General features: G+C 42.8%; 53 protein-coding genes and 1 tRNA gene (1 of these 54 running past the window's edge). 36 read left to right on the plus strand and 18 right to left on the minus strand.

Annotated elements, in window-relative coordinates:
* Nucleotides 1–198: 198 nt before the first annotated feature.
* The 5 genes from M2132_RS05220 (at nucleotide 199) to M2132_RS05240 (ending at nucleotide 5,866) form a co-directional block, all read left to right on the plus strand.
* The gene (locus tag M2132_RS05220; protein ID WP_280672031.1) at nucleotides 199–837 is read left to right on the plus strand and encodes a hypothetical protein; all 639 of its coding nucleotides are present in this window, start codon (nucleotides 199–201) and stop codon (nucleotides 835–837) included.
* A 346-nt stretch (nucleotides 838–1,183) separates the two neighbouring features.
* Nucleotides 1,184–2,131 carry a 3-oxoacyl-ACP synthase III family protein gene (locus tag M2132_RS05225; RefSeq protein WP_280672033.1) on the plus strand — a complete coding sequence of 316 codons (948 nt, stop codon included), beginning with the start codon at nucleotides 1,184–1,186 and terminating at the stop codon, nucleotides 2,129–2,131.
* Between the two features lie 81 nt (nucleotides 2,132–2,212).
* Nucleotides 2,213–3,202: a GSCFA domain-containing protein gene (locus M2132_RS05230; RefSeq protein WP_280672035.1), complete on the plus strand. Its 990-nt coding sequence runs from the start codon at nucleotides 2,213–2,215 to the stop codon at nucleotides 3,200–3,202.
* Nucleotides 3,203–3,211: 9 nt separating this feature from the next.
* Nucleotides 3,212–5,689: a bifunctional UDP-N-acetylmuramoyl-tripeptide:D-alanyl-D-alanine ligase/alanine racemase gene (locus M2132_RS05235; RefSeq protein ID WP_280672037.1), complete on the plus strand. Its 2,478-nt coding sequence runs from the start codon at nucleotides 3,212–3,214 to the stop codon at nucleotides 5,687–5,689.
* A 103-nt stretch (nucleotides 5,690–5,792) separates the two neighbouring features.
* Nucleotides 5,793–5,866: transfer RNA gene (locus M2132_RS05240), tRNA-Arg, on the plus strand.
* Between the two features lie 131 nt (nucleotides 5,867–5,997).
* On the opposite strand, the gene M2132_RS05245 is transcribed toward M2132_RS05240, so the two are convergent.
* Nucleotides 5,998–7,038, minus strand: a complete 1,041-nt coding sequence (locus tag M2132_RS05245) for an FUSC family protein (protein ID WP_280672039.1) — start codon at nucleotides 7,036–7,038, stop codon at nucleotides 5,998–6,000.
* A 227-nt stretch (nucleotides 7,039–7,265) separates the two neighbouring features.
* On the opposite strand from M2132_RS05245, the gene M2132_RS05250 reads away from it, so the two are divergent.
* From M2132_RS05250 to M2132_RS05260, 3 genes are all read left to right on the plus strand, one after another.
* Nucleotides 7,266–7,742, plus strand: coding sequence for an AAA family ATPase (locus M2132_RS05250; RefSeq protein WP_280672041.1), 477 nt, complete (start codon nucleotides 7,266–7,268; stop codon nucleotides 7,740–7,742).
* Nucleotides 7,743–8,120: 378 nt separating this feature from the next.
* The gene (locus M2132_RS05255; protein WP_348523149.1) at nucleotides 8,121–8,804 is read left to right on the plus strand and encodes a porin family protein; all 684 of its coding nucleotides are present in this window, start codon (nucleotides 8,121–8,123) and stop codon (nucleotides 8,802–8,804) included.
* Nucleotides 8,805–8,903: 99 nt separating this feature from the next.
* Entirely contained in the window at nucleotides 8,904–11,123 is a 2,220-nt protein-coding gene (locus M2132_RS05260) for a tetratricopeptide repeat protein (RefSeq protein WP_280672045.1), read from the plus strand.
* Here the strand turns inward: M2132_RS05260 and M2132_RS05265 are convergent, their stop codons facing one another.
* Both M2132_RS05265 and M2132_RS05270 read right to left on the minus strand, forming a co-directional pair.
* A complete protein-coding gene (locus M2132_RS05265; protein ID WP_280672047.1) occupies nucleotides 11,124–12,023 on the minus strand; it encodes a DUF4835 family protein in 900 nt (299 codons plus the stop codon).
* 7 nt (nucleotides 12,024–12,030) lie between these two features.
* Entirely contained in the window at nucleotides 12,031–13,932 is a 1,902-nt protein-coding gene (locus M2132_RS05270) for an OmpA family protein (RefSeq protein WP_280672048.1), read from the minus strand.
* Between the two features lie 254 nt (nucleotides 13,933–14,186).
* Here M2132_RS05270 and M2132_RS05275 point away from each other — a divergent pair, with 254 nt between their 5' ends.
* From M2132_RS05275 to M2132_RS05310, 8 genes are all read left to right on the plus strand, one after another.
* The gene (locus tag M2132_RS05275; protein ID WP_280672050.1) at nucleotides 14,187–15,410 is read left to right on the plus strand and encodes an HD domain-containing protein; all 1,224 of its coding nucleotides are present in this window, start codon (nucleotides 14,187–14,189) and stop codon (nucleotides 15,408–15,410) included.
* A gap of 72 nt (nucleotides 15,411–15,482) precedes the next feature.
* On the plus strand, nucleotides 15,483–16,109 hold the full coding sequence (recR, locus tag M2132_RS05280) for a recombination mediator RecR (RefSeq protein WP_280672052.1): 627 nt from the start codon (nucleotides 15,483–15,485) through the stop codon (nucleotides 16,107–16,109).
* Nucleotides 16,110–16,123: 14 nt separating this feature from the next.
* Entirely contained in the window at nucleotides 16,124–16,567 is a 444-nt protein-coding gene (locus M2132_RS05285; RefSeq protein ID WP_280672053.1) for a hypothetical protein, read from the plus strand.
* Between the two features lie 27 nt (nucleotides 16,568–16,594).
* The gene (locus tag M2132_RS05290; RefSeq protein ID WP_280672054.1) at nucleotides 16,595–17,038 is read left to right on the plus strand and encodes a BT0820 family HAD-type phosphatase; all 444 of its coding nucleotides are present in this window, start codon (nucleotides 16,595–16,597) and stop codon (nucleotides 17,036–17,038) included.
* A gap of 37 nt (nucleotides 17,039–17,075) precedes the next feature.
* Nucleotides 17,076–17,606, plus strand: a complete 531-nt coding sequence (locus tag M2132_RS05295) for a GNAT family N-acetyltransferase (RefSeq protein ID WP_280672055.1) — start codon at nucleotides 17,076–17,078, stop codon at nucleotides 17,604–17,606.
* Nucleotides 17,607–17,635: 29 nt separating this feature from the next.
* Nucleotides 17,636–18,199, plus strand: a complete 564-nt coding sequence (locus tag M2132_RS05300; protein ID WP_280672146.1) for an L-threonylcarbamoyladenylate synthase — start codon at nucleotides 17,636–17,638, stop codon at nucleotides 18,197–18,199.
* A gap of 28 nt (nucleotides 18,200–18,227) precedes the next feature.
* Nucleotides 18,228–19,187 (plus strand): WG repeat-containing protein, encoded by a 960-nt coding sequence (locus M2132_RS05305; RefSeq protein WP_280672056.1) that lies wholly within the window; start codon nucleotides 18,228–18,230, stop codon nucleotides 19,185–19,187.
* Between the two features lie 87 nt (nucleotides 19,188–19,274).
* On the plus strand, nucleotides 19,275–21,068 hold the full coding sequence (locus M2132_RS05310; RefSeq protein WP_280672058.1) for a chloride channel protein: 1,794 nt from the start codon (nucleotides 19,275–19,277) through the stop codon (nucleotides 21,066–21,068).
* Between the two features lie 98 nt (nucleotides 21,069–21,166).
* Here M2132_RS05310 and ispE read toward each other — a convergent pair whose 3' ends face one another.
* From ispE to M2132_RS05335, 5 genes are all read right to left on the minus strand, one after another.
* Entirely contained in the window at nucleotides 21,167–21,973 is an 807-nt protein-coding gene (gene ispE / locus M2132_RS05315) for a 4-(cytidine 5'-diphospho)-2-C-methyl-D-erythritol kinase (RefSeq protein ID WP_280672059.1), read from the minus strand.
* Nucleotides 21,974–21,998: 25 nt separating this feature from the next.
* Entirely contained in the window at nucleotides 21,999–22,895 is an 897-nt protein-coding gene (locus M2132_RS05320) for a diaminopimelate dehydrogenase (RefSeq protein WP_280672060.1), read from the minus strand.
* A 96-nt stretch (nucleotides 22,896–22,991) separates the two neighbouring features.
* Nucleotides 22,992–23,684, minus strand: a complete 693-nt coding sequence (locus M2132_RS05325; RefSeq protein WP_280672061.1) for a DUF2461 domain-containing protein — start codon at nucleotides 23,682–23,684, stop codon at nucleotides 22,992–22,994.
* Nucleotides 23,685–23,710: 26 nt separating this feature from the next.
* Nucleotides 23,711–24,334 (minus strand): ribonuclease H family protein, encoded by a 624-nt coding sequence (locus M2132_RS05330; RefSeq protein ID WP_280672062.1) that lies wholly within the window; start codon nucleotides 24,332–24,334, stop codon nucleotides 23,711–23,713.
* 4 nt (nucleotides 24,335–24,338) lie between these two features.
* Nucleotides 24,339–25,223 carry an NAD kinase gene (locus M2132_RS05335; protein ID WP_280672063.1) on the minus strand — a complete coding sequence of 295 codons (885 nt, stop codon included), beginning with the start codon at nucleotides 25,221–25,223 and terminating at the stop codon, nucleotides 24,339–24,341.
* A gap of 224 nt (nucleotides 25,224–25,447) precedes the next feature.
* Between M2132_RS05335 and M2132_RS05340 the strand changes: the two genes are divergently transcribed.
* The 7 genes from M2132_RS05340 (at nucleotide 25,448) to M2132_RS05370 (ending at nucleotide 32,156) form a co-directional block, all read left to right on the plus strand.
* Nucleotides 25,448–26,164, plus strand: coding sequence for a pyridoxine 5'-phosphate synthase (locus M2132_RS05340; protein ID WP_280672064.1), 717 nt, complete (start codon nucleotides 25,448–25,450; stop codon nucleotides 26,162–26,164).
* 34 nt (nucleotides 26,165–26,198) lie between these two features.
* Nucleotides 26,199–27,071, plus strand: a complete 873-nt coding sequence (locus M2132_RS05345) for an energy transducer TonB (RefSeq protein ID WP_280672065.1) — start codon at nucleotides 26,199–26,201, stop codon at nucleotides 27,069–27,071.
* Nucleotides 27,072–27,081: 10 nt separating this feature from the next.
* Nucleotides 27,082–27,624 (plus strand): DJ-1 family glyoxalase III, encoded by a 543-nt coding sequence (locus tag M2132_RS05350; RefSeq protein WP_280672066.1) that lies wholly within the window; start codon nucleotides 27,082–27,084, stop codon nucleotides 27,622–27,624.
* 224 nt (nucleotides 27,625–27,848) lie between these two features.
* Nucleotides 27,849–28,268 carry a ribonuclease P protein component gene (gene rnpA, locus M2132_RS05355; protein WP_280672067.1) on the plus strand — a complete coding sequence of 140 codons (420 nt, stop codon included), beginning with the start codon at nucleotides 27,849–27,851 and terminating at the stop codon, nucleotides 28,266–28,268.
* A complete protein-coding gene (gene yidD / locus M2132_RS05360) occupies nucleotides 28,265–28,486 on the plus strand; it encodes a membrane protein insertion efficiency factor YidD (RefSeq protein WP_280672069.1) in 222 nt (73 codons plus the stop codon). The genes rnpA and yidD overlap by 4 nt, the downstream gene beginning before the upstream one ends.
* Nucleotides 28,487–28,539: 53 nt before the next feature.
* A complete protein-coding gene (locus M2132_RS05365) occupies nucleotides 28,540–30,003 on the plus strand; it encodes a sodium:solute symporter (protein WP_280672070.1) in 1,464 nt (487 codons plus the stop codon).
* 29 nt (nucleotides 30,004–30,032) lie between these two features.
* On the plus strand, nucleotides 30,033–32,156 hold the full coding sequence (locus M2132_RS05370) for a Tex family protein (RefSeq protein WP_280672071.1): 2,124 nt from the start codon (nucleotides 30,033–30,035) through the stop codon (nucleotides 32,154–32,156).
* Between the two features lie 69 nt (nucleotides 32,157–32,225).
* Here M2132_RS05370 and M2132_RS05375 read toward each other — a convergent pair whose 3' ends face one another.
* The 3 genes from M2132_RS05375 to M2132_RS05385 all read right to left on the minus strand — a co-directional run bounded on the left by M2132_RS05375 (nucleotide 32,226) and on the right by M2132_RS05385 (nucleotide 34,812).
* Entirely contained in the window at nucleotides 32,226–33,158 is a 933-nt protein-coding gene (locus M2132_RS05375) for a T9SS type A sorting domain-containing protein (protein ID WP_280672072.1), read from the minus strand.
* A gap of 70 nt (nucleotides 33,159–33,228) precedes the next feature.
* Nucleotides 33,229–34,161 carry a T9SS type A sorting domain-containing protein gene (locus M2132_RS05380; RefSeq protein ID WP_280672073.1) on the minus strand — a complete coding sequence of 311 codons (933 nt, stop codon included), beginning with the start codon at nucleotides 34,159–34,161 and terminating at the stop codon, nucleotides 33,229–33,231.
* 69 nt (nucleotides 34,162–34,230) lie between these two features.
* A complete protein-coding gene (locus tag M2132_RS05385) occupies nucleotides 34,231–34,812 on the minus strand; it encodes a pentapeptide repeat-containing protein (protein ID WP_280698221.1) in 582 nt (193 codons plus the stop codon).
* Nucleotides 34,813–34,995: 183 nt separating this feature from the next.
* Between M2132_RS05385 and M2132_RS05390 the strand changes: the two genes are divergently transcribed.
* From M2132_RS05390 to M2132_RS05415, 6 genes are all read left to right on the plus strand, one after another.
* Nucleotides 34,996–35,370: a hypothetical protein gene (locus M2132_RS05390; RefSeq protein ID WP_280672075.1), complete on the plus strand. Its 375-nt coding sequence runs from the start codon at nucleotides 34,996–34,998 to the stop codon at nucleotides 35,368–35,370.
* A complete protein-coding gene (locus M2132_RS05395) occupies nucleotides 35,367–36,290 on the plus strand; it encodes an FAD:protein FMN transferase (protein ID WP_280672076.1) in 924 nt (307 codons plus the stop codon). The genes M2132_RS05390 and M2132_RS05395 overlap by 4 nt, the downstream gene beginning before the upstream one ends.
* 5 nt (nucleotides 36,291–36,295) lie before the next feature.
* Nucleotides 36,296–37,567: an electron transport complex subunit RsxC gene (gene rsxC, locus M2132_RS05400; protein WP_280672077.1), complete on the plus strand. Its 1,272-nt coding sequence runs from the start codon at nucleotides 36,296–36,298 to the stop codon at nucleotides 37,565–37,567.
* The gene (locus M2132_RS05405; RefSeq protein ID WP_280672078.1) at nucleotides 37,567–38,661 is read left to right on the plus strand and encodes an RnfABCDGE type electron transport complex subunit D; all 1,095 of its coding nucleotides are present in this window, start codon (nucleotides 37,567–37,569) and stop codon (nucleotides 38,659–38,661) included. The genes rsxC and M2132_RS05405 overlap by 1 nt, the downstream gene beginning before the upstream one ends.
* 64 nt (nucleotides 38,662–38,725) lie before the next feature.
* Nucleotides 38,726–39,016 carry a putative quinol monooxygenase gene (locus M2132_RS05410; protein WP_280672079.1) on the plus strand — a complete coding sequence of 97 codons (291 nt, stop codon included), beginning with the start codon at nucleotides 38,726–38,728 and terminating at the stop codon, nucleotides 39,014–39,016.
* An 8-nt stretch (nucleotides 39,017–39,024) separates the two neighbouring features.
* Nucleotides 39,025–39,534, plus strand: coding sequence for a DUF4625 domain-containing protein (locus M2132_RS05415; RefSeq protein ID WP_280672081.1), 510 nt, complete (start codon nucleotides 39,025–39,027; stop codon nucleotides 39,532–39,534).
* Here M2132_RS05415 and M2132_RS05420 read toward each other — a convergent pair.
* On the minus strand, nucleotides 39,528–39,851 hold the full coding sequence (locus M2132_RS05420) for a nitrous oxide-stimulated promoter family protein (protein WP_280672083.1): 324 nt from the start codon (nucleotides 39,849–39,851) through the stop codon (nucleotides 39,528–39,530). The two genes, M2132_RS05415 and M2132_RS05420, sit on opposite strands and share 7 nt — an antisense overlap.
* Nucleotides 39,844–41,865 (minus strand): AAA family ATPase, encoded by a 2,022-nt coding sequence (locus M2132_RS05425; RefSeq protein ID WP_280672085.1) that lies wholly within the window; start codon nucleotides 41,863–41,865, stop codon nucleotides 39,844–39,846. Before M2132_RS05425 ends, M2132_RS05420 begins: the two co-directional genes overlap by 8 nt.
* Before the next feature lie 252 nt (nucleotides 41,866–42,117).
* Here M2132_RS05425 and M2132_RS05430 point away from each other — a divergent pair, with 252 nt between their 5' ends.
* A complete protein-coding gene (locus M2132_RS05430; RefSeq protein WP_407932414.1) occupies nucleotides 42,118–42,966 on the plus strand; it encodes a bifunctional methionine sulfoxide reductase B/A protein in 849 nt (282 codons plus the stop codon).
* Nucleotides 42,967–42,998: 32 nt separating this feature from the next.
* Here M2132_RS05430 and M2132_RS05435 read toward each other — a convergent pair whose 3' ends face one another.
* The 4 genes from M2132_RS05435 to M2132_RS05450 form a co-directional block, all read right to left on the minus strand.
* Nucleotides 42,999–43,640: a hypothetical protein gene (locus M2132_RS05435; RefSeq protein ID WP_280672087.1), complete on the minus strand. Its 642-nt coding sequence runs from the start codon at nucleotides 43,638–43,640 to the stop codon at nucleotides 42,999–43,001.
* Nucleotides 43,641–43,913: 273 nt separating this feature from the next.
* Nucleotides 43,914–44,279 (minus strand): heavy-metal-associated domain-containing protein, encoded by a 366-nt coding sequence (locus M2132_RS05440; protein WP_280672089.1) that lies wholly within the window; start codon nucleotides 44,277–44,279, stop codon nucleotides 43,914–43,916.
* 38 nt (nucleotides 44,280–44,317) lie between these two features.
* Nucleotides 44,318–46,552: a TonB-dependent receptor gene (locus tag M2132_RS05445; RefSeq protein ID WP_280672091.1), complete on the minus strand. Its 2,235-nt coding sequence runs from the start codon at nucleotides 46,550–46,552 to the stop codon at nucleotides 44,318–44,320.
* 145 nt (nucleotides 46,553–46,697) lie between these two features.
* Nucleotides 46,698–47,156, minus strand: a complete 459-nt coding sequence (locus M2132_RS05450) for a hypothetical protein (RefSeq protein ID WP_280672093.1) — start codon at nucleotides 47,154–47,156, stop codon at nucleotides 46,698–46,700.
* Nucleotides 47,157–47,361: 205 nt separating this feature from the next.
* Here M2132_RS05450 and M2132_RS05455 point away from each other — a divergent pair, with 205 nt between their 5' ends.
* From M2132_RS05455 to gcvP, 4 genes are read left to right on the plus strand one after another with little or no spacing between them, the layout of a single operon-like run.
* Nucleotides 47,362–48,192 (plus strand): DUF3298 domain-containing protein, encoded by an 831-nt coding sequence (locus M2132_RS05455; RefSeq protein ID WP_280672095.1) that lies wholly within the window; start codon nucleotides 47,362–47,364, stop codon nucleotides 48,190–48,192.
* Nucleotides 48,193–48,203: 11 nt separating this feature from the next.
* On the plus strand, nucleotides 48,204–48,824 hold the full coding sequence (rsmG, locus tag M2132_RS05460; protein ID WP_280672097.1) for a 16S rRNA (guanine(527)-N(7))-methyltransferase RsmG: 621 nt from the start codon (nucleotides 48,204–48,206) through the stop codon (nucleotides 48,822–48,824).
* A gap of 31 nt (nucleotides 48,825–48,855) precedes the next feature.
* On the plus strand, nucleotides 48,856–49,491 hold the full coding sequence (locus M2132_RS05465) for an MBL fold metallo-hydrolase (RefSeq protein ID WP_280672099.1): 636 nt from the start codon (nucleotides 48,856–48,858) through the stop codon (nucleotides 49,489–49,491).
* Between the two features lie 11 nt (nucleotides 49,492–49,502).
* A complete protein-coding gene (gcvP, locus tag M2132_RS05470) occupies nucleotides 49,503–52,349 on the plus strand; it encodes an aminomethyl-transferring glycine dehydrogenase (protein ID WP_280672101.1) in 2,847 nt (948 codons plus the stop codon).
* An 85-nt stretch (nucleotides 52,350–52,434) separates the two neighbouring features.
* Here gcvP and M2132_RS05475 read toward each other — a convergent pair whose 3' ends face one another.
* A complete protein-coding gene (locus tag M2132_RS05475; RefSeq protein WP_280672103.1) occupies nucleotides 52,435–52,944 on the minus strand; it encodes a hypothetical protein in 510 nt (169 codons plus the stop codon).
* A 294-nt stretch (nucleotides 52,945–53,238) separates the two neighbouring features.
* On the opposite strand from M2132_RS05475, the gene M2132_RS05480 reads away from it, so the two are divergent.
* The gene (locus M2132_RS05480) at nucleotides 53,239–54,624 is read left to right on the plus strand and encodes a DUF6056 family protein (protein WP_280672105.1); all 1,386 of its coding nucleotides are present in this window, start codon (nucleotides 53,239–53,241) and stop codon (nucleotides 54,622–54,624) included.
* A gap of 58 nt (nucleotides 54,625–54,682) precedes the next feature.
* Nucleotides 54,683–57,671 carry the 5' portion of a methionine synthase gene (metH, locus tag M2132_RS05485; RefSeq protein WP_407932413.1) on the plus strand. It continues 710 nt past the right edge of the window, so 2,989 of the gene's 3,699 nt are visible here — the first part of the coding sequence; it begins with the start codon at nucleotides 54,683–54,685; its stop codon lies beyond the right edge, outside the window.

Consider the following 57,671-nt stretch of genomic DNA (forward strand, 5'->3'; position numbering starts at 1 on the left):
CCGATGGTACTGCTTAAATGTGGGAGAGTAGGTAGCCGCCAACTTAAATCAGAGAGAGAAAGTCCTTCACCAACATATAGGTGAGGGACTTTTTTTATTTCGGGATATACATATGAGGAATATCATACACTCCTATTTTGTAGCGGAAATACATGGGAAGTGAAAATAATAAAGTATATTTGAGAAAATTTTAATCAGATGAAGAGGCTATTTTTGTTGTATTTAATTTTTCTTTTTCTTTATGGGTGTAATAAAAATAAAATATCAGAAGCCACAGATGTGGAATCCCCAAACGAAGTCTCTGTAAATGCAGAGTATGCTATATTCATGTATTCATATTTTTTAGGCGAAGCGGAGCCTACAAATAAGGCTATACTATTAATGGATAAAGATTCAATCAAATTTATTGAGAATTTATTTCTTAATAATGATTTAGAAGAAGTTTGTGCATGTGGTTATGATTATCAAGTACAATTTTTAAATAAAGATGGTAGTTCGTTAAAATGTGAAATGTATTTTGGAGGAAATACATATAAAAAAAATAACGAAAAAATTCATAGGGAAATATCTGATTTAGCATTCCAGATGTATACAAATCCTACACATTATATTTATAATATAAGTATAGACATTCAACCATCAGAAGCTATAAAGAAGTTGAAAGCAGAGAACTATTTTCCTTTTATCATCAATTCGGATTTTATGGACTGCAGCAAAAACAATACAATTCAATTGCTCTACAAAGGTGATTTAGTAGCTCTAAAAAAAGATTTAGAAAAATATTCTTTCGTAAAGCAAGTGGAAGAACTTGCTAGTAATTTAAGTGAGGAAGGTTGAATATATTGCAGTAAGGGATATAAAAGAAGAGTATAAAGATAAGTTAAATTAGCGCGTAATACACGTTTTTAAAGATATTCAGATATTTATATTCCCAAAATATTGGCTAATTTTGTGCCTCAAATTTGTCATAGGTTGATTGTCAAGAAAAAATTGTAGCAAACCTTGTTGCATCATATAAATACGCAGACTGATCTTATAGAAGATTACTTCTCTATTCTCGTTAGTTTGGTAGGTGTTTTGTTTTTTCGATAAATAATCTGGACTAAGAATTAGTATAGCAATTTTTTTTGGTAAATCGAAATGTTCGTTTTTTTATTAGAACGGCAACTAATAAGTCTTTATCATGTATTTGAATGCAACCGGATATTATATCCCCGAAAAGCGAATACCGAATGAGTATTTTACGGAGATAAATGGTCTTACTTCCGATTGGATATATCAGCGAACAGGGATACAAACCCGTTCTAAAGCCACCGACGAGGAAACAATAGATTATATGAGCATAGAAGCCGTAAAGGCGGCTTTGCCAAAATTGCCCTACAATATTGAGGAGGTAGATTTGATAATCTTTGCATCGTACACTCCTTCCGATAGTGTGCGTACTACGGCACACGTCATTCAAGATGAATTTAACATTTGCAAGGCAAAGGCTTTATATATATCGGCAGCGTGTTCTTCCGGCATAAATGCGATTGAAACAGTGGACGCTTTTTTTAAATCGGGTAAGGCTTCGAAGGCTTTACTTGTTTGCTCTGACCGGAATAGCTCCTATTCGCACGACAACGACCCACAGGCGGGGCATTTGTGGGGCGATGCGGCAACGGCTTACTTTTTCTCAAAAGAAAAAATGGATAACAAGGAAGCTCGCTTGGTTGACGTCTTGTCGTTAGGATTAGGGCATATCGGAAAAAGTGATAAATCGGTGTATCTGGACTTGGAAGGCGACGGAATCCGTATGCCACACGGAAAAGATGTTTTTATAAACGCTTGCACCTATATTGCCGACACCACAAGCACAATAATGAGGAATAATGGATATGAATTGTCCGACCTCACATATTTTGTGGGACATCAGGCAAACCAAAGAATACTGAAACATGTGGTAAAACACTTAGGTTTGCCACAAGAAATATCGCTGAGTAATATTGAAGAACTGGGAAATACCGGTTCGGCCAGTTCTTTACTCGTATTTTCGCAGAACTACGATTCTTTTAAGTCTGGCGACCTTATCTGCATCTCCGTCTTTGGTGGAGGCTATTCGGCCGGTGCATGTTTGTTCTGCATGGAGTAGTTTTAACTTAGGTAACCTACCCCGAAAGGCTATTTATTGCAAGATATTACTATTTTTGTTTTATAGTTTATTTTAATGATAATGAATTTCAGAACAGAAATAGAAATATCCAAAAGTCCTGTAACTATCTCGCATCAAACCAGTGTTCTTTTGCTCGGTTCTTGTTTTGTGGAAAGTATAGGAAACCGCTTGCTTGCCAATAAGTTTGATGTTTGTGTAAACCCTTTTGGAATTCAATACAATCCTCTATCCATATACAATACCCTTGAGTTGGCTCTGTCTGGAAAGATATTTGATGATAAGGATATTTTTCTGAGTCAGGGTTTGTATCATAGTTTTACGCATCATGGAGATTTTTCGCATAAGGATAAATCGGAGTGTCTGGATAAGATAAACGATTCATGCAAAATTCTTAACGAAAAACTAAAGACGGCCGATGTGATGTTCATAACCTTCGGAACATCGTATGCATACACCGAAAAAAAATCGGGCGGAGTTGTTGCCAATTGTCATAAATTACCGGCAAATATGTTTACCCGCAAGCGTTTGTCGGTCTATGATATTGTGGATTCGTGGACAAAGCTTATAGTTCTCTTAAGGAATATAAATCCTCAAATACAAATCATATTCACCGTAAGCCCTATACGCCATTGGCGGGATGGGATGCACGATAACCAATTGAGCAAAGCCACTCTGTTGCTTGCCGTAGATAGCCTTCGTGAGCAAATAAAAAATGTTTACTACTTCCCTTCGTACGAATTGCTTTTAGACGATTTACGCGACTATCGCTTTTATGCCGAAGATATGGTTCATCCTAACGATATGGCCGTACAGTATATTTGGGAGAAGTTTCGGGATGCTTATTTCGGCCCCGATACAAAACAGGTAGTTGATGAATGGCAAAAAATACTTAAGGCCGTTAATCATAGGCCATTTAATGAAGATACCTGCGAGCACCAACAATTTTTAAGGCAAACTTTGTTAAGGATAGACGGATTTGTCAAGAAATATCCTTACTTTCATTGTGAAGAAGAACGTTTGACCTTGCAGAAAAAACTATTGACGAAATAAAGAAACGAGATGGCCTCTTATACAGTTTACGAAATAGCAAAGATACTCGGCCTGAAGAAAAACAAGTTGAATACAGACTCAACTATAAACTATCTGCTGACCGATAGCCGGAATGTATTCCATCCGGAAGAAACCCTTTTTTTTGCCATCAAAACAGAGAATAACGATGGGCACAAGTATGTAGCGGATTTGTACGATTTGAACGTACGCAACTTTGTGGTACACGAAATACGTCCGGAATGGGCTTGTATGGAAGACGCTAATTTTTTTCTGGTCAAAAACACATTAGCTGCTTTGCAAAAAGTGGCTGCCACCCATCGTAAAAAGTTTGATATACCTGTCATTGCCATCACGGGCAGTAATGGTAAAACTGTGGTAAAAGAATGGTTGTATCATTTGCTGGAGCCGTCGTTCAACGTAACACGGTCTCCCCGAAGCTATAATTCGCAGATAGGTGTACCCCTTTCTGTATGGCAACTTAATGAGAGTACTCAAATTGGTTTGTTCGAAGCCGGGATTTCAAAACCGGGCGAAATGGAGAAGCTCGAAACGGTTGTATACCCCGCGATAGGTATTCTCACAAATGTAGGAGATGCGCATCAGGAGAATTTCGAAACCGTTAAACAGAAATGCCTCGAAAAACTGGAGCTGTTCATCAACTGCGATGTTATAATCTGCGAAGAAGACAATAAACTTGTAGAAGAGTGCATGGAAATTGCCTGCCTGTCGCAAAAGCGATTGACTTGGAGCAGAAATACAAGGGGTAACAGTCCGTTGCAGATAAAGTCGGTAAAAGAAAAAGATTCTTTCACGGAGATTACTTATTTGTTCTTGGGTTTGGAATTCTCGGTTGAGTTTCCTTTTTTTGGTAATGCATCTATCGAAAATCTTAGTGTTGCCATAGCTACCGCATTCTACTTGCATTCACCGAGCGAAACCGTTATAGAGCAAGTCCGTACGTTAGAACCGATTGAAATGCGGCTGGATGCCCGACAAGGGAAAAATAACACGACTATCATAAATGATACCTACAATTCGGACTATAACTCATTGAAGATAGCGATTGATTTCTTGCAACAGCGTTCCACTATCGCAAATTCTAAAAAAACTATCATCCTGTCCGACATACTCGAATCGGGTGTGCAATCGGGTTCACTCTATCACCGGGTATTCGATTTGCTAAAATCACAGGGCATAGATAAAATAATTGGTATCGGAAAAGATATTTCGGCAAGTAAAGATATTTTCGAATCGCTTGATGCCCGTTTTTTTGATTCGACCGACGATTTTATTACTTCGCGGTTGTGGACAACTTTTAGAGACGAGGTGATATTGCTGAAGGGAGCGCGGCGTTTTGGTTTTGAGCATATAAGCGAATTGTTGGAAATGAAGTCGCACGAAACAGTGCTGGAAGTCGATTTAGACGCTATCGTTCATAATTTTAACTTTTATCGTTCAAAACTTAATCCTGAAACTAAAATCATCTGCATGGTAAAGGCCGATGGGTATGGCTCAGGGGATGTTGAAATAGCTAAAACATTACAATACCATAAGTGCGATTATCTGGCTGTGGCTGTGGCCGACGAAGGCATACACCTCCGCAAAGAAGGTATTCGCCTCCCCATTATAGTGTTAAATCCGGAGGTTAACGCATTCGAAGACCTGTATAGCTATAATTTGGAGCCCGAAGTCTATAACTTCCGTATACTTGAGGCTTATATAAAAGAGGCATCGAATAGGGGAGCGCAAAACTATCCTATCCACATAAAGCTGGATACGGGCATGCACCGGTTAGGATTTACGGAAAAAGATATCCCTCAATTAGTGGAAAAACTGAACGGTCAGAATCATCTGAAGGTTAAATCTGCTTTCTCTCATTTGGCAGCCAGTGAGAGCTGGAATTTTGACGATTTTACCTCGCAACAAATAAAGGCATTCAAAAGTCTTACCTCTCAGTTGGAGCATGGATGTAAGTACAGTATGATGAAACATATCCTTAATTCGGCAGGAATAGAGCGTTTCCCGGAAGAACAGATGGATATGGTACGTTTAGGCATAAGCCTGTATGGTATCAGTGCAAGCGGTTTAACGGGGCTGCGTAATGTCTGCTCCCTGCGAGCGTCGATTTTGCAAATAAAAGATATTCCCAAGGGAGAAACCGTAGGGTATGGCCGCAATGGATACTTCGATTATGATGCCCGTATAGCAACGGTGCGTGTTGGATATGCCGACGGGCTGGACAGGCAGCTCGGAAATGGAGTAGGGCAATTTATGGTTAATGGCCGGCTCGCTCCTTTGGTAGGGAATGTATGTATGGATTTGTGTATGATTGATATAACGGATATTCCGGCAAAAGAAGGAGATAAGGTTACTGTTTTTGGCGATAATCCCACGCTGCTGAATCATGCTAAATCGCTGAATACTATACCTTATGAAATATTGACATCTATATCATCGCGTGTGAAGAGGATTTATTTTAAAGAATAAGCACCATATAACAACTTTAGGAACGCTCGTAAACTTTTGCCCGATTTGTTTGTAAAGAGAGCGAAATCTGCTATCTTTGTATCCGTTTTTAACGAAAAGGTGAGGTCCGGTAGCTCAGCTGGATAGAGCAACAGCCTTCTAAGCTGTGGGTCGTGGGTTCGAATCCCGCTCGGATCACAAACAGGTAAACGTCTTAAACCAAATGGTTTAGGGCGTTTTTTTGCTTGTACGTGTTTTTAAGTACAAGTAAATTGCATTTTACACAGAAAGGTAGAATATATCAAAATGGATATGTGATTTCATTTTTATCAAGAGGATTGTCCCAACTTAGATCTTATCTTATTGTTGTGGAGAATATACCCGCCAACTGCACCAATAAGGCATCCCAATACAATATCAAAGAAACGGATATAAATAGATTGTTCCTCCGGACGATTAACCTGTCCCCCTTCGGCCAGAAAAATAGTTAAAGCTGTAATGAAAATCACAGCTATAGCGTATTGCCTAACCACTAATACTTCTGCAATAAACTGGAGCAATATAATTACAATGCAAATAGCTAATCCTGAAATTTGTAAGCCAAGCAAAAACCATGCGAACCCAGCTCCGATAAATGTTCCTATAACCCGATTTATGCCCCTCTCCCAAATATGCCGGCGTGTTGCTCCCTGCATGACAGCCGCACAGGAAACAGGAACCCAGTATGGATTTTCTAATTCCAGAACGGTTGCAGCCAACAAAGCTATTCCTATGGTTATAGCAAAGATAGCAGACTCTCCAACATCTATTCGTTTTGCTTTTTCAAATAGAATTGCTTCATCAGATAGTGAATAGTTTTTAATAGTAAAAATACTATATATGAAAGCTAATGCACATGTAGAGATTGTACCTAATGTTATTATTCCAACCCTTTCTGGTAAAGACGACAGGTCGAACTTTTGACATATGGCTAAAGAAAATATCAAAATAAAGAAAAAATTCCCCGGAGGTTTAACTTTAAAATACCGTATCATAAGATTAAGGAAGAATACATATACAGAAAGCACCAATGGAGCAGTCCAAATATTAAAAGCCCCGATAGCTCCAATAAAATAAGATAGAATGAATATAAAAGAACATGTCATTAATGTTATCATTCTATTTACTATAGCTGTATAACGTATATACAAAATCAATAACCCTGATGTACTGGCCAAGATACCATTGGGTAGATTATCGAATAGATAACCTACAAAAAGGGGGATCCCCACTGAAATTCCTGCTAAAATTGGAATATGCCAGTGTCTTTCCGATTTACGGAAAGCAAATATGCTGGTAATATCTTTTTTTAAAGTTTTTCTTGTTTTCAATTACTCATTTTTCAGAATGCGAATTTACTGAAAATTTAAGTAATTCGGATACACACTATTTCTTTGTTTTTGGCGGTCGAGTGAAAGACATTAGTCCAAATTTTATTTTGCCTTGATTTTCATCTTTCTATTCTGGAGATTTGTCAATTCGAAAATCTATATACTTTTTGTAGTATGTTCTTCCCTTTTTATTTTACTTTGATATGTTTTTATGAATTGGTTATAGTATGAATGGATTTTATATTATCACAGGAGGTCCCGGAGTAGGTAAAACCACTTTGCTGGATACTTTGGCGGCAGAAGGTTATGAAGTTATTCCCGAAGTAGCAAGAAATATCATCAACGAGCAGGAGGAAAGAGGGGGCAGTGGTGTTCCTTGGAAAGATAACGATCTTTATACAAAACTAATGCTTCATCGCTCTATTGAAGATTATTTGACCGCAAAAGCCAAGCAACATACTAAACCTGTCTTTTTCGACAGAGGAATCCCGGATTCTTTATGCCATTGGGTAATGGGTGGAAATCAGATTACTGAAGAAATGGAAGATGCAGCCCAAAAGTATAAATATGAAAACATAGTGTTTATACTTCCTCCCTGGAAAGAAATCTACCGCACTGATGAAGCCCGAAAGCAGATTTGGAAGAAGCAGAATATACATATCACAAAATGGTGGATATTTATAAAAGCTATGGCTACAAATTAGTTGTTGTACCCAAAGATGCTCCGGCGAATCGCAAGCTATTTATATTGAACTATATACAAGAGGATAAGCCGTAGCGCATTTGGGAAATAAAAGCTAATAGTCTGAAAAATAGCATATATTCATTTTGTCATCTTGAGTGTAACGAAGTATCTTGAATAACTCTTTAAATACACTACGGGTTAAAATAATTCCCGGAAAGCAAAATTTTACTGATATTGCAAAAGTAGCACAGAACTAAAGCAGAAGTCCCCCTGTCTTTAAACAGAGATTTTATATCTTTGCCCTTGCGTACAATATCTGGATTGATATTACGTTTTCTTATAGTAAGAAACGACCGAAAAATTGAAATCAAGAATATTACATATACTGCTTTTGCCCTTGTTCTGCCTTCTGTTTGCGGGACAGGCATCTGCCCAATCAAGGCAAGCGATGAAGAACCGCCCTTATGCCGACCAAAGAATGCTCCATTTGGGTTTTACGGTAGGTGTTCATTGGCAGGATTTAATTCTTTCTCATTCGGGTGTGGCAGGGGCAACGGGTGAGGTTTGGCATGCGGAAATTCCTTCTTATTCGCCCGGATTCAGTGCAGGTATAATTGTGGACAGATACATAAATCATTTTATGAATCTTCGGTTCATACCTTCGTTGTACTTTGGGGGAAAAGAGTTTGTTTTCAAGGAACAGGCCACAGGTCAAGAGTTCAAAACAACGGAGAAAACAAATTACCTGTCGCTGCCGATACACATGAAATTCAGTTCGGAACGTAACAATAACATGCGCCCGTATATTTTTGCAGGAGGATTTTTATCGACCGAAATAGGCACTAAAAAAAACTCGATGGTTTCGATGAGCAAATACGACTACGGAATAGAGATAGGCATAGGCTGCGATTTTTATTTGCCGCTATGTAAGTTTTGTCCGGAGTTAAGATTTTCGTTCGGATTAGCCGATATGATTGATAAAAAAGGGGTAAAAGCAACCGAACTGGACAAAAAGAAATATACCGAAGCCTTTAGCTCGGCAAAATCGCGGATGATTACCCTTACCTTCAATTTCGAATAAATTTGTGTCAAACCACCCTGACATCCGTTTCTTGGCAAGAATTTTGTATATTGTACACCTTTCAGTAAAATCTTTTAGAAATAGAATTTTTATAACACAATGGATAGTGCCAATATATCGTCCCAAAGAAAAAATATACAGCAACTTTTAGCCCAAAAACAAATAAAAGATGCTATTGAAGCCCTGAATAAACTATCAGTACGACTGCAAGACTGGCAAGTTTCCGAGAAACTGGGCGATGTGGAGATGACCTACAAATATATGCTTCGGTATTGTTTTGAGGGGAGTGAAGATCCTCAGAGAGAGAATGTTTATAATGGCATTTTGCGTACGTTGTACGAACTGACCGACGACATTACCGATGAAATATTATTGATCGATTCGACCAACTTTTTTTACGAACGCTCGCGTATAAACGCTTTGCACAATAATATACAGATAAGTGATTACAGAAAGCAGATTGTAGCCTTGTCAGAATCGCAAGCATTGGTCGATTTGTTGGAAAACGGCTCTGAAAAACAAGACAAAACCCGCAGCTTGGCTATAAAACGTGAACGTACAGGCTCTGACATGTTTAATTCGGTGTTTGTTTCTCCTCGCATAAGTCAGACGGAAGCAGAGCAGTACGAAGCTTTTGTGGCAGGAGTAGAACTTCCGGCCAGAGAAAAATGCCTGTTCCTTTCGGCTTTGCTGATGAATCTTTTGCACCGCTTCGACAGTAAAAAAATGCAGGTAATGATGTCGGCTTGCACCTCCGATGCTATTGTGGTTAGGCAAAGGGCTATTGTGAACCTCATTATTTTGCTGCAGATATACGACAGTCGCCTTGCTTTCTACCCCGAATGTGTGCAACAATTGGAATCTCTGTCAGAAAATGATTTGTTCCGAAAATCGGTTCTGACTATCGTAAAACAATTGATACGCGCGCGCGAAACAGAAACTATCAGCAAGAAACTAACGGAAGAAATACTCCCTGAAATGATGCGTTTCAGCTCGCGAGCTAAACGTAAACTGAACATGGACGACATAATGGGCGATGGCGATTTGTCCGAAAAAAATCCGGAATGGAAAAAAGAACTTGAAGAATCGGGCTTGGCCAATAAGCTGCAAGAATATTCAAACCTGCAGATGGAAGGCGCCGATGTGTTTCACTCTACGTTTGCCAGCTTGAAAAGCTTTCCGTTTTTTACCGAAGTCAGTAATTGGTTTTTGCCTTTCGACCCCCAATATTCCGAATTACAGCCATTGATAGCCGATGGGGGAAAAGATAGCCTGCTTTATTCGGCTGTTCTTGGTTCAGGACATATGTGCAATTCGGATAAATATTCGTTCTGTTTCAGTATATTGCAGATACCTGCGAGCCAACGCGAAATGATGATGCAACAATTTGGCGCGGAATCGGAAGAAGTGAAAAAACTGCAAAAAGAAGCAATGGCAGTGAATCCGCTGCTGGACGAAACCATTGTTTCGAACCAATATATACAGGATTTGTACCGTTTCTTTAAGTTACATCCTTCTAAACGAGAATTTTACGATATATTCAGTCTGAAACTTGACTTTTACGACAAACAAACTATCATTCCCTTGATTTCCGATTTTGATAGTATGATACAAGTTGCGGCATATTATTTCGATAAGAATTTTATACCCGAAGCCTTGAATTTATACCTTAAACTGTCGGAACTGAACGAACTGTCGTCCGACGTATGGCAAAAGATAGGTTACTGCCAGCAACTGCAAGGTAACACCGAAGGGGCTTTGGATGCCTATATACGTGCCGATTTGCTTCTGCCCGATAATTCGTGGACTGTGAAGCGGATAGCCCAATCGTACCGTCAATTAAAGAATTACGAGCAAGCCATAGAATATTATACGAAGGTGATGAGGCTCCGCCCCGACGATTTATCGGCAGAACTGAATATAGGGCATTGTTATCTGGAAATGAAAGATTATGAAAAAGCCCTCAATAGCTATTTTAAAGTGGAAATGCTGGGCGGAGATAACAAAGGCGCCAAAGCATGGCGACCTATTGCTTGGGTAGCTTTCCTGATGCGTCGTTTCGATTTGGCACGGCGATATACTTCTCTGATTTTAGCCGACAAACCAACCATCCACGACTATCTGAATGCCGGACATATAGAACTCTGCCAGAACGATCTGAAGCAAGCCATGGTTTTTTATCAGAATGCTATATACAAGGAGAGTATGAAAGAGTTTATTTCCCTTTTCAAAGAAGACGAAAGCGAACTTATTACAACAGGTGTTGACAAGAACTTGTTGCCCCTTGTTATAGACCAACTAAAATACCTGTCGGACTGATTAGTCCTTCAACTTGCTTAGCACAGACGATTTTGTAGGATATATTTTCTGAAGGATATCGAACGATTCTTTCTTTTCCTCGCTGGTGGCTTCCGAGAGGATGCTTACAATCTCTTCGAGTTTTGTGTCTCCCAGAAAAACAAAAACGGCAGAATTCGATTTCGTTTTATAAATATTGTCCAACTGTGGAATACACTCCACAATGCGGGTTCGTCCGCGCGAAACATTGGCTGCCATTTCGTCAAGCCCTTTGCGATGGTAGTTATACCAAATGGTATGAAATTCGCCGGTTGTTTCTTCGGTGAAGGCTAAAGCCAGCGCATAGCGGTTTTTGTCGCTCTCGAAGGGTTTCCAACCTTTATCTTCTATAAATGACGATTGGCAGGCGTTGGCAATGGTCAAGGCTTGGTCGTAATAGTATTTGCCACCATTCAGCCCGAAAGAATCGAAGTCCAACCCGATGAGTATATACGTATAAAAAGAGATTGTTCCCATCAGGTTGTTGGTAACAGCCGCTTCGTTATATTCAAGCCTTTCGCCTTGGTTATAATCGAAAGTAACGTCTACATCCCTGAAGTTGAATATAGGAGTGGTATAGCTTGCGTTATACACAGGCCGCCTTGACGAAATCTGCAACTCGCCCGAGTATGTGATGCCATCTACCTTGTTTATGATTAAAGTAAACGAACAATCTATGCGTTCTCTTGCGGCAAAGGTGGTTCTTGTCCACCGGGTATCGTTGAGTATCTGTTGTAGGTTTTCTTGCAGGGAAGTAAATATCTCCTTGCTTACTCCTTGAATCTTGTCGCTGTTTATGGTAACTTTCGCGTTCAGTTCCTGTGCGTTTGTGGTGCTGAGGATGCAGAACAGGAATATGACGATTGATATCAGTTTTTTCATAACGGTTCTAATTCAGATTGTATGTAATACTCAGTACCTTAAATTCGGTTCTGCGGTTCACTTGGTCGGCAATTTCCTGCTGTTCGGGCGTGAGTTTCTCTATAAATTCAGGTGTGAGTATATCTCCTTCTTTCAGGAAGTCGAACTCTTTGGCTATATTTTTGCTTACAATCTTGGGTAGGGTTTTTCCGTAACCTGCCACCTGAAGCCTTTCTTTTACAATTCCGTGCGCAACCAGATAATCAACAACCGATTGGGCGCGACGTTGCGAGAGTTTGTTGTTATACTCGTCCGAACCTTTCCGGTCGGTATGTGCCGACAGTTCGATGGTTACATTGGGGTTTATTTCGAGTATATTGATAAGCTCGTCAAGCTCTTTTTGGGACTCGTCACGCAGTGCGGCCTTGTCAAAATCGTAGAAGATGTTTTCAAGAACGTTCGGTTTGTTGATAGAACGCAACACAAAGTCTACATAGTAGAGTGTATCCCGTTCAAGGTCGAGTGTGTATAAATCCATCTTGGTGTTCAGGTAGCCCGGTGCATTTGCCAACAATACATAATTGGTGCCTTGTGCCACTTGCAGGCGGTATGTTCCGTCGGGTTTGCCTTTGAACTTTTCGTTTGTCCCGTCAATACCCACTACGTGGATTGTGGCATCGGAGATAAATTCGTCGTCTTTATCAACAACAAACCCTTCGAGGGTAATGGTTACGGTCGGGTACTCGAACGAATAGATATGGTCTGCGCCTATTGTTTCGTTTCTGTTGGAGCTGAAAAAGCCCATGTCTTTGTCTCCTTCGAAGGTCATGCCAAAGTCGTCGCCTGCCGAGTTAATGGGTACACCCATATTTTCGACACTCCATTTTTTAGTTTCCGAATCGAACCGTGCTTTAAAGATATCCATGCCGCCCAATCCGGGATGGCCGTCGGACGAGAAATACATCACCGAGTCGTTTCTCATATAGGGGAAAAGTTCGTCTCCGGCAGTGTTTATATCTTCGCCCAGATTTTCGAAATATTCGGCCTTGTCTCCAATCATGTATGCGCGCCAGATGTCTTTTCCTCCATATCCTCCGGGCATATCCGATACAAAGTACAGAAACGCCCCCGAAGGGTCTATGGCTGGGTGTGCAAAAACCGAAACCGTGTCTCTTGATATCTGCAGGGGCGCGCCTTTGCCCCATGCCCCTCCCGAACGTTGCGATGCGTATATTTGTGCCGACGAGGGTTTCAGCGGATCTTGCATACAGAATGTATAATACATGGTGTTGCCGGTGGCGGTAAAGGTTGTAACGCCTTCGTCGTATTCGGTGTTGATGTCCGAAACGGCTTCGGGTTTCATCCACTTTTTGTTTTCGTCTTTCCGTGACATGAAAATGTCGTTGTTCTTCAAGCCTGTAATGGCACTTTTATTGTCGCCCATCGCATCGTCGCGGCTGGAGGTAAAGTAAAGGTTCTCGTATTCGGGCGGGAGTAGCATCGGGCTGAATTCGCTTCGGCGCGAGTTGAAGATATCCATTTTCCTTACCGTGTAGCGTGTCGGGTTTTTCTTCAACCGGGCGGCAAGTTCAATTCCAGCCAAGCCATCCATAGCAAACTTGTTGTCGGGATAATATTCAAGAAACTGCTTGTACTGTTCGGCAGCTTGTGCATAGTTGCCCGCTTTGTGCAGCGTGCGGGCGTATTGCAGGGATATAAGGCTGTCTTCGGGCAGATTTCGTATAGCCGAAGCGTAGGCGGCATTGGCACGCGCCACGTTGTTTATAAGACGGTAGCACTCGCCCATCTTGAAGGAGGCCTCACCCCGCAGGGGCTTATCGGTCGATTTTGTTTGGCGATATATTTTTTTGTACATCCCCGCCGCCTCAAAGTATTCACCGTGAGAGAATTTCAAGTCTGCGTCTTTCATTTTCACCGTTTTGCACGAATGCAAAAAGGCAAGGCAAACGGAAATCAGTAATATTTTATAGAGGGTCGCTTTCGGTCGCAAAATCAGTCTGTATAATATGTTTAACAAAACAAAGTTATAAACAATAACGGATATTTTAAGCTTTTAGTATCCTAAAAAGGTAAATATTGGCAGGCTGTGGCTAAAGGTTCTTCAAGTTCGGGATAAAAGGTTATTTTTGTATTCAGTAAAACTATTTTGAAATTTTAAGGAACGTGCCTAACAATAAAAGAAAAATAATAAACGACCCTGTTTTCGGGTTCATAACCATACCGAACGATTTTCTGTATAACCTCATTCAGCATCCTTTTTTGCAGAGGCTGAACCGTATCCGTCAGTTGGGGCTGGCTTCTTTTGTTTATCCCGGAGCGCAGCATACCCGTTTGTTGCACTCCATAGGCGCTATGCACCTGATGAACGAAGCCATTACCAACCTCAGAACAAAAGGACATGCTATAACCGACGATGAAGCTAACGGCGCGCTGGCTTGCATCCTGCTTCACGATGTGGGGCACGGGCCTTTTTCGCATGTGCTCGAAAACACTCTGGTAACAAAAATTCGTCACGAAGAAATTTCTTTGATGATGATGCAAAAGCTCAACCAAGAGCTGGATGGGGCTTTGGATCTGTGTATAGATATATTTACCGACAGGTACAAGAAAAAATTTCTGCATCAGTTGGTGAGCGGACAGTTGGATATGGACAGGCTCGATTATTTGCGCCGCGACAGCTTTTTTACGGGTGTTACCGAAGGGAATATAGGTTCTGCCCGTATCATCAAGATGCTGGATGTGAGGAACGACAGGCTTGTAGTGGAATCGAAAGGGATTTATTCGGTCGAAAACTTCCTGATGTCGCGCCGCCTGATGTATTGGCAAGTGTATTTGCATAAAACATCGGTAGCTGCCGAAAAAATGATAGTCAATACCTTGTGCAGGGCTAAACAGTTGGCCGGGCAGGGGGCCGAACTTTTTGCTTCACCTGCATTATCGTACTTTCTGAAAAATGATGTGACGGGCAAAACTTTTTGCAGCAGCCCCGATGCTTTGCTCTGTTTTTCGGAGTTGGACGACAACGACATTTGGTGTTCCTTAAAGATATGGGCAAACCATACCGACAAAGTTCTGTCCGCATTGAGCAATGGCATCATAAACCGAAATCTGTTTAAAATAGAAATGTCGCAACAACCGAAGCCGAAAGCGGAACAGGAGCTTCTTCTCGAACAGTACTCGCAGCGTTTTGGAGTACCGCCCGAAGAAGCGTCTTACTTCTTTTCGGCCGACGTAATATCGAGCAATATGTATAACGAGGCCGACGACAGCATCGACATACTTTACCATGATGGCAGCATAAAGAATATATCGGAGGCTTCGGATATGTTAAATATCGAGTTATTATCGAAAAAAGTTGAAAAACATTATTTCGCCTACTTCAGATAAGGGAATAGAAAGGTATTTTTGTATCATCAAAACTTCAATTAAAAAACACGCACGTTGTAATACACAAGGTAAATGATCCCGAAATATCCTTCTGCTCTTTTAGAAAACGCGGTAAACGAGTTTTCACGCCTTCCGGGTGTGGGGCGCAAAACGGCCTTGCGATTGGTTTTGCATCTGTTGAGGCAGGATATGTTTACGGTCGAAAACTTTGCCACGGCAATCTATAAACTGAAAAAAGAGGTAAAGTACTGCAAATCGTGTTTCAATATTTCGGACGAAGACGTTTGCCCCATTTGTGCCGACAAGAGCCGCGACGCGTCTACCGTTTGTGTTGTTGAGAACATAAAAGAGGTGATGGCAATCGAAAATACGGCACAGTTCAGAGGTTTGTATCACGTATTGGGAGGCATAATATCGCCGATAGATGGCATAGGGCCTGCCGATTTGCAAATAGACTCGCTTGTGCAGAGAATAGGTCAAGGCGATGTAAGGGAAGTTATCTTAGCACTGAGTACAACAATGGAAGGCGACACTACAAACTTTTATATTTTCAAAAAACTATCGCCATTCAAAGACCTGAAAGTATCGGTCATTGCCCGTGGCGTTTCTATTGGCGACGAAATAGAGTATGCCGACGAAGTTACCCTTGGGCGTTCAATCCTGAACCGTACACTTTTCAGCGAATCGTTTAAATTCTAAACCGTATAACATAGATGAATAAAACTTCAAACAACCCTGCGGATAAAGTTATGTTGACACAGAAAATAGTTTTTGCGGTAAACATACTCGCAATGGTTGTTTTGCTTGCGTTTGTTTGCTTCAATAGCAGTCTGCAAAGCGCGACCGGAAACGTTGTGTCAGAACAATGGCTTATCGTGCTGACCATAGCAGCCATTCCTTGTATATTGAAATGGCATAGCGTGCAGCTGAAAAAATTACAAGGCACGGGCAATATAAAAAAATATAAGTCTATCTTTTATTTCCGGCTGGTGCTTCTGGATGTTGTTTGCCTTTTGAATCTGGGTTGTCTGTACTTTACTAATATCAGAAATTTTACTTTTCTGTCTATCATTACTATATTTGCAATGTTCTTAACTTTGCCGAGCCGAAATCAATTGGATGAGGTAGTAAAACAACAAAACGACAATAATAATTAAATATAAACGACTATATAAACTTAACCTATGATAATAGCAGTAGATTTTGACGGGACAATAGTTGAACATGAGTACCCGAAGATAGGCCGCCCTATTCCGTTTGCCATAGAAACCCTTTTGCAACTGAAAAAAGACCGGCACCAACTTATCCTTTGGACAGTCCGCGACGGCGACCTTTTGCAGGAAGCTGTGGATTATTGCGAGAAAAAAGGATTGACATTCTATGCGGCCAATAAAAACTATCCCGAAGAGGATGTGACAACGGCATCCCGGAAGTTAAATGCCGATTTGTTTATTGACGACCGTAACCTTGGTGGATTGCCCGACTGGGGGGTTATATATCACGCCATTCAGTCGATGGAGCGGGGCGAAACTTCGTTCGAGAAGCTTATGATGTCGGCAGGTCCTGTGCAAACAAACCGCCGCAAACGCAACTTCTTGATCCGCTTGGGCGAGATGTTCGAAAGATAATACATCGCAGTATTTCTGTAATAACCAATTGTGTGGTATGTTGCTTGAAAAAGAACATATAAAGCTGAGAGCCGTTGAGCCGGAAGATTTGGACGTCCTTTACAAATGGGAGAACGATACCCGTTTGTGGATTCATGGAACAACCCTCTCTCCTTATTCGCGTATGGCCATAAGGCAATACATAGAAGACAGTTTGCAGAACGATGTTTTTCAGAATAAGCAACTCAGGCTGATGGTTGAACTAAGGGACGGGAATAAAACCATCGGAACGGTAGACCTCTACGAAATAGATCCGCTCAACAGCCGTGCAGGTATCGGGATTCTTATAGATGATGCGTATAGGGGCAAAAACTACGGAAGCGAGGTTTTGAGTATGATGTCGGGCTATGCTTTTCATCATCTGCACCTGCGTCAGTTGTATGCTCATATTGCCAGCGATAACGAATCGAGTATCCGCTTGTTTCGGAAAGAAGGCTATACCCAATCGGGGGTGTTGGAGCAGTGGATACATAGTCCGGATGCCGGTTTTCGCGACGTTTTGGTTTTCCAGTTAATACAGCACGCATAAAACACACCGCTTAGGTAATGAACGAAGACATAAGAGAAGATATTAAAAAAGCATGTGAGGTAATGAATGCGGGAGGGTTGATTCTCTACCCGACTGATACCATATGGGGAATAGGTTGCGATGCTACAAACCCCGATGCCGTGAAGCGGGTGTATCAGCTAAAACAAAGAACCGATGCGAAAGCCCTTATCGTGTTGGCCGATAATCCTGTAAAGCTCGATTTTTATATAGATGGCGTACCCGACATTGCGTGGGATTTGATAGAAGCCACAAATAAACCTCTGACAATTATATACGACAAAGCCCGTAATTTGGCTCATAACCTGATTGCGGACGATGGGTCGATAGGCATACGTATTACGGACGAGAGATTCTCGAAGGAGCTGTGTCAGCGTTTCCGCAAGGCGGTGGTGTCTACATCGGCTAATGTGAGCGGAGAGGCATCGCCCCGTAATTTTTCTGAAATCGCCGACGAAATCAAAAATGGAGTGGATTATGTAGTTCAGTATCGGCAGAATGATGCGGATAAATACCATTCGTCGAGCATCATTAAGCTGGGACAGGGCGGACAGGTGAAAATAATAAGAGAATAATAAAAAATATACATATACACATTAAACCATGAAATTAAGCATACTTTCTTTTGTTGCTATTTTGTTTTTTTCAACACAGATGCTTTGTGCGCAAGGCATTGAAGTTATAAGCGATAAGAATAATAAATTCGGTCTTAAAAACAACAAACGGGTGGTCTTGAAGCCTACTTACGATGAGATATCGCACCTCCAAGGACGGTTCTATACTGTAAAAAAAGACAACAAACACGGGCTTATAGACACAAATGGAAAGGCGGTTATCCCTGCCGTATACGACGATTTATTGCAATTTCACGACAATCTGTTCATGGCTAAGCAGGGCGAAAAATGGGGCCTTGTTGATTATAACAACCGCGAAATTCTCCCCACAGACTATAACGGCTTCAGCAAAATGAACGATTACCTTTACCTTACAAAAAAAGGAAATAAGCAAGGGCTTATCACCAAGTACGGAGAATTGGTGCTGCCTGCCGAATACGAAAACATCAAGGAATTTTCTGAAAGCTTGTATTCGGTCACCAAAAATGGTTTTCAGGGTTTGATAGATAACATAGGGAAGGTTGTAATTAACCCTGTTTATACGCAAATAGCGACTCTCGAACACCTACCTTTCTATAAGGTTGCGAAAAACGATAAGTTTGGGCTGATAGATAAATCGGGCAAAGTGATTCTTGAAGACAAATACGATGAGATATGCGACCCCGACCGTGGTTTTACAATCATAAAACAAGGGCAGAAGATAGGTTTCATAACTTACGACTATAAAATTATTCCCGCCGTTTACGACCGCATTATCTTTTATCAGGAGGAAATGGGAATCGTGGCTGTGAAGCAAAACAATAAATGTGGCTTTGTAGGGTCGGACGGGCGCATACTGCCTGCCGTGTACGACAATGTGAGCCGTTTTTCGCCCAATTGCACAAGTCTTGTTGAGAAACAAGGCCGCCTGATGACTATTGATTGCTACGGAAAGGAAGTTAATTTATAAACCATAGGGCAAGAAAAAAGGAGATAAATTTTTTTGGAAAGGTAAGTTTGTATAAATTTATTGCCTTTTTAAAAATTTAATAGAATAATGTTTCTGAAAAAGTGTTTTGAAAGGTTTTTGCTTTGGCGTGGAAAACACATCAAGGAAAGGCAATTCCTTATTTTTATCAGTTTTCTGATAGGAATTCTTACCGCCACGGCAGCCTTGATACTCAAAACGATAATCCATTTTATACAAGATGCTCTCACGGGGAGTTTCGATATAGCCGAGGCAAACTATTTGTACTTGGTTTATCCCGTTGTGGGGATACTCATAGCCGGTATGTATGTCCGCTACATAGTGAAGGACGATATCAGCCATGGGGTCACCAAGATTCTGTATGCCATTTCGCAACGCAAGAGCTACATCAAGGCGCACAACATGTACACCTCTATTGCGGCAAGTTCCATTACAATAGGTTTCGGGGGATCGGTTGGGGCAGAGGCTCCTATCGTACTGACCGGCGCAGCCATTGGTTCTAACCTTGGGCGTGCTTTTAAAATACAACAGCAGCATTTGATGTTGCTGATTGGTTGCGGGGCTGCGGGAGCCATTGCGGGGATATTTAAGGCTCCGATTGCCGGGCTTGTATTTGTGATTGAGGTTTTGATGCTCGACCTGACGATGGGTACGGTTCTGCCGCTTCTTATATCGTCGGTTACGGCAGCCACCTTTGCTTATGTAACCACAGGCACACAAGCTATGTTCAAGTATGCCCATGCCGAGTTGTTTGAGCTGGAGCGTATCCCTTACGTTATACTTCTGGGTGTTTTTTGCGGAGTGGTATCGCTATACTTTACAAGGGCAATGAGCTGGACAGAAGATATTTTCAGGAAACTGTCGTATTGGAAAAAATTTGGCTTGGGAGCAACCCTCTTGAGTATCCTTATATTCCTTTTGCCTCCGCTCTATGGCGAAGGCTACGATACCATAAACTCCCTGCTCAGTGGCTTGGTTAACAACGAAGCCATTATGGAAGGAAGCCTTTTTTATGGCTTCAGGGATACCCGATGGGGCATTGTTGCTTTTCTGGGGGCTATCCTGCTGCTGAAAGTATATGCCTCGTGCGCCACGAACGCAGGGGGCGGAACGGGTGGTATATTTGCTCCGTCTTTGTTTTTGGGGTGTATCGCAGGATTTGTTTTCTCGTACGTGGCAAACCAATGGGACATACCACACCTTCCGCAAGAGAATTTTGCACTTATGGGCATGGCCGGGGTTATGGCCGGGGTTATGCATGCCCCGTTAACGGGGACGTTCCTTATAGCGGAACTGACGGGCGGATACGAATTGTTTTTGCCGTTGATGATTGTTTCGATTGTTTCGTACCTCTTCATCAAGATATTTGAGCCGCACAGCATATATGCAATGCGTTTGGCTAAGAAAGGAGAACTGCTGACACACAAAAAGGATGAGGCTGTTTTGACCTTGATGTCTTTGAACACTGTAATAGAAAAAGGCTTTCAACCTGTGCGCCCCGATATGACACTTGGCGATGTAGTGAAAATTATATCGAGCTCTCCCCGGAATGTGTTCCCGACGTTAGATAAGGAAGATAGGCTGATAGGGCTTGTTTTGCTTGATAATATCCGGAATATAATGTTCCGCCCTGAACTTTACGACCGTTTCAAGGTAGAACGTTTTATGGTTGCGCCTCCTGCGATAATAGACATAAATATGCCTGTGCGGAAGATAATGTCGTTGTTTGACGAAACTAAAGCATGGAATCTGCCTGTTGTGGACGAAAAAGGTGTTTACCTCGGTTTTGTTTCTAAATCTACTATCTTGAATACTTACCGCAAAGTACTTGTAGACAACTTTTCGGGCAACGAAGGCGATTGAAAGCAAAAAAAGAGCGAAAACCTCTTATCGTATCGGTCTATACTATATCTTTTTAATAGTAAGCCCGCCCCTCAAAAAAACCGGAAAGGGGCAAAGCTTTACCCTTGCCAAATATAACAATCTTTGAAGTTGCCTTCTAAATCTGCGGGTTGGCCGAAGATACCGTAAACCGACGAACCGGAACCCGACATGGAGGCATAAACGGCGCCCAGTTCGTACAGTTTATTTTTTATTCGTTCTATTTCGGGAAACTGTGGAAAGATGCTGTCTTCAAAATCGTTGCGCATCAGTGTTTTCCATTGGTTTATGGGCTTCAATACAATTTCTTTTAAAGACACCTCCGGCTGCTTGGGTTTTATCAGAGCAAAGGCTTCTTTTGTGGAAATGTGTATATCGGGTTTTATCAGAACAAAGTGGTAGCCTTGCAAGGATAGTTCCACGTCTTCAAATAGCTCTCCTATCCCTTTTGCAAAAAGCGGACGGTTATAAATGAAAAAGGGACAATCGGCGCCCAACTTACGAGCCATAAAGGCAAGTTCACTATCCGGTATATTCAGTCTGAATGTTTTGTTGAGCAAAGAGAGCATAAAAGAGGCGTCGGCCGAACCTCCGCCAATACCCGCGCCAAATGGTATTTTTTTTAGCAAATGAACTTCGATGGGAGGAATGTCGTAACTTTCCCTCATCAGCTTTAGGGCTTTTATCACCAAATTATTATCGGGAGGCGAATCGACCTTGATTCCTGATTCCGAAAAACTGTCTTTCCCGTCTGCCAACGGGATTATCTCCAAAGCATCTTTAATGCCGATGGGATAAAAAACAGTTTCCAGATTATGATATCCGTCCTCTCTTTTGGAGACGATATTCAGCCCCAAATTTATTTTTGCATTTGGAAAACAAATCATAATATACTCTCTGTTGCAAGGGGGGTTAAACCAATTTCTTTATAAGCTGTTCCCTATCGCCGTAAATGAAATCAATAATGGGCACTTCTATCATGGTGTATGCTCCCGGCCTTTGTTTCATTGAAGCGCGGGCGGCGGCAACAAGCACTTGGGCTGTAAGCGCAGGGTTGTTTATTTGCATATTGAACTCTATAAGTTGGTTTTGAGTTTTGCCCGAAACGCCTTTGCGGTTCATATGCACTCCGTGTCCCATATCTTTCAGGTTGTCTACATCGTCCACTTGCATTACATGGGTTTCGTCGTGACTGAAATAATCGTCTGCTTTGATGGCTTTAGCCACATCTTCAAACTTATAGCCGTCTTTCACTTCTATATAAACCATTCGGCGGTGAATACCTGTCCCAACGGGAATAGTCATAGAGAGGGCGGCTTTCACGCCTTCGATGGCTTTCACTGCAACGGTGTGGCCCATGCTCATGCCGGGGCCAAAGTTTGTATAAGTGATTCCCTTTGGAGCCATAAATTCCATTATGGAGCGTACCATAGAGTCGGTTCCGGGGTCCCATCCCGCCGATATTATGGATACTTTATTGTTGGCGGTGGCTACTTCGTCCAGTTCGCGGCGCAGGTCAACGATGCCTGTGTGTATGTCGTAACTGTCTACCGTGTTTATTCCTAACGACAGGCATTCCTTTGCATGGGTTTCCACGCTACGGGTTGGTGTACAGAGAATGGCAACATCTACATCGTTTAGTTTGACAATGTTGTCAGTTATTGTGTAATTGCGGATTTCGTCGGGGATGTTTGTCGTGTCGCGGCGAACGATGCCGGCAACTTCAAAGTCGGGCGATGTTTGGATGGCTTCTAACACATGTTTGCCAATATTTCCATAGCCAACAATAGCAGCACGTAATTTTTTCATTGTATATATTGCGTTTTTAATTTTATAAAAAGATGTAAGTTCTATTTTTTTTGTACGACTGATTGTATAACAAACTTTCCTGTGTTTTCGTTTAGCCTACGGCTGACATTCTTTCATGAATTTGTATAGCCATTCCAAAGCCTGAAAATCGTCGGCAAGCCGATCGGCAAACTCTACGGAAAACACTTCGTTGCCGATGGGTATTGTTTTATATACATATATGCCCTTGCGTTGAATCCATTGCTGGTGATATTCGGGCAAATCGTTTGCCAAAGGCCTTTTGTATTCGTCCCCACCCAATAGGAAGCCCCTGTCTAAAACAGTTTCTTGAGTTACACGGCGAAACTCTTCGGCATGGAACGAAACTTCTTCGCGAAACACATCCATGACTTTCTTTTTTGGCATGAAGAGCCCCATTCCCAATATATAGTTGTCGCCGTTTATTTCCATAAAGTAGCCCGGATAGTCTTTCCAGTCGTCTCTCGATACGGGCAACTGAAATGTAATCCACATACAGGTTTTGTAAGGGTCTTTATTTTTTGAGAAACGTACATCCCGGTATATGCGCGACATGGCACGATGCGGACGCAGCTCGAAAGCCGGGTCTATGTTGTACATGGTAGGTGTGAGGTATGTAATCAGCGATTTCAGGGGAGCAACCACTTCGTTGTCGTATACGCTCTTATGGGCATCGAACCACTCTTTGTAGTTGTTTGCCGCCAAGTCTTTGAAAAACCGGATGGTTTCGGGCGAAAACCCTTTGAATGCTTCTATTTTTTTTGCTGCCATAGCACTTCTGTGTGTGTTGTTTTAAATTATTTCCTGCCAAAGTCGGCGGGTATTTCGCCCCAATGGGCGGTTTCCCATTTCAGAATTTGTGTGGTGTATGTATTCTCTCTCAGCCATTTTTCGGCACGTTCTATCAAATCGAAAATAGGTGCGTTTTTTTCTGTCTGTTCGAGTTTTGTTTTGCATTTTTTGTCTTTCACCCATTTTATGGCATTTACGCTGTCGGTATAGATGGGTATAGTCAGGTTTTGTTGTTTGAGCAGGGCAAGGCCATGCACCAAAGCCAGAAATTCACCAACATTGTTGGTTCCTTGCTCAAAAGGGCCTTGAATAAAAATTTGCTCGCCTGTGCGCACATACACTCCACGGTATTCCATCGCACCGGGGTTGCCACTGCATGCGGCGTCTACCGATAGGCTGTCTTTTATTATATTGTGAGTTGCGGTAAAGGGTGTGGGTGTTTTTTTTGCTTGTTGCCCTACATGCTTCCACGGATTGTCTTTGAATGCCTGTTCGGCAAGTTGGCGCGAGGGAAAAGATTTATATATGGCTCCGTCGTAGCCCTCAACTTGGGCTTTGCACTCGTTCCACGAATCGTAAACGCCGGGTTTCACGCCATTCCATACCGTATAAAAGTTTTTCTTAGCCATCTGTTTATCGTTCTTTCTGCCCTGTTGTTCTCGGATCGGCTCCCCACATCAGTTTGTCGCGTATTGTGCCATAAAAGGTGTGATCCAGCCCTTTTACCAGCTTTACTTCGGTTTGGGCTTTCTTTATTGTCAGTTTGGTTTCGATAGGGAGTACAGACGACCGCCCGTCGACCGAAATCAGATAATTACGGTTACGCCCTTCTATCTCCAAACGGATCACACAACTGTCTTCTATAACCAAGGGGCGGGTATTGAGGCTGTGCGGAGCGATGGCGGCAATAATGAAGTTCGCGGCCTTGGGTGTCATAATAGGGCCTCCTATACTCAGCGAATAGGCTGTCGACCCGGTGGGTGTAGATATAATCAACCCATCGGCCTGATAAGATGTCAGATACTCATCGTTGATATAAGCGTTTATGGTTATCATGGAGGCTGTATCTTGTTTCAGCAAAGCCACTTCGTTCAGAGCTACACCTGTGTCGTTGAGGGTGTTGAAGTCGGTCGATACTTGTATCTGCGAACGATGTTCGATACGGTATTTCCCTTCGAACAGATTGTTGAGCATCTCCTCAATGTTTTTTTCGTTAATATCCGCAAGAAAACCCAAAGTACCTGTGTTTATACCTAAAATGGGAATGTTTTTCTTTCCAACAATAGCTGCCGTGCGCAACAGGGTTCCGTCTCCTCCGATACTGAAGGCGAAATCGGCCGAAAAATCATCCCCACCAAAAACCTCGCAATGGGGATAATCGAGTTTAAATTCGGATTGCAGATAATCGAAAAAATCCTTCTGGATACATACCTCCGCTTGGTGTTTGGATAGGCTGCCAAACAACTTGCGGATGGGCATTTCTTGTTGATAGTCGCTTCCTAAAATAGCTATTTTCATTGTTGTAGGTTTCCTGAGAATAATTCAGACACTACTCCCCGAATATGGATATTGAAACAAGATTTCGAAAAATTATGAATTCTTTCCCCCGTCTTGGTTTCATATTCGGCTAATCGTGTTAAATTTGCAATTGCTAATATTTACAAAGTTGAGAAAAAAGTTTGTAGAATAAGCAATTTTGCGTTATTTTTATATGTTATTGATTTTATTTTGAAACGGTTTTTATGACAAAATTGAGCGTAAATATAAATAAAGTGGCAACCATACGTAATGCTCGCGGAGGTAATGTACCCAATCTTGTTCAGGTTGCGCTCGATTGCGAATCTTTTGGGGCTGACGGAATTACGGTTCATCCACGCCCAGACGAAAGGCACATACGCTTTACGGATGTGTATGATTTGAAAGCAAAAATCAGAACGGAATTCAATATAGAGGGTTATCCCGGCAAACATTTTATCGATATGGTAAAAAAAGTGAAGCCGGCTCAGGTTACGCTCGTGCCCGATGCTCCCGATGCTATTACATCGAATGCGGGGTGGGATACAAAAACGAACCAGAGTTTTTTGAGCGAGGTGGTCGAAGAGTTTTCGCAGGCAGGTATCCGTACATCTATTTTTACGGGAACGGAACCCGAAATAATAGAATATGCCGCTAAAATAGGAACAGACCGCATAGAACTCTATACCGAGCCTTATGCTGCCGATTATACCAAAAATAAGGAAGCGGCAGTAGCACCTTTCCTTGAAGCGGCAAAGCTGGCAAAAAAACTTGGGTTGGGAATAAATGCCGGACACGATTTGAGTTTACAGAATTTGAATTATTTGATAGCGACAATTCCTTGGATCGACGAAGTTTCGATAGGGCATGCCCTGATTAGCGATGCTTTGTATTTAGGGCTGGAAAAAACGATAGCCTCGTACAAGAATTGTTTGAATATATAGAGTGGCGCCTCCCGCCGTACTAACCAAACAGGATATGAGATTTGCCAAAGAAAGAAATACAGGAATATTAGGGGCATGTGTGGTACACTTGCTTCTGGTGGTTTTTCTGTTACTTACATACATAAAGCCTATTGCCGCCGATTTAAGGCCCGATAAGATAGAAGGCGTGCCCGTTATGTTTGGTAACGTAGCCGATGCTTTTGGCGATGACGAACCTTTTGGGCGGGGCGATGGCACTTCCGCGGCCAATGTCGATTTGTCGGAACCTAATCCGCCTTCGGTTATTGCCGAAGAAACAAGGAAGGCTTTACCCTCGGCAACCACAAAAACACCCAGCTCGTCGCTGACCCAGAGCATGGAAAAAACAATTGCCGTGAAAACCGAGGCCGAAAAGAAAGCCGACGAAAAAAAACGATTGGATGCCATAGAAGCCGACCGCAAGCAGAGAGAGGCTGCCGAAGCAGCTAAAAAAGCAAGGGCCGAGGCCGAGCAAAAAGATAATATCAACAAAAAGGTTGGCGGATTGTTGGGCTACGGAACCGGTAGCGGAAGCCGAGGCAATACTCATGGTACAGGAACACAAGGCGTACCGACCGGTAATGCCAGCCACGGAAAAACGTCGGGCGTTGGCGGTTGGGGTAGTTATGACCTTGGCGGGCGTAACGTTGGTTCGAGCGGATTGGTGAAACCCACTTATTCGGTAAACGATTACGGAACGGTAGTTGTTGATATAACGGTAGACCCCAAAGGGAATGTTATATCTGCCTCCATAGGCCGTGGCACTAATACACCCAATACAACTTTGCGCAATGCGGCTATACGGGCGGCACAGCGAACAAAGTTCAATACTGTATCAACTCTGGGAAATCAGAAGGGAACAATTACATATAAGTTTAACCTAAACTAACTGTATAACGATGAAAGATATATTTGTATTTCTGGTTACCGGCTTCGAAGAGATTGAAGCTTTAGGTACTGTCGATATTTTGCGTAGAGCCGGTTTAAGTGTAAAAACGGTTTCGCTCGAAGATACGAAACAAGTTGTGGCCAGTCATCAGGTGCCTGTTGTTGCCGATATGATGTTTGGGGATGTTGATTTTTCGCAGGCCGAACTTTTGGTTTTGCCGGGTGGTACACCCCGTATCAACGACCACGGAGGACTTAAAAAAGAAATTCTGGCATTTTACAATAGCGGAAAGAATGTTGCCGCCATCTGTGCCGCTCCGATGGTTTTTGGAGGCTTAGGCATACTTAACGGACGTAAGGCTACATGTTACCCCGGATTTGAAAAATACCTGACAGGCGCTATTCTCGAAACCGACAAAGCGGTTGTGGTTGACGCAAACGTGATTACAGGCCGTGGCCCGGGGCTAACCTTCGACTTTGCTTTGCAGCTTGTTGAAACAGTGTGCGGCAAAGTCAAACGCGACGAAGTTGCGGCAGGACTGCTTGTAAAATAATGAACAAAGAAATTGCTTCCGCGCAATGAAAATAAATTTGAAGAGGCTGTCTCAAAAGTAGGATTGCACTACCAAAAGTGCTACTTTCTTTTGTCATTCTGAGTGTAACGAAGAATCCCTACCCGTTGGTAGGAGATGTTTCATTATAGTTCAACATGACAAAGGATACAAGAAAATACTTCTGAGGCAGCCTCTTTGTTTATGTAAACAACCTATTAAAATAAATGAACCGACAAACTCCCTCATATACATTCTGCAAAGAAGAGCGTTTGTGCAGTAATAAGCAGATTGATTTGCTTTTTACCAGAGGGCAGTCGTTCATAGCTTACCCTTTGCGGGTGGTGTATATGCTCCGCTCGGGCGATGATATCCCAAGGGTTGCGATACTGGCAAGTGTATCGAAAAAAAAGTTTAAAAGAGCCGTTAAGCGCAACCGAGTGAAGCGTTTGATACGGGAAAACTACCGTCTCAACAAGTCGGAGTTTCAGGCTGTGGCTCATGCCTTGGGGCAATCGGTTGATATAGCATTTCTGTATCTGAAAGACGAGTTGCCCGATTTCCATGAAATAGAAAAAGCTATCTTAAAAGCTGCTGCTGTACTGAAACAAAGAACAGTAACCGAAAACAGAAAGAAAGAAGCGTGAAAAAAATACTTTCCAAAATACTTTTGGGCTTGGTATATTTCTATAAATATAGCATATCTCCTTTGTTGCCAGCAGCTTGCCGCTACACGCCAACCTGTTCGGAATATGCGGTAGAAGCGATCAAAAAACACGGGCCTTTCAAGGGCGGCTGGCTTGCCGTGAAGCGCATTGCCCGTTGCAATCCGTGGGGAGGTCATGGGTATGACCCTGTGCCGTGATATACCCAAAAAACTTATGAAAAGAATAGAAACGGAAATATAGAAAAACTCTTATGGTAGGAACATCCATCCTCATTATCATTGCGGTTTATTTTGGCTTGCTGTACACAATATCGTACTTCATCGGTAGGCGTCATACCGACAACGATGCTTTTTTTCTGGGCAACCGCAAATCGCCGTGGTGGTTGGTGGCAATAGCCATGGTGGGGTCGTCAATATCGGGGGTAACGTTCGTTTCCGTGCCCGGACAAGTGGGTGTGCTCGATATGACCTATATGCAAATGGTGTTGGGCTTTTTTGTCGGTTACCTGATTGTTGCCTATGTGCTACTGCCTCTATACTATAAACTGAATCTGACAACCATTTACGAGTATTTGCACAAACGTTTGGGATTTCAGTCTTACCGCACAGGGGCTTCGTTTTTTATCCTCTCTAAAGTGGTGGGTGCTGCCGTGCGTTTGTATCTGGCTGTGATGATTTTGCAGGCACTTGTTTTTGCCCGGTGGGGTGTTCCGTTTTGGGTAACGGTTACGGGGGTACTCCTGCTGATATGGATTTATACACACAAAAGTGGGATAAAAACCATTCTCTGGACAGACCTCCTGCAAACAAGTTGCATGATAGGGGCCTTGATCCTGATAATCTGGCAAGTGGTAACCCAGATGGATCTTAGTTTTGGTGAGGCTGTGGCTACAATAGCAGACAGCAAACATGCCCGTATTTTTGTTTTTGACGATTGGGGCAGCAAACAGAATTTTGTAAAGCAGTTCTTGAGCGGTATATTCATCACTATCGTTATGACAGGTTTAGACCAGAGCATGATGCAGAAGAATCTGACTTGCAAAAATCCGAAAGATGCCCAGAAAAATATGGTGAGTTATGGTTTTGCCTTTATTCCTATAAACTTCCTGTTTCTTTGCTTGGGTATTCTGCTTTTGGCTTTTGCCACACAAAAGGGAATAACTTTGCCCGAAAAAACCGACCAGATACTACCCATGCTGGCTACCGAATATTTGGGGCTTCCGGTGTTGATATTCTTTACGATAGGTATTATAGCAGCGGCTTTTGCCAGTTCCGATTCGGCGTTGGCCGCGCTCACAACTTCGGTTTGTGTAGATTTGCTCGATATTGGTAAGAAAAACGAGGAGGAGGCAAAACGAATACGCAAAAGAGTACATATTGGCATGAGTGTGGTTTTCATTTTTGCCATACTGATAATAAATGCTCTGAACAGCACTAATGTATTGGATGCAATCTATACCAGTGCGTCGTACACATACGGGCCTCTGTTGGGGTTGTTTGCCTTTGGCTTGTTTACACGGCGTGCCACCAAAGACAGGTTTGTTCCTTACATCTGCGTAGCTTCGCCTTTCCTTTGTTTTGGCATAACGCTTTTGCTGGAACATTTTTATGGCTATACGATGGGTTACGAACTTCTGATGATGAACGGCTTCCTGACCTTTGCGGGATTGATGGCGATGTCGTCTAAGCAACGAACAGCTAAGCTTAAATTATAATTTAGATAAAACATATATATACATACGCTATGTCTTTTACCAAACTAATAGCATCGGCCCTTGGGCTGAGAGAAATGCAGATAGAAAAAACCGTAGCCTTGCTCGAAGGTGGAGCCACAATCCCCTTTGTGAGCCGGTATCGTAAGGAAGCTACGGGAGGGTTAGACGAAGTTCAGATCGCAGCCGTAAAAGATTGGAACGATAAGTTGAACGAGCTTCAGAAGCGCAAACAGACTATACTGAAGTCGATAGAAGAACAAGAAAAACTTACACCCGAACTTAAACAGCGTATCGAAAGTTGTTGGGATTCTACCCAGCTTGAAGATATTTACTTGCCTTACAAACCGAAACGGCAGACCCGTGCCGAAATAGCCCGCAAAAAAGGGTTGGAAGGTTTGGCAAAACTGATTATGGCACAACAGAATATTGATGTTGAAGCCAAAGCCTACGCCTTTGTGAAAGGCGATGTAAAAGACGTGACGGAAGCCATTGGCGGTGCTTGCGATATTATTGCCGAGTGGGTGAGCGAAGACGAATATGCCCGTAATGCTATCCGTAACCTTTTTCAGCGTGAGGCGGTGATAACATCGCGGCTGGTGAAGGGAAAGGAAGAGGAGGGCGATAAATATCGCGACTATTTCGAATTGAGCGAACGGCTTACCCGTTGCTCTTCGCACCGTCTGTTGGCAATGCGCCGGGGTGAGGCCGAAGGATTCTTGCGGGTAAGTATATCGCCCAACGAAGACGATGCTCTGGAGCGTTTGGATAAACGTTTCCTGAAAGGCCGTAACGAAGCTGCCGATTATGTAGCCGATGCCATAAAGGATGCTTACAAGCGTTTGCTGAAACCTTCTATCGAAACGGAATTTGCAGCCTTGTCGAAAGAAAAAGCCGACGAAGAAGCTATCCGTGTGTTTACCGAAAATCTGCGTCAATTGCTTCTTGCTCCTCCTTTGGGTCAGAAACGTGTTTTGGGCATTGACCCCGGTTATCGCACAGGCTGTAAGTTGGTTTGCCTTGATGCGCAGGGTGGTTTGTTGCATAACGAGACAATTTATCCGCATCCACCGCAGAATGAAAAGGGAAAAGCCGGCAGCAAGGTTGTCAAATTGGTTTCGACCTACAACATAGATGCCATTGCTATTGGCAACGGTACGGCAAGCCGCGAAACGGAACAGTTTATAACCAATCTGCGGTACGAAAAGGAAGTACAGGTATTTGTGGTTAGCGAAAACGGGGCTTCCGTCTATTCTGCTTCGAAAGTGGCGCGCGAAGAATTTCCTGAATACGACGTTACGGTGCGTGGCGCAGTTTCGATAGGACGTAGGCTGATGGATCCGTTGGCCGAACTGGTAAAGATAGACCCCAAGTCGATAGGAGTGGGGCAATATCAGCACGATGTAGACCAAGGAAAGCTGAAAAGGTCGCTCGACCAGACCGTAGAAAGCTGTGTAAACCTCGTTGGGGTAAACGTGAATACGGCAAGTAAACACCTGCTGACTTACATATCGGGTTTGGGGCCTGTTCTTGCACAAAATATTGTGGATTATCGCCAAGAGCATGGAGCCTTTGGCAGTCGCCGCGAACTGATGAAGGTGGCACGCATGGGCGAAAAAGCCTTTGAGCAGTGTGCCGGATTCCTCCGTATTGCCGATGCTAAGAATCCGTTAGACAATTCGGCTGTGCATCCCGAAAGTTATCACATTGTGGAGGCAATGGCCAGTGATTTGAATTGTACGGTGGGAGATTTGATACAGGATAAGAGCTTGAAGTCAAAGCTCGATTTGAAAAAATATGTGTCCGATACGGTAGGCCTGCCAACCCTCAACGACATTATGCAGGAGTTGGACAAACCGGGACGCGACCCCCGTAAAAAGATTCAGGCTTTCGAGTTCGACCGCACCATAAAAACAATCGACGACCTGCGCGAAGGCATGGTTCTGCCGGGCGTTGTGACCAATGTAACCAACTTTGGCTGTTTTGTAGATGTAGGCATCAAGGAAAACGGACTGGTACATATATCCGAACTTGCCGACAGATTCGTTTCAGACCCTACCGAGGTGGTTTCCCTGCACCAGTATGTACAAGTCAAGGTACTGTCGGTCGACGTAGCCCGCAAACGTGTTCAACTATCAATGAAAGGTTTGAATTAGTTTCTCTGTTAATATAAAAAAATAGGAAAATACTAATACTCCATAGCCTTTACCACTATGTGGAATAAGTTATGGTTTTATAAATTTACCGTACTGGTGAGTACCTATATTGCTTATCCTATAAATGTAAACTCCTTTGGGTAAATTATGAGCGTTTACTGTTGTTGTGGTTTCGTTTAATTCAAAATCCATCACAAGCCTACCATTAACATCGTATAATTGAAAAAGAGCAGGAAAATTACTTCCCATATTTATTTGCAAGGCATCGTTTGTGGGAATGTATTGTATCTGGGCTATATTATTATCTCTTTTTTCTTCAGATATGGAAGAGGATATTGGTTCTGTTTCAAAGCAAGAAGTACAGCCCTCACTCAGATACTTTATTTCATCTCCTTGCTTCATACAGATAAGCCTTCCACCCTGTCCTCTACCTGAACCATCCGTTATATAACGAATGGGAAGGAAAAATAATCCGGATGTAACTCCAATTCCATCAATGAAATAAGACTCACCTATTCCAACTGTTGAATAATCGATTTCTCCGTAATCTAAAGGCGAAACATTCTCAAATGTGGGTTGTTTGGCTAAATAATCCCAGCCCATTAATGGCTTTTTAATTATAAAATTTAAATCTAAATCCTTCCAATCAGAATCATACATCAGGAATTCATCCAATTCCTCTTGGTTCTTGTTGTCAGCGGGTTTTATATAAACTTTCGTGCCTTCTTGTCTTATTCCGCCTACATAAATATCTCTGCTGTTAATAGTCAGTATGGTATCATTCAGCAGATAGAGTTTTTGATACTCCATATCATTAACGATAGTATCGCCCAAAAGTCCGTAAATATATTGCTCTCCCTTTTTCCAATCAATGTCATAAAGGTGTATTACCCATATAGCATCCGATTTTGGAAAAGCGCCGCCTTCGTTAGCTAATGCTGTTGCCGCATATCCTTGCAGCAAAAAAATACAGGCAAAGAGTTTTAATAAATGTGTTTTCATAGTGATTGTCCTTTAAGATTATTGCGCAATAATAGTAAATTTTAAGTTAATAACAAAATTATACCGCCAATTATATCATTTTTTTTATAAATTTACCGTACTGGTGAGTACCTATATTGCTTATCCTATAAATGTAAACTCCTCCGGGTAAATTATAAGCGTTTACTGTTGTTGTGGTTTCGTTTAATTCAAAATCCATCACTTGCCTACCATTTACATCATATAGTTGAAAAAGAGCAGGAATCTTGCTTTCTATATTTATTTGCACGGCATCGTTTGCAGGGGTATACAAAACATGGGCTATATTGTCTTTCTTGCTCTCGGATATGGAAGAGGATATTGGTTCTGTTTCAAAGCAAGAAGCACAACCCTCACTCAAATACTTTATTTCATCTCCTTGCTTCATACAGATAAGCCTTCCACCCTGTCCTCTACCTGAGTTATCTAATATGAATTCGAATGGCATAAAAAATAGTCCGGATGTAGCTCCTGTTCCTTCAACCAAATAATAATAATAATAATAATAAAAATCTGAATAATCAATATCCCAATATTCAATAGGAGCCACATTCTCAAATGTTGGCTGTTTGGCAAAATTATACCAGCCCATTGGTGGCTTTTTGATTATAAGTTCTGTACCATCCCAGTTAAAGTCGAACATCAGGAATTCATCCAATTCCTCTTGATTCTTGTTATCAGCGGGTTTTATATAAACTTTCGTGCCGTCTTGCCTTATTCCGCCTACATAAATATCTCTGCTGTCAATAGTCAGTATGGTATCATTCAGCAGATAAAGCTTTTGATACTCCATATCATTAACGATGGTATCGCCCAAAAGTCCGTAAACATACTGTTCGCCTTTCCATTGATCTACATCAAACAGGTGTATTACCCATATAGCATCCGATTTTGGAAAAGCGTCACCTTCGTTAGCTAATGCTGTTGGCGCATATCCTTGCAGTAAAAAAATACAAACAAAGAGTTTTAATAAATGTGTTTTCATAGTGATTATCCTTTAAAATTATAGTACAATAATAACAAATTTATCGGAAAATATCTTAAATAATAGGGGTTAATCTACTATCCGGATGCCCAGATTTGTGAGCAGCCCCCATAACCCGTCGCGCGAGAATTTAGCTTTCTTTATATAGTTTTCGCGTGGGTCTATGATATAGTTCCGTGCGGTAGAAAAATCGGCGGCTTTGAGGTTCGATTCGTCAAAGATGGCCTCCGTGAGGTCGCAACCATCAAAAATTGCCCCTTCGAGCATTGTTTTTGAGAAGTCGACCCCTTTCATGCTACATTTCAGAAATGGAGTTTTGGGTATCTTCATTTGTGCAAATGAGCTGTAATCGAGTATGCAGTTCGTGATGTGTATGCTGAAAACAAACTTATTGCAACGGTCGAACTTTATGCCCATCAGTTTTGAATCTACGAAAACGGCATCCGACAGTTGTGTTTCTTGCAGGTTGCACATCGAAAGGTCGCACCCCGAAAAGTTGCAATCAATAAATTTGCAGTTCGTTATGTCGTTACCCGCGAAGTTACATCCACTGAAGTTGCACCCGTAAAACTCTGTGCTATCTATTTGTTTTTCCGAGAAGTTTTCTTTCTCGAAGGTGGCATTTTCGTATAATTTTTCGTCAAGATACATTGTTATATTATTTTTTCTATTAGCCAATAAAGATACTCTTTTTCTGTGGAAAGGGCTTACAATTGTTTTAGAGGATTAATAAATTAGAATAGGAGTTAATTTTTTGAAGATATAAACATAATTAAGTACATTTAAATTGTTTTGCAGACAGTAAAATTAATGAGTAAACCATAGAAGAATATCATGACAACCTTCAAAAAAATAGTTCTGTTTCTTTTTGGCATTGTTTTGGTTGTTTTTGGCAATCGTGCGGCAATAAACACAATGTTTGGCGACAATAAAGAGAACAAAGATGCCGGAACGGATACAACACCCGAACCAGTTCCCCCTCACGATTCATTACCTAAGCCGGAGGTGGCCGAGAAAGTTCCGGCCGAAGCGCAGGAACAGTCACAATCGACCGAAGATTTGCACCACCCTGAGGCAACAGGAAAGGAAAAGAAAGAGGCTTCTGTGAAAAAAGAAGTAAAGCCCGAAGCCGCACCCGAAGAGGTGAAAAAGAAAGAGGAGATAAAGATAGAACCCGAAAAAACGGAAGAAGCAACAGGAACTGAATGAGCCATCGTCTGTATAAAACGCAAACCCGGTTTTTGTTTCATGCCCATATAAAACTCAAATTTTCGGCTTTTTATGGCGATGAACTTTTTGACGAGCTATTTGCCGTTCTGGAGGAGGCAGACAGGTTGTACAATTCTTATTCGCCCGGCTCATTTATCAGCAAAATTAATAGGGAAGCCGGTGCGTTTGCCGATGCGGATAACGAAACCGTTGGTATCTTAAAGCAAGTAAAGGAAATCTCCGATATTTTTAACGGAGAATATGACATTACCATTATGCCCCTTATCCGCTTGTGGGGATTTTATAAGGATGAGGGCAGAACCATACCAACTATCGAAGAAATAGAAGAAACTAAAAAACTGGTCAACTATAAACGAATAGAAATAAAGGAAAACCAGGTGAAAATAGACAAGGGACAAGAGTTGATAACGGGTTCGTTCATCAAAGCATACGCGGTAGACCGCATGGTAGACCGTATGCGGCAGATAGGTGTACAAGACGCAATAATCAACGCCGGAGGGAGTACCATTAAAACCCTGACCGACGAGGGACACCCCTTTTGGCAGGTTTTGGTGAAACACCCCGAAAAAGAGAATGAAATGTTCAGGCTGAAACTGTCTGGCCAGTGTTTTTCTACTTCTGCCCAATCTAAAACCTTTGTGGAGATAGACGGCAGACGATACGGACATATAATAAGCCCGAAGAGCGGTTACCCCTCGGAGAACAAACAGGTGGGTATCGTTTCGGACGATTGTTTTACGGGCGATGCTGTTTCTACGGCCCTGTTTAATCTGTCGGGCAAAGAGTTTTTAAATAAAATGGAATGCTTATCGCCTCAGTTTAATATAGAGGGTTTTATGATAGATGGCAGCGATACGGTTTTTTATACCGAAGGTTTCAAAAAATATATAATCGGTTAATCGTTATGATGAACATTTTTTCGGCAAAGAGCAAAACCAAGAAACAGAAAATAACGGATCTGAAAGATCCTGCCGTTTTTCGTGTGCCTTTGCTACAACATATAGGTAACGCCGCCGAGCCTGTTGTCAGTGCAGGCGATGCGGTGAAGCGTTATCAACTGATAGGCCGGGCAAACGGCCCTGTTTCGGCAAACGTACATTCGCCTGTGTCGGGTGTTGTTATAGGGATACGGGAATGCCCATTAGCCGATGGACAGATAGTGCCAGCCATTGAAATCGAAAACGATTTTAAATATACCGAACTTGAGCATCCCGACAGTGATTTAGAAAAATTATCGGGCAAAGATATTCTGGAAATCATTGAAGAAGCCGGAGTTGTGGGCGAGGGTGGTGCAGGCTTCCCTACACATGTGAAGTACGACGTTAAGGATAAAAAAATTAAGACTTTCATCTTAAACGGAACGGAGTGCGAGCCTTATCTCACGTCCGATTATTCGTTGATAGACCAATTCCCAAGTCGCCTGATTATAGGCGCTTTATTGATAAATAAGATACTGAAAGCCGAGGAAATAATTATCGCCATCGAACATCAGAATAAAGACCTGGTGGGCAAGCTGCATGAACTGATAAATAAGCCTGAAAACAAAGCGTTTAAAATAAAAATACTGCCCGACCAATACCCGCAAGGCGGTGAGTTACAACTCATAAAGTCGCTGACGGGTATAGAAGTGAAACGGGGCGGACTGCCTGCCGATAAAGGGGTAATTGTGAGCAATGTTGGTACGGTTATAGCCGTATTTAATGCTGTGGCACGTCACAAGCCTTTGGTGGAGAGGGTTATCACGGTTTCGGGCGACAACTTGCAAGGGGCGGGTAATTATATGGTGAAGATTGGAACACCGGTGTCGCATATCGTTGAGGTTTTAGGTTTAGATGTTCAGAAACAAATAGTTTTGGGTGGCCCTATGATGGGAAAACAGGTGACAAACTTTTCCGTTCCTATCCAGAAAGGAAGTTCCGCTGTGCTTTCTTTCCAGGCGAAAGTTGTTCAGTACACCAACTGCATATCGTGCGGCTATTGTGTGGATATATGCCCCATGCGATTGATGCCGTTCAAATTTGCCGAGTATTTCAGAAAAGAAATGTATGCTTCGATGAAGACGTATAACCTTAACGAATGTATTGAATGCGCGGCGTGCCAATATATATGTCCGTGCAACGTGCCTTTGATGGAAAGTATAAAAAACGGAAAGGCCGAACTAAATAAGTTTAAGTGATGAAAAACGAACAAAATATACAATTCCCTCCATTTGTTAATGCACGCGATAATGTGCGTAAGGTGATGATGGATGTCGTAATTGCTTTGCTTCCTTGTTTGGCAATGTCGTATCTGGCATTTGGTTTTATACCCTTGCTGGTGGTATTGGTTGCGGTGGGGAGTACTGTTGCTACCGAGTTTTTGTTTTCGAGTTTCTTTTTAGGGAGAAAAGATTCCGTAAGCGATGGCTCGGCTATCGTTACAGGTGTGCTGCTGGCTATGACCCTTGCTCCGTTCACTCCGTTGTATGTAGTGGCCTTTGGGGGGGCGATGGCTGTAATATTCGGCAAACTGGTTTTTGGCGGTTTAGGGCGAAACTTCTTGAATCCTGCTCTGGTGGGGCGCGAGTTTATGACTGTTTTTTTTCCTGCGGCGATGACTTCGGGAGCTATATGGTTTAATAAAGAACATCTGAATTATTCTGACTTAAACATATTCGGTGCATTTGGCAATAACGGTATTGTTGAGTATCTGAACAGCTTGTTTTTTAAGGCATCGGGTGCTATTGGCGAATACTCAATCTTTTTTATAGTATTGGGAGGAGTGTATTTACTCGTCAAACGCCGTATATCGTGGCATATACCCTTTGCCTTGCTTGTGGTGTTCTTTGTTATGCTATGGATTTTTGAAGGTAGCAATCCCCGGTTTTCGATGGGAGGTTTGCTGTTGGGAACAATTTTTATGGCAACCGATATGCCCTCAAGCGCATCCACAAAAGGTGGTAAGTTGTATTATGGAGCAATGATTGCCGTTGTGGCAATGATTTGTATACTGAATGGAGTGAGGTACGAGTATATGTCGTATTCCATTCTTTTGCTCAATGTTTTCAACCGCCCTATAACTCTTACCTTTCAGCCTCGGGTATGGGGTAAAAAACACGATTGGTTCCGTATTCTTGGGCGCTTTGTAATGATTACAGGCAGTATTGTAGGCCTCACGTATATAATCATATTTTTGCACAATCACGATTGCATTAAATATTTGCTGTTTGCTTATATTGTGGGGGCAATCCTTTATTTTGTGAAAAAAGGATATTCGCCTAAATGGTCGTAAACGATTCAGATAATTTATTCGTAATTTTACAACAGAATTTTTAACGATAAAATAAACTTGTATTATGAGTGTTTTGAAAATAGTTGCTACAATAACCGTGAAAGCGGAATATAAAGAAGATATGATAAAAGTATTGCACGAGGTTGTAGACAAAACAAGGCAAGAGGAAGGCAACATATCGTACGACCTGAATGTGAGTGTCGAAAATCCTTTGCGGTTTGTTATACTTGAAGTTTGGAAGTCGGCCGAGGCTATCGAAACGCACAACCAGAGCGCACACTTCAAAGCTTTTGTAGATGCCATAAAAGGACGTATTGAAAGCTTGGATATAGAAACCATAACCCCCATTTACTGATAAGTAAGATGCCGAATTATTTTCTCATGGGTGCGCCGTGGCGGTTTTTAGGAATTGTTATATCCGTTTGCTTCGTTTTGCTTGCCTGCGAAAGTGTGGTTAACGACAATGAACCGCCCCGAATATCGGAAGTAATTCCAACGGAAGGCCAAACGCTTTATATAGGTGGGAATAATGAGTTTAGAGCCACTTTTTCGGACAACGAAGGCTTGTCGTCGTACATGATTTATATCAATGCTGTGGATGAAACAGAAGACAGGCCGGATAGCCTTTGGCTGGATTTCAAAAAAACAGGGAACAAGGTTATAACCAGCCAACGCGAGGTTTCGGTGGTTCAACTTCTGAATATACCAGAAACACAGCAGGACACAACCCAAATGAATACATATCTTCCCGTTGTTCCGGGTAAGTACAACATGAAAGTTATGTGTATGGATATGGCCGGAAACAGAGATTCGCTAGTCTGCCCCGTCACTTTAGTGTATGCCAAAGATGCTGTATCGCTGGCTGCTCAGTGACTCCTCTTTACTTTCTTTGGTCTTAGTTCTTTCAGCAGGTGTTTAATGGCTGCAATGGGGTGAACGAGTATCATTCTTGGGCCTGAAAAACGCATCACTTCTTGCATCTGTACCTTCATAGACGGTTTGTAACAATGAACAGGGCATTGCTTGCAGGTGGGCTTATCTTCTCCATAAATACATTTTTGCAGCCGTTGGTGCGCGTAGGCCTCCAATTCGGAACACGAATGGCACAGCCTGCCTTTGGGTGAAGAGTGTTTGGCAGAGCAATAGACCGATATCATCAACGAAACAATTTTTTTCTCGCTACTATTCATTGCTGTCTTGGATTTCGCCTCTCAGTGTTTTGGCTATCAGAAGATGTTCTTCGGCCAACTCTGCATTACCGACATGGGTATATGCTTCGGCCAGATATTCGTGGCATGAGGCATGATTGGGTTTCAGGGCGGCGGCTTTGTCGAGGTCGGTCACGGCAAGGTCGTATTCTTTCAGTGCCAGTCGGTTCTTCCCCCGGTTGTACCATGCTTTAAAGAGTGCGGGACTGAGCTTTACGGCGGTGTTGAAGCATACGTCGGCTTCGTAATAATCTTTTTGGTCGTATAGGGTTACACCCTTTCGCACCCATGCGTCCACGTAAGTGGGGTCAAGGTCGAGCGCCTTGTTGAAGTTGGCAAGTGCTGCGCGATGGTCTTTGTAGGAGGTTATGCACTCATTGCCAAGTAGGTAATATTCTTCGGCATACCGTTTCATAGACAAGTTCTGTTGGTGTATGCGCTCTTTCAGCTCCTTGTTCTGCTGCTTCAGGGTATTAATAATGGTCAGTTTTTTTCGGATAAAACGCCTGTGCAGCGGTTTCTCTATCTCGTATCGGGCATGGATAGCCTTAAAAAATGTATCGACAAACTCACCAAAGTTACCAACATCGTACTGAAAAACAGCTTCCGAATAGAGAGTTTCGGCATCCGATTCTTTCAGGGCTTTGTTTATAAGCTGCTGATTATTGAACTGGCGGCTGAATTCCATAATCTCGTTCCGTACAAAAACATCTCCCCGTGCCACCGGTTTGCGCAGTACGATTCCTTCGAGCGAGGTACAGCGGCTCAATGCAACATAAGCCTGTCCTCCACTGAATGTACCGCCCGTAAAATCAACAATAACCCTACTGAAGGTTAATCCTTGACTTTTGTGTATGGTTATAGCCCATGCCGCTTTCAGCGGTAGCTGGGTGAAAGTACCGATGATTTCTTCTTCTATACGGTTTTCTTTTTCGTTGAATTTATAGCGGTAGTTACGCCATGTTTCGAGGTCTACCATCACTTCCTTGCCGTCTTCCATCCGGACATAAACATTCTCCATATCGTCTATCGAGGAGATTATACCCAGCGAACCGTTCACCCAGCGGCGAGGCCATTGCAGGTCGTTACGGATGAACATAACCTGTGCGCCTTCTTTCAGCACAAGCTCTTTGGCTGTGGGCAGGCTGCTTTCGGGGAAGTCGCCGTCAATCACCCCCTTGCTTACCAAGGGCGACAATGTCAGTTCGTTCATCTTTTGCTCGTTGATGGCATCTACATTGTCGCGACGGGTGGCAAGGGTGATATACATTTCCTCTGTGGGAGGGTTGAATGTTGGTTGGTAACGGGTATTGAGTTTACGTAGGTCGGTACTGTCGGCAGTATTGTTGCGTATGCGGTCTAAAACGGCTATAAACTCTTTGTCTGTTTGGCGATAGATCTTCGTGAATTCGATAGGAAGCAAAGCCACTTCTCTGAAAACGTTTGCCGAAAAGAAAAACGGATTTGGGTAGAACCGCTTGATGATGTCCCTCGAATCGCTGGTTACAACCGGCTCGAGCTGAAAGATATCACCTACAAACACTACTTGTTTTCCGCCGAAAGGCATGCGCATATTGCCCGAATATACACGTAGAATGCGGTCTATGCAGTCTACCATATCGGCACGCACCATCGACACCTCGTCTATGATAATCATTTCGACCTGCTGGATAAGCTTGCGATGGTCTTTCTTATATTTAAAAAAATCGAAAATGCGCCCTCCAACCAAACTGAGGTCGGGGTCGTCGGGCATCATCGGGCGGAAGGGCATCTTGAAAAACGAATGCAGGGTCGATCCGTTGGCATTGATAGCCGCAATACCGGTAGGAGCCAGCACAACGTACTTTTTACGGGTGGTTTGGCACAAATATTTCAAAAAAGTAGATTTGCCCGTTCCGGCTTTCCCTGTCAGGAATACCGACTGGCGGGTATGGTTTATCAGTTTCAGGGCATTCTGAAACTCCCGGTTTGCGGTATCGAGTGGTGTTGAGGTCAAGCGGATATTTGTTTTGCGATTTCCTACAAAAATATGCTAATTGGATGTAATATAGAAACAGATGCAAACTATGTTATGAACAATTAATATAAAACAGACGGTAAAACAAAAAATACGATAAGAATGTTCTTATATACAAATGCCCCGGACGGAACAACTATGAGATATAACGGAATAATAATATTTATGACGATGCTTTTTTCTATATTTGTTTCGTGTACCCGTTCACAAAACAATATAAAGCAAGAGAATATGCAGTATAACAAACTTACCCCCGAAGAAGAAGCCGTAATAGTACATAAGGCAACCGAAAAGCCTTTTACGGGCGAGTATTTGGATAATAAAGAAAAAGGCACGTATCATTGCAAAAGATGCGATGCACCGCTGTACGAGTCGGACGATAAGTTCGATTCGCGATGTGGTTGGCCTTCGTTCGACGATGAAATACCGGGCGCCGTGAAGCGCGTTCCCGATGCCGATGGCCGCCGTACGGAGATTGTTTGTGCAAACTGTGGTGCACATCTGGGACATGTGTTCACAGGCGAAGGATTCACACCCAAAGATACGCGGCATTGCGTGAATTCGATTTCGATGAAGTTTGTTCCCGAAACAGAAAAAAAATTGAAGAAAGCCTATTTTGCTTCCGGATGCTTTTGGGGAACCGAGTTTTATTTTACGAAGGCAAAGGGCGTGAAGCATACAGCGGTAGGATTTATGGGCGGGCATGTAGACCAACCCACTTACGAACAGGTTTCGGCAAAGAATACGGGTCATCTGGAAACAACCGAAGTAGAATACGACCCCCGGCAAATTTCGTACGAAGACTTAGTGAAACTGTTTTTTGAAACACACGATTTTACTCAAACAAACGGACAAGGCCCCGATATAGGCCCTCAATACTTATCGTGCGTTTTTTATCAGGATGACTCGGAAAAAGCCATTTGCCAGAAATATATAGCCATGCTTGAAGGCAAAGGCTATAAAGTGGCTACTATGTTGAAACCCGCTTCCGAATTTTGGAAGGCAGAAGGCTACCATCAACAATATTACGACAAAAAAGGCGGTCGCCCATACTGCCATAGCTACAAAAAAATATTCTGATTAACCGTTGTCTATAGCAAGGGTTGGTGGGGCTAATCTATATATCCCCTCACCATGAGGGCATTAATTATTATTCGATCTATCTGGTTGGAAATAAGCGAATCGAGCGTAAATTTGTCTATACTTCCGTTGAACATAGAAGGCAGGGTTTTACGCAAAGCCTCCTCATGGTTATTTTCCGAAAGGTGCATTATTCCAAAATTTCCTGCTTTCGAGAAATACAAAAAACTGGTCTGGTCGGTCTGTGGGAAACTTATTCCAAAAAAGAAATAGAATCCGTTTAGCGACTTCAACATTCCGGGGCCTATCTCGGCCAGCAAGCTATCGTAATTATAGCTTTGCAGTATTTCGGACAATGTCATAAACGTATCGTCGGCCTGATTGAATATCTCCAACAGGCTGTCGCCTACGGTAAAGGTTCCGTAATTGCACATTAAATCGGTCAGATTGTCTGGCACGTTGATATTATGCTCTTCGCTAAAATTTCTGATAAACCGTGTCAAAACTTTCCCATCCTGATGAAGAAGATAAGCTTCGTTTTCGGAAAAAGTATACGAATAATCTTTCACCGTGAAATATTGGAGCATATCGGCTTTCAAAAATCGTTCGTATCTGGTCAAAGCTTCTTGCCAAGTTTCGCCTTTTTGTGTTAGTAATGTTTTGTAGTTTTTCATATTTCAAATATAGTGATTTTATTGAATAAAAAAGGTTTTGCTTCGCTGTGGAAACAAAACCTTCCGAAAAGTATATAGTCTTGTTGTCTTTTTAAGAAAAGAAGTCTGTTTCAATTAATAACAATGTTTGATATTTATTCTGTCGAATCGTCTCATCTTTTTATAAACACTGTCAATAAGGTTTAAGTTCAATGGGATGGTGCAAAAAAAAGAGCAGGTTCTATTCAGAACCTGCTCTCTCTCTTGTAGCTAATACCTTGTATCGTCTTTTTCTTAGTGTTTGTGATGTTCGTGGTGATCGTGATGTTCAGTTCCTTCTGTTTCTTCTGTATCCAAGGAGGCTTCGTATCCTAATTTCTCCAAAGCTTTTTGTAGTTTGTCCACACTGGTTTTGCTGTTTTTGTATTCTATCCAAACAGTGTTGCTTGCCAAATCGACCTTCATGTCTGTAACGCCTTTTTCGTAAGGCATATTCCTTTCTATTTTTCTTTTACAGCTTTCGCAGTGCATAGGAACGTTGAAGAGAACTTCTTCTTTTTCTTTTTTCTTTTCCGCCTTTTTTTGCTCTTGAGCAAATCCGTTCAGGTTTATGCTTAGGCAAAATACAAGGGTAAGGAATGCAATGATTTTTGTTTTCATGGTTTCGTTATTTTTTTTGATGTTATTTAATTTGTTAATTATTTCCCGATGCTGAAAGTAGCCCCGATATAGAATTTTGTACCTTGTGTAGGCCCCCATACCATTGTGGCATCGAAGTTGCCGCTATAAGGATTGTTGGCCGATATGATAGGGTTCTTCTGTTTGAAGTTGAGTAGGTTTTCGCCACCAATATACACGCTCCAGTTACGGAAAAATTTGGTTACCTGAGCATTCATTATGGTATACGATTTGAAACTGGATTTCCACAACGGATTGCCCGTAGCAGCGTCTATGGCAGGGGTTGGCATGCGTCCGCCCCCGTTGAACTGTGCGGTGAGGTCGAATTGCCATTTGCGCATATTGGTTTCGTACGACGCCGTGGCAAGGGCTTTGTACCGGCTGGTAAGTGGTTTTCTGAGGCGAACCCCGTTATAGTCGGTATAAGTGTCGTTCCAGCGGTATGCGGCCAAAAGCGTGAATCCCTTAAACAACGGATAGCTGGCTTCTATCTGGTAGCAGCTTGCATACGATTTGCGTTTGCTGTTGTAGAACGAAACGGCGTGAGGGTCGGTATCCATGTCCATAACCATTTGGTTATCGAAATCGGTGTAGAACCATTCTGCGGCGAGCGACAAGTTCTCGTGGGCAATAGGGATATGGAAGTTGAAACTAACTCCGTAATTCCATGCTTTTTCTTGTTCTACGGTGTTAGGAGTATTTATTTTGCGGTTGTTGGCAAGGATGTAACTGTTTTCGGCAAGGATAAAAGGTGTGCGGTAACCCCTTCCGGCCGACAGACGCATGTGCGCTCCGTGGAAAAGGTCGTATTTTATGTGCAGACGTGGAGTGATGAAAAAGTCGTAGAGCGAACTGTAATCGCCACGCAGTCCGGCCAAAACTATCAGCTTGTTGTTTAAACTGAATGTGTATTGAGCGTAAGCACCTGTAACCGACTCCTTATCAGGCAGACCATAAGCCGAACCATGATTCAGACGTGGTATGCTGATAACTTCGTTATACTTATCCCAATTGAAGCTTACCCCTGTGCTGAGTTTGTGCATCGGGCTGAAGTCTTTTTCGTACATCAAAGAGCCGTACACATTATTCTGATAAACGTTATATTTATCGGTTGCGTAATTCGATTTCTGGTCGTGATACGATCCCGAAACAATCAAGGCAATGCTTTCGTTTTTGTCGTGATTGAGCGTCAATCCGTTTTTAGTGAAAAACTCCAAACGGTTTGTTATTACCGATATTTCGTAAGGGTCGGTATAGGGCGGGTTATCGAGCTTGCGCATCGTATGGGCTGTTTGTCCACTGGTGCGTTCGTCGTTTATGAACTTTACGCCTGTTTGCGAAATGAAGTTATCGTTCTGATAATGCCATCTGTTCATGACATTGAATTGGTGTTTTTTTGGCATATCAAGAAAAGAGTCGTCGTTGTTGTCGTGCGATTTCTTTTCGTTCGAGTAGTGCATCAGCAGTCCTGTCGACAGTTTGTCGTTCAGCTCTATTGCTCCATCGGCATTTGCTTCGTAGCGGCTGGCTTCGCTCATAAATACATTCAGGCTGAGGGGATCGGCTTCTTTCGGCTTTTTGTATTCAACATTAACCTGCCCCGACAATGATTCGTAACCGTTCTTTACCGATGCAGCCCCTTTCGATATCTGGATGCTTTCCATCCACGGGCCGGGAATGTAATCGAGCCCATAGAGTTTGGATGCTCCCCTGAAGTTAGGATAATTTTCGGTTAGCATCTGCACATAGTTGCCCGATATACCAAGCAATTGAATTTGCCGTGCCCCCGTAACGGCATCGTTGTACGACACATCGACCGAGGGGTTGGTATCGAAACTCTCGGCAAGGCTACAACAAGCCGCCCGGCTTAGCTCGCGGGTAGATAGCTTTTCTGTGTTTAGCGGGTCTATCCTCGATTTTATTCGCCCGGCTATTGTTTTGTTAATAACAACCTCTTCCAGTTGGGTGTTTTCTTTCAGCACTATTTGCAGATCTTCTTTGGTGTCGTGTGGTGCGTGAAGAACAACGGTTTCGTATCCCAGATACGACACTTGCAACATGTGGTCTTTTGGGGTTGCTGTTATTTCAAAATAACCTTTTTCGTTGGTTGTTACACCATTAGTGCCTCCTTCCCAGAAAACAAGGGCTCCTTCGAGCGGAGTTTTTTTCGAGTCAACTACGTATCCCTTATAGATTGGCGCAGCAAAAGAGAAAAAAGGTATAAGCAGTAAAATAAATAATAATTTATATTTCATCTTTTTTTATTCAATTTATGTAATTAATTTGAGTATCTGTTTTTATAAAGGTGAATACAAGAAACACCCTGCCCTTCGAGTCTTCATTTTTCAGAAAAAAAGAGATGAAAGACTCAATGGACTAAGACTATACTAATTACAAAAATCAAATAATAAGAATGCGAATCATAGACAAATAGACTCGCGGATGAACAATGATAGGTATTTTATCCCTTAAGATGGGTACATTGTCGGTAGGAGCTTCGTTCAAAACAGGAGTAACGTTCTCGAACAAATTGTTGGCTATCCAAACAAAAGGAGCTACAATTTGCGGCTTTGAAAAAAAGTGGTCTATGTCGAACGATATTCTTTCGGGCACACAGCATTCCCCTTCGTGGGGCGAAGAGCAGATGTCCTCGTGTTGATACGAGTCATGGTTGTGTCCGGCAGCTGTTGCATCAGAGTGCGAGTGCTGTGTTTGAGAGCAGCACGAAACATCGCTAAGACTCAATGTATGCTCAATGCAATTTTGGCAACACAGGTCAATAACGGTAACCCCTGTCCCCACAAAAAAGATGAGGAAAGCAAGAAGAAAAACCGCTATTTTATTTACAAAGTGCTTCATAAGTACACGAGTACAACTCACAAAAGTACAGCGAAGAACTTAAATGATGAAATTTTTTGGAAGAAAAATAGTCAAAAAAATATAAGATTGTAAACTAATCCTTAAAAGAAGGGCGCTATGACAGACATGTTTAAAAATCTGTGGGAAAACAGTTTTTAGCTACTTTAAATTGTCATATATTTGTGCTTGAAAAAACCATAGAAGTATGAAGAAATTTAATCTGCTTGCGGTTGTCTTGTTTTTTGTTTGTTTTTCTTCGTGCGAGAAAAAACAGGCCGACAAAAGCAATGATATTACGTTCGATACTATAAGGGTTGCCGAAACGGCGGTTGTTGGTTCAGATTCTTTGGCTTCGTGCCAGTTGAAGATAGAACTGGTTTACCCGACGGATATGAAGCAAAAAAACTTACTGGCGGATATACAGAAAGAAATTGTAGGTATGTATTTTGAAGATGATAAATACCTTAGCGTTCCGCCAAAAGAAGCTGTGCCCAAATACGTAAATGACTTTATTGCTGCCTATAAGGCGGATATCGAGTCTTATAAGGGGCAAGCAACCGAATGGGAGGAACGCGATCCTTATCTGCACATATCGCAAACTTTGTTGGGGCATATTCTGTACAACAAAAACTCTGTCCTTTGTTTTCAGGTGGAGCGTTATAATGCAAAAGGAGAGAATATTGCCGCTACGGAATATAAAAATTGTGTATTGAATCTGGAGACCGGCAAACGCATCAATGAGTCGGACATTTTTGTGCAAGACTCAGAGCAGGAGTTACACGACATTTTTGTAAGCAAAATCCTGTCCGAAAAGAAGGTCAAGGACATAAACGAGTTGCTTGATCTTGGATATTTTGGATTGGAGGAAATAATGCCTAACAACAACTTCTGGGTAGACAGCCAGGGGATAACCTATTTGTTTAACACAGGGGAATGTTCTTCGCCAAAATTGGGCGAGATGAAAATACATCTGTCGTATAGCGATATCAGGCATTTGGTGCAGGAAAACTCTCCGATAAACAAACTGATGGAATAGGATACTGCCCGATGGATATAATTCTTAAATATTTTCCGGATATTACAGAAGTGCAGAGAAAACAATTTGCGGCACTTTACGACCTATATTTCGACTTGAACGCGAAGATAAACGTCATTTCGCGTAAGGATATAGAAAACCTATACATTCACCATGTGTTGCACTCGTTGGGTATAGCCAAGGTGCATCGCTTCCGCGAGGGATCAAAAATTCTTGATTTGGGTACGGGTGGCGGTTTTCCGGGGATACCATTGGCCATAATGTTTCCCGATTCCGAATTTATGTTGATAGATAGCATCGGTAAAAAAATAAAGGTTGCCGCTGAGGTAGCAGAAGCCATAGGCCTGAAAAACGTGCAATTGAAACACTGCCGCGGACAGGAAGAAAAAGGACTGTTCGATTTCGTGGTAAGCCGGGCGGTTATGCCTCTTGGCGATTTGGAGAAGATAGTACGGAAAAATGTATCGAAAAAACAAAATAATTCTCTGCCCAACGGTATTCTCTGCCTGAAGGGTGGGGAGCTGGAGGCCGAAATACAGCCATTCAGAAAATACGCAGAAGTGAACAACTTGAAAGATTTTTTTGAAGAAGAATTTTTTGAAACAAAAAAAGTAATTTACCTGCCTATTTAAGGAAAAGAAGGTGAAAAGGAAATAAAAGTGTATGAAAATCAATATATTTGAATTTAACCCGATTGCAGAAAACACATATCTTCTTTACGACGATACTAAGGAGTGTGTTATAATTGATGCGGGATGCTGTAACGACTCTGAAAACAAAGTGTTGCAGAACTTTATAACTGATAATGGGCTTACGGTGAAGCATCTGATAAATACGCACTTGCATTTTGACCATGTATTGGGCGCAAGCTTTGTTTGTAGCCATTTTGGTGTGGTGCTCGAAGCAAATGCCGCCGATAAGTTTTTGCTCGAAGGCATGCCCGCCCAGATGAAGATGTTTGGCTTTCCGCCTGTTGCCGCTGCTCCTGTTATAGGAAAAGAGCTGAACGATGGCGATGTGGTTGAATTTGGCAAGCAGAAATTGCATGTGCTGCATGTTCCGGGTCATTCGCCGGGTCATGTCGTGTTTTATCATAAAGAATCAGACTCTTTATTTACAGGCGACGTGCTTTTCAGAGAAAGCATTGGCCGTACAGACTTGGCCGGAGGTAATCATCAGCAATTGGTGACAGGCATAAAAAAGAAACTATTAACCTTACCGCCCCAAACAACGGTTTATCCGGGTCATGGCCCGGCAACAACCATTGGCTTTGAAGCGGAAAATAATCCATATTTATAAAACCAATATTTATGACTGCAGAGAGATTTCAAGACCGACACATCGGTGTTAACCAAGAAGAGCAGCAAATAATGCTGAAAAAACTTGGGCTTTCTTCATTAGATCAACTTATCGATCAGACCATACCTCAAAACATCCGTTTGGAGAAAAAGTTAGATCTTCCCAAGCCTTTGAGCGAGTACGAATACGCTCAGGATATAGCCGATTTGGCTTCCCGAAATAAAGTTTTTGCATCCTATATAGGAATGGGTTGGTACGACACCGTTGCTCCGGCTGTTATAATACGTAATGTATTCGAAAACCCTGTTTGGTACACTTCATATACTCCTTATCAGGCCGAAATTTCGCAAGGCCGCTTAGAGGCTCTTATGAATTTCCAGACGGTTATCAGCGACCTTACGGGGCTGCCTTTGGCAAACTGTTCGTTGCTCGACGAGTCGACAGCAGCAGCCGAAGCCGCAGCAATGTTTTTCGCTTTGCGTAGCCGCGATCAGGTGAAAAACGGAGCAAACAAACTGTTTGTAGACGAAAAAGTTTTCCCGCAAACGATAGCCGTTCTTAACACCCGTACTGTGCCTCAGGGCATCGAGATGGTGATTGGCGACTATAAAACCGTAGAGCTTGACTCTTCTTTCTTTGGAGTTATTGTTCAGTATCCTAATTCGGATGGTAATATAGAAGACTATACTGCGTTTGCTAAGAAAGCGCAAGCCGCCAATTGCAAAATTGGTGTTGCGGCCGACCTTATGTCGCTTACGCTTCTTGTTCCTCCCGGACAATGGGGAGCCGACGTTGTTTTTGGTAGCAGCCAGCGTTTTGGTATACCTATGTACTTTGGCGGACCATCGGCAGGATACTTCGCAACGAAGGACGATTACAAACGCAACGTTCCGGGGCGTATCATCGGTGTATCGAAAGATGCTTACGGAAAGTCGGCCTATCGTATGGCTCTTCAAACCCGCGAGCAACACATCAAACGCGAAAAAGCCACATCAAACATTTGTACGGCACAGGCGTTACTTGCCACAATGTCGGGCTTCTATGCGGTATATCACGGACCTGATGGCTTGAAAAACATAGCTAAAAACATTCATAGCGCAGCCGTACAGGTTGCCGATACGCTCAAGGGCTTTGGTTTTGAGCAAATGAATGGTCAGTACTTCGATACGCTCAAATTCAGACTTCCTGCCGGAATTACGCAAGAGGCTTTGCGTAAGGTAGCGGAAGATAAAGAAGTGAATCTGCGTTATTTCGAAACAGGCGAAGTAGGTATCAGCGTTGATGAAACAACAAATCAGCCTCGTTTGAATAACCTCTTGTCGGTTTTTGCTTTGGCTGCAAAACAATCGTTTGCCGAAGTAGAGCTGGAAGACAAAAACATAATTGATTCAAAATTCTTGCGCACAGACGTTTACTTGACTCACGAGGTATTCCACAAATACCACACTGAGACAGAGATGATGCGCTACATTAAACTTCTTGACAGAAGGGATATTTCGTTGGCACAATCCATGATTTCGTTGGGTTCGTGTACAATGAAACTGAACGCAGCATCCGAAATGATGCCTCTTTCTTTTGCCGGTCTGCAAAATATTCACCCATATGCGCCTAAGAATCAAACAGAGGGTTATCTGGAGTTGATAGACCGTTTGGGCAGATACCTGAGCGTGATTACAGGATTTGCGGCTGTAAGCTTCCAACCTAACTCTGGTGCGGCAGGCGAATATGCTGGTTTGAGAGTGATTCGTGAATACCAAAACAGCATAGGGCAAGGTCACCGCAATATCGTGATTATCCCTGCATCGGCTCACGGAACAAACCCTGCATCGGCAATTCAGGCTGGTTACCAAACCGTAACCGTTGCTTGCGACGACCAAGGAAACGTAAGCGTAGAAGACCTTATTGCAAAAGCCGAACAACACAAGGACGATTTGGCGGCATTCATGATAACATATCCATCTACTCACGGAATATTTGAGCAGGAAATCAGAAAGATGTGCGAAGTTATCCATGAGCATGGCGGACAGGTATATATGGACGGTGCTAATATGAACGCTCAGGTTGGTATAACCAATCCGGGAACGATAGGCGCCGATGTTTGTCACCTGAATCTGCACAAAACATTTGCTATACCTCACGGTGGTGGTGGTCCGGGCGAAGGTCCTATCGGAGTGGCTGCTCACCTTGTTCCTTTCTTGCCTCATCACCCCATGATGGACGGAAGCTGCGTTAACACAGTGGCATCGTCGCCATACGGAAGTGCGGGTATCCTGCCCATTACTTACGGGTATGTACGTATGTTGGGCGAAGAAGGCTTGGCTATGTCAACGAAAGTAGCTATCCTTAATGCCAACTATCTGGCCGAATGTATGAAAGATTCATACGGAATAGTGTACCGTGGCACACAAGGCAGGGTAGGACACGAACTTATCCTCGAATGCCGCAACGTTAAAGATATGTCTGGTATAACCGAAACCGACATAGCAAAACGTTTGATGGACTACGGCTACCATGCGCCTACATTGTCTTTCCCTGTTCATGGAACATTGATGATAGAACCAACCGAAAGCGAAAGCTTGGCCGAATTAGATCGCTTTGTTGATGTAATGAACCAGATATGGGAGGAAATAAAAGAGGTGGAAAAGGGCACTTATACTAAAGAGGATAATGTGCTTGTAAATGCTCCTCACCCTCAATATGAGGTTTGCGGCGATGAGTGGAAGCACGCGTACCCACGCTCTAAGGCTGCCTTTGCTTTGCCTTATCTGAATGATAATAAGTTCTGGGTAAACGTGGCACGCATCGACAATGCCTTGGGCGACCGTAACCTGATAAGCTGTCTTTGCGATATGGGATAATAACCAAGATCGATAGATAATAAAAAAAGAAATCCCCGGCTTCATTATTTGAGGTCGGGGATTTTATATTAAGCGCGGTGTTTTATTACCTGAACAAGGCAAGCCGCGAGTCGTATAGTGTTTTGATGCTATGCCCTGCTTCGTTGCCGTGGTTGTCTGTGCCGAAAGGCGTATAAAGAATGGTTATGTATTCTTCATGGCAATCCACTACTATCAGTGTATGGTTAGTTGGATTGGTGTAGAATCTTGTTTTCTTATCGGTAGTCAGCGATGTGTATTTTTTATCTAAAAAGGTTATCAGCTTTTTTGCGGTTTGCGGATCGCCCTCCAGATACGTTACCGATGCTGCCAACGAATCGTTGCGGAAGGCATAGGCCACGCTTTTTTCGCTATCGGTTGCCGATTCGTAAATGAGCATCACGGAGTCTTGACGGGCTAAGTTCCGATACTCGGCAGCACTGACATCCGCCACTGTTGCCCCGAACCGTAAGAATGGTTCGCGGAAAGCGATTCTGTTGTCATCATCTTTTGTACAGGAAGCCAAAGCGCCTGCCAAAAGCGTGAAGAATGTAAGTATATACAAAACTTGTTTCATTACGTGTAATCTTTTTGATGAATACCTTTGTTTATCGCTAATAGTAGTAGGATGTGAGTCTCGATTTTCCCCGGAAAAATATCTTTGTGTACATTTATATATACGTTTGGAGCGATACAAATATTATACCAATAATCATTATTTTTCTTAAAAATACATTGTTTTTTTATTCTCCCTGTAAAAACAGGGAATCCCTTGTTGTCTGATTAAATATAAGAGGGAGGCTGTTTTGTAATTTTTAAGGAAGATAATCGTATCTTTGTGTTGGAACCTGAAAAATCCTGATTCAATAAAATGAACGAACCTAAAATATTGATGCTGAAGAAATCGTTGAGCTTTCTGATAGCTATTCTTCTCTTTATTTTTATCTACGACCTGAACAGGCTTTACCCCCTGTTTGATGATGATTGGGAATACTCGTTTGTTTTCCTGACCTCGGATAGGATTGATAGCATGACGGAGATATTCCGGTCGCAATACGCCCATTATATGGAATGGGGCGGGAGGGCAGTTCTGCACGTTATAGTACAACTTTTGCTCTGGTGTGGCGAGGGTGTGTGCGATGTGGTAAGTAGTTTGGTGTTCGTTGCCTTCGTTTTTGTTATTTACAGGCTTACCAACAAAGGAAACAGGGCTAACCCCCTCCTTCTTCCGGTAGTGGCTTTGTTGTTATGGTTATTGCTGCCCGACTTTGGCGAATCTGTGCTTTGGTTTACGGGTGCGGTCAATTATTTGTGGGGCACTCTTATTATCCTTGCCTTTCTGTATCCCTATATATCTTATTTCAGAAGCAAAACGGATGGTGGAAATTTTACATTCAACTTGCCGGATAAGAAGTTAAGTATCGTTCTATTCTTTATTTTCGGGATAGTAGCGGGATGGACAAACGAAAACATGGCCGTTGCAATGCTGGCTATGCTCACGGTTTGTCTTTTTGTTATACGCGGAAGGCATAGGCGTATAGCCGTTTGGTTTTTGGCGGGATACATAGGAGCTTGCATAGGCGCCGCCCTGATGATTATTGCTCCCGGAAACCGTCTGCGCTATATGACGGAGCTTCGCCACCAAGGGCTGCCCGAAAGATATACCATAGACCTTTATCTGAAAAGGTTTACAGAACTCATGGGCGATTTCGCATCGTATATGCTCGTTCCGCTGGCTATTTATATAGCCTTTAGCCTGTTGTTTTGGTTCACGACAGGTAAGGAGAACAAAAAACAGATATTATCTGTATCTTTGTTGTTTGCTTTCGGGGCTTTTGTGGCGTGTTTGGCTACGGTTGCTTCGCCGGTGTTTGCTCCGCGCGCATGGTTTGGCATAATCAGTTTGTTTATTGCCGCCATCATGTTTCTGTATGCAAACCTCGATTTCGGAAAAGCTTATATAAAAACGATAAACGGGCTTTCAATAATAGGCCTCTTATTGTATTTTGCATTCACTTACCCCCAAGGGCGAGCCGAATTGGTAAGGATAAAAGATATTTACAACAAACGTGAGGCGGAACTGAACAAGCAAAAATCGGAAGGGCACAAAAACATAGTGCTTCATGGCGGGGTGTTCAAAAAACGTGAAGACTTGGTTATACCCAAGATGTATGACTTTACGACCGACCCCAACGATTGGATGTACAAAACATATAGCCGCTACCACGAAGTGGAGACGGTTGTTATTGTAGACTAAACATCTACGGTTAATGTCAAGAAAAAGAAAAAACCTATATATACTGTAAAATACTTGATTGATGAAACATAATATCAGAGAGATACTGAACGAAAGAATCCTTATCCTTGATGGAGCTATGGGGTCTTTGATACAAGAATATAAACTCTCGGAAGAAGATTTCCGTGGCGAACGTTTCAAAGATGTTGTAATACTGCAAAAGGGCAATAACGACCTTCTTTGCCTTACCCGCCCCGATGTGATAGAGGCCATTCACGTTAAATATCTGGATGCGGGAGCCGATATTATAGAAACAAACAGTTTCAATGCTAATGCTATCTCGTTAGAAGATTACGATATGGTACCCTTGGCAAAAGAAATCAACATTGCCGCAGCTCGGATAGCACGCCAAGCAGCCGACAGATATACAGCCCAGAACCCCGGTAAACCCCGCTTTGTGGCAGGGTCGATAGGGCCTACCAACAAAACCACGTCTATGAGCCCACGGGTGGAAGACCCGATGTACCGTGCCGTGAACTATGACGATATGCGCCATGCCTACAAAGAGCAGATAGAGGGACTCATTGAAGGTGGGGTAGACTTGTTGCTGGTGGAAACCATCTTCGACACCCTTAACGCTAAAGCGGCTTTGTTTGCCGCCGAAGAAGTGATGGCCGAGCGAGGCATTGATATACCGGTAATGATTTCGGTAACCCTTTCCGATAAGGCGGGGCGTACGCTTTCGGGGCAAACCATAGGCGCGTTCCTTGCCTCGGTGAGCCACATAAACTACCTGTCGGTGGGGCTTAACTGTTCGTTTGGTGCTTCCGATATGAAACCTTTTCTGAAGGAAATAGGGCGTTTGTCTCCTTCGTTTATTTCGGCTTACCCCAATGCAGGTTTGCCCAATCAGTTTGGAGAGTACGACGAGACGCCCGAAATTATGGCTCGCCAGATAAAAGAATACATAGACGAAGGTCTTGTTAACATATTGGGAGGCTGCTGTGGAACAACCCCTGCGCATATTGCCCGCTATGTAAGCTTAGTTGAAGGAGCCGTACCACACAAACCTGCCGAAAAGCCCTGTTATATGTGGCTTTCGGGCTTGGAGCTGCTCGAAGCGAAGCCCGAAATAAATTTCATCAACGTGGGCGAACGCTGTAATGTGGCAGGTTCACGGAAATTCCTCCGCCTGATAAAAGAAGAAAAATACGAAGAGGCTCTGAGCATTGCCCAGAAACAAGTCGAAGACGGCGCTCAGATTCTGGACGTGAATATGGACGAGGGGCTGTTGGATGGAGTGAGGGAAATGACCAATTTTCTGAACCTTATGTCGTCCGACCCCGATGTGTCGCGTGTGCCTGTAATGATAGACTCTTCTAAATGGGAGGTTATAGAAGCCGGATTGAAGTGCGTGCAGGGCAAAGCTGTGGTTAATTCCATTTCTCTGAAAAACGGGGAGGCCGAGTTTTTGCATCATGCCCGTTTGATTCGCCGGTATGGAGCTGCTGTTATTGTTATGGCTTTCGACGAAGTAGGGCAGGCCGATACATATCAGCGGCGTATAGAGATATGCGGCCGGGCATACAAACTGCTTGTTGACGATGGTTTTAATCCGATGGATATTGTTTTCGACCCCAATGTGTTAGCCATTGCAACAGGAATTGAAGAACACCGTAACTATGCTGTGGATTTTCTGCGAACCATAGAGTGGGTTAAAGCAAACTTGCCCCATGCCAAGATAAGCGGAGGGGTGAGCAACCTTTCGTTTTCGTTCCGAGGAAACGACTATATCCGTGAGGTGATGCATTCGGTATTCCTTTACCATGCCATTCAGCGAGGGATGGATATGGGTATCGTGAATCCGGGACAGTCTATAATTTATGACGATATTCCTGTCGATTTGCGTAATTTGGTCGAAGATGTGGTACTGAATCGCAGGGAAGAGGCTACCGACCAACTGATAGAGTATGCCGAACGTATTAAAAACGAAAAAAGTAATCAGGGCGAAGGCAAGGTCGAAGAATGGCGGTCGTTCCCCCTCGATCAGCGCATAGAATATGCCTTGGTGAAAGGTATAAGCGACTATCTGGAAGAAGATATGCAAGAGGCTTTGGCAGCCTATCCCAGAGCTGTGGATATAATAGATAAACCCCTTATGGCGGGGATGAATAAGGTGGGCGACTTGTTTGGTTCGGGCAAGATGTTTTTGCCGCAGGTAGTTAAGACCGCGCGTACCATGAAACGTGCCGTGTCTATACTACAACCTACCATCGAAGCTCAGAAGGATTCGTCTTCGGGCTCTAACAGCGCAGGCAAGTTGGTGATAGCAACCGTCAAGGGTGATGTACACGACATAGGAAAGAATATAGTTTCCATTATTCTGGCTTGTAATAACTATGAGGTGATTGACCTCGGAGTTATGGTTCCGCCCGAAGTTATTATTCAAAGGGTGAAAGAGGAAAAACCCGACATCCTTTGCTTGAGCGGACTGATAACCCCTTCGCTCGAGGAAATGAGCATCGTTGCCCACGAAATGGAAAAAGTCGGCTTCACGATACCCCTTATGATAGGTGGGGCAACAACCTCGAAACTGCATACAGCCATAAAAATAGCCCCCAAATACAATAACGGTTCGGTTGTTTACGTGAAAGATGCTTCGCAGGCTCCGGCGGCGGTGGCAAAGCTTATAAGCTCCACTCAAAGAGGCGAGTATGTGAAGCAAATAAAAGAAGAGTATCAAGTCCTGCGCGATTCGATGGCCGACAAAAAAGTAGAACTACTACCTTTGCAGGAAGCCATAAACAACAGTCTGAAAATAGATTGGAGCGCTTACCAACCACCCAAACCACAGGTTGCGGGCAGACAGGTAATACCTCATATCCCTCTCGAAGAGATTATACCCTTTATCGATTGGAAGTTCTTTTTCCATTCGTGGAACCTGTCGGCACGTTATGCTTCGGTACAGGGATTGCACGATTGCCCCGGTTGCAAAGCCGAATGGGTGAACTCGTTTCCGGAAACGGAACGCGAAAAAGCAGCCGAAGGTATGCGGCTTTACGAAGACG

It is taken from the genome of Dysgonomonas sp. PH5-45 (assembly GCF_029893235.1).
Classification (GTDB): domain Bacteria; phylum Bacteroidota; class Bacteroidia; order Bacteroidales; family Dysgonomonadaceae; genus UBA1309.

What these genes read in the sequence shown, in the direction of transcription:
- M2132_RS05455 (WP_280672095.1), top strand. Translation starts at nt 47,362, where the DNA reads ATGAAGAAATTTAATCTGCTTGCGGTTGTCTTGTTTTTTGTTTGTTTT.
- M2132_RS05370 (WP_280672071.1), top strand. Translation starts at nt 30,033, where the DNA reads ATGTCTTTTACCAAACTAATAGCATCGGCCCTTGGGCTGAGAGAAATG.
- M2132_RS05230 (WP_280672035.1), top strand. Translation starts at nt 2,213, where the DNA reads ATGAATTTCAGAACAGAAATAGAAATATCCAAAAGTCCTGTAACTATC.
- gcvP (WP_280672101.1), top strand. Translation starts at nt 49,503, where the DNA reads ATGACTGCAGAGAGATTTCAAGACCGACACATCGGTGTTAACCAAGAA.
- M2132_RS05480 (WP_280672105.1), top strand. Translation starts at nt 53,239, where the DNA reads ATGAACGAACCTAAAATATTGATGCTGAAGAAATCGTTGAGCTTTCTG.
- M2132_RS05445 (WP_280672091.1), bottom strand. Translation starts at nt 46,552, where the DNA reads ATGAAATATAAATTATTATTTATTTTACTGCTTATACCTTTTTTCTCT.
- M2132_RS05320 (WP_280672060.1), bottom strand. Translation starts at nt 22,895, where the DNA reads ATGAAAAAATTACGTGCTGCTATTGTTGGCTATGGAAATATTGGCAAA.
- M2132_RS05285 (WP_280672053.1), top strand. Translation starts at nt 16,124, where the DNA reads ATGAATAAAACTTCAAACAACCCTGCGGATAAAGTTATGTTGACACAG.
- M2132_RS05430 (WP_407932414.1), top strand. Translation starts at nt 42,118, where the DNA reads ATGCAGTATAACAAACTTACCCCCGAAGAAGAAGCCGTAATAGTACAT.
- M2132_RS05235 (WP_280672037.1), top strand. Translation starts at nt 3,212, where the DNA reads ATGGCCTCTTATACAGTTTACGAAATAGCAAAGATACTCGGCCTGAAG.
- ispE (WP_280672059.1), bottom strand. Translation starts at nt 21,973, where the DNA reads ATGATTTGTTTTCCAAATGCAAAAATAAATTTGGGGCTGAATATCGTC.
- M2132_RS05340 (WP_280672064.1), top strand. Translation starts at nt 25,448, where the DNA reads ATGACAAAATTGAGCGTAAATATAAATAAAGTGGCAACCATACGTAAT.
- M2132_RS05310 (WP_280672058.1), top strand. Translation starts at nt 19,275, where the DNA reads ATGTTTCTGAAAAAGTGTTTTGAAAGGTTTTTGCTTTGGCGTGGAAAA.
- M2132_RS05415 (WP_280672081.1), top strand. Translation starts at nt 39,025, where the DNA reads ATGCCGAATTATTTTCTCATGGGTGCGCCGTGGCGGTTTTTAGGAATT.
- M2132_RS05225 (WP_280672033.1), top strand. Translation starts at nt 1,184, where the DNA reads ATGTATTTGAATGCAACCGGATATTATATCCCCGAAAAGCGAATACCG.
- M2132_RS05380 (WP_280672073.1), bottom strand. Translation starts at nt 34,161, where the DNA reads ATGAAAACACATTTATTAAAACTCTTTGTTTGTATTTTTTTACTGCAA.
- M2132_RS05325 (WP_280672061.1), bottom strand. Translation starts at nt 23,684, where the DNA reads ATGGCAGCAAAAAAAATAGAAGCATTCAAAGGGTTTTCGCCCGAAACC.
- M2132_RS05410 (WP_280672079.1), top strand. Translation starts at nt 38,726, where the DNA reads ATGAGTGTTTTGAAAATAGTTGCTACAATAACCGTGAAAGCGGAATAT.
- M2132_RS05330 (WP_280672062.1), bottom strand. Translation starts at nt 24,334, where the DNA reads ATGGCTAAGAAAAACTTTTATACGGTATGGAATGGCGTGAAACCCGGC.
- recR (WP_280672052.1), top strand. Translation starts at nt 15,483, where the DNA reads ATGATCCCGAAATATCCTTCTGCTCTTTTAGAAAACGCGGTAAACGAG.
- M2132_RS05350 (WP_280672066.1), top strand. Translation starts at nt 27,082, where the DNA reads ATGAAAGATATATTTGTATTTCTGGTTACCGGCTTCGAAGAGATTGAA.
- rsmG (WP_280672097.1), top strand. Translation starts at nt 48,204, where the DNA reads ATGGATATAATTCTTAAATATTTTCCGGATATTACAGAAGTGCAGAGA.
- rsxC (WP_280672077.1), top strand. Translation starts at nt 36,296, where the DNA reads ATGATGAACATTTTTTCGGCAAAGAGCAAAACCAAGAAACAGAAAATA.
- M2132_RS05265 (WP_280672047.1), bottom strand. Translation starts at nt 12,023, where the DNA reads ATGAAAAAACTGATATCAATCGTCATATTCCTGTTCTGCATCCTCAGC.
- M2132_RS05420 (WP_280672083.1), bottom strand. Translation starts at nt 39,851, where the DNA reads ATGAATAGTAGCGAGAAAAAAATTGTTTCGTTGATGATATCGGTCTAT.
- M2132_RS05345 (WP_280672065.1), top strand. Translation starts at nt 26,199, where the DNA reads ATGAGATTTGCCAAAGAAAGAAATACAGGAATATTAGGGGCATGTGTG.
- M2132_RS05405 (WP_280672078.1), top strand. Translation starts at nt 37,567, where the DNA reads ATGAAAAACGAACAAAATATACAATTCCCTCCATTTGTTAATGCACGC.
- M2132_RS05305 (WP_280672056.1), top strand. Translation starts at nt 18,228, where the DNA reads ATGAAATTAAGCATACTTTCTTTTGTTGCTATTTTGTTTTTTTCAACA.
- M2132_RS05465 (WP_280672099.1), top strand. Translation starts at nt 48,856, where the DNA reads ATGAAAATCAATATATTTGAATTTAACCCGATTGCAGAAAACACATAT.
- M2132_RS05295 (WP_280672055.1), top strand. Translation starts at nt 17,076, where the DNA reads ATGTTGCTTGAAAAAGAACATATAAAGCTGAGAGCCGTTGAGCCGGAA.
- M2132_RS05335 (WP_280672063.1), bottom strand. Translation starts at nt 25,223, where the DNA reads ATGAAAATAGCTATTTTAGGAAGCGACTATCAACAAGAAATGCCCATC.
- M2132_RS05395 (WP_280672076.1), top strand. Translation starts at nt 35,367, where the DNA reads ATGAGCCATCGTCTGTATAAAACGCAAACCCGGTTTTTGTTTCATGCC.
- M2132_RS05450 (WP_280672093.1), bottom strand. Translation starts at nt 47,156, where the DNA reads ATGAAGCACTTTGTAAATAAAATAGCGGTTTTTCTTCTTGCTTTCCTC.
- M2132_RS05390 (WP_280672075.1), top strand. Translation starts at nt 34,996, where the DNA reads ATGACAACCTTCAAAAAAATAGTTCTGTTTCTTTTTGGCATTGTTTTG.
- M2132_RS05270 (WP_280672048.1), bottom strand. Translation starts at nt 13,932, where the DNA reads ATGAAAGACGCAGACTTGAAATTCTCTCACGGTGAATACTTTGAGGCG.
- M2132_RS05385 (WP_280698221.1), bottom strand. Translation starts at nt 34,812, where the DNA reads ATGTATCTTGACGAAAAATTATACGAAAATGCCACCTTCGAGAAAGAA.
- rnpA (WP_280672067.1), top strand. Translation starts at nt 27,849, where the DNA reads ATGAACCGACAAACTCCCTCATATACATTCTGCAAAGAAGAGCGTTTG.
- M2132_RS05365 (WP_280672070.1), top strand. Translation starts at nt 28,540, where the DNA reads ATGGTAGGAACATCCATCCTCATTATCATTGCGGTTTATTTTGGCTTG.
- M2132_RS05220 (WP_280672031.1), top strand. Translation starts at nt 199, where the DNA reads ATGAAGAGGCTATTTTTGTTGTATTTAATTTTTCTTTTTCTTTATGGG.
- M2132_RS05375 (WP_280672072.1), bottom strand. Translation starts at nt 33,158, where the DNA reads ATGAAAACACATTTATTAAAACTCTTTGCCTGTATTTTTTTGCTGCAA.
- M2132_RS05250 (WP_280672041.1), top strand. Translation starts at nt 7,266, where the DNA reads ATGAATGGATTTTATATTATCACAGGAGGTCCCGGAGTAGGTAAAACC.
- M2132_RS05440 (WP_280672089.1), bottom strand. Translation starts at nt 44,279, where the DNA reads ATGAAAACAAAAATCATTGCATTCCTTACCCTTGTATTTTGCCTAAGC.
- M2132_RS05435 (WP_280672087.1), bottom strand. Translation starts at nt 43,640, where the DNA reads ATGAAAAACTACAAAACATTACTAACACAAAAAGGCGAAACTTGGCAA.
- M2132_RS05260 (WP_280672045.1), top strand. Translation starts at nt 8,904, where the DNA reads ATGGATAGTGCCAATATATCGTCCCAAAGAAAAAATATACAGCAACTT.
- M2132_RS05475 (WP_280672103.1), bottom strand. Translation starts at nt 52,944, where the DNA reads ATGAAACAAGTTTTGTATATACTTACATTCTTCACGCTTTTGGCAGGC.
- M2132_RS05290 (WP_280672054.1), top strand. Translation starts at nt 16,595, where the DNA reads ATGATAATAGCAGTAGATTTTGACGGGACAATAGTTGAACATGAGTAC.